Genomic DNA, 55,765 nt, shown 5'->3' with positions numbered 1-55,765 from the left:
AGCGTGGGGGCGTCGATCGCGTTCTCCGTCGAGCGGCGCTGGTCTCTCCGGGACAGCTATCTCGTGAGGATCCGCGACCCCCGCCTGGACCGCCGCCTGATCATCGCCACGGCCGTCGCGCTCGACGCGCTCCAATCACGCTGACCCGAGCCCCGCCCAACGGCCCAAGCCAAAATCCTGGCCGGACACCGCCGAGCCGGCTGTCCGGTGAGCGTCTCCCGGGGGCCGGCCAGCCGAAACGGTCGGCCCCCGGAGAGACGCTCACCCGCTCAGACGCCGATCGGATGCCAGACGGTCTTCGTCTCCAGGAAGGCCGTCATGCGGTCCATACCCGGGTCGGCCAGCCAGTCGATCCGGTCGAGCGGGGGACGCAGGACACGCTTGAGGTTCTCCGCGGCAAGCTCCTCGCACCGCACCGCGAGGTCCTCGTCCGCGCCGGTGAGATCGATGGCGTTGACGTCCATGTGCCCGGCCAGCCAGGGGGCGATCTCCCCCGCCGAACCCGTCAGGATGTTCACCACGCCACCCGGCAGGTCCGACGTGGCCAGCACCTCGGCGAGCGTGATCGACGGCAGCGGCGCCCGCTCCGAGGCGACCACGACGCAGGTGTTCCCGGTGACGATCACCGGGGCGATCACGCTGACCAGGCCGAGCAGCGGCCCCATCGGCGGCGCGATCACCGCCACGACGCCGGTCGGCTCGACGGTGGACAGGTTGAAGTACGGCCCGGCGACCGGGTTGGCGGCGCCCCGGATCGCGCCGATCTTGTCCGACCAGCCCGCGTACCAGACGAGCCGGTCGACGGCCGCGTCCACCAGCTCGCCCGCCTTCTTGGCGGTGACGCCGTCGGCGTCGACGAGCTCGGCCGCGAACTGGGCCCGGCGTCCCTCCAGCATCTCGGCGACACGGTAGAGGATCTGCCCCCGGTTGTACGGCGTGGCCGACGACCAGCCGGGGAACGCCTTGCGGGCAGCGGTGACGGCGTCCCGCGCGTCCTTGCGGGACCCCTTGGCCGCGTTCGCCAGGAAATCACCCTTGGAGGAGGTCACGGCGTAGGACCTTCCGCTCTCCGAGCGCGGGAACGCCCCGCCGATGAACAGCTTGTACGTCTTGCGCACGGCCAGGCGCTCACTCATCGAAGGTTCCAATCTGGAGTGGACGGGCCGGCTGGTAGACCTGGCCGCACCGGCAGACGCCGCCGCGGTGCGCGAACCAGCCGTGCCGTACAGCGAAGCGACGGGAGCGGCGGCCGCGGGCGTACCCGGCCCCGGCCCCGGCGACGGCCCGCCGGGTCAGGCGGCGACGGCGGCGATGATCACACTGCAAGGTACGCCTCCAGTCCGTGTCGTCCGCCCTCCCGGCCGTAGCCGGACTCCTTGTATCCACCGAACGGCGAGGTCGGGTCGAACCGGTTGAAGGTGTTGGCCCAGACGACCCCGGCCCGCAGCCGGTCCGCCATCCACAGGATGCGGGACCCCTTCTCCGTCCAGATCCCGGCGGACAGGCCGTACGGCGTGTTGTTGGCCTTCTCGACCGCCTCGGCGGGGGTGCGGAAGGTCAGCACGGACAGCACCGGCCCGAAGATCTCCTCGCGGGCGATCCGGTGCGACTGGGCCACACCGGTGAAGACGGTCGGCGGGAACCAGAAGCCCCGCTCGGGGATCGGGCAGGCGGGCGACCACCGCTCGGCCCCCTCGTTGACGCCGGCCTCGGCCAGCTCGCGGATCTTGGCGAGCTGCGCGGCGGAGTTGATCGCGCCGATGTCGGTGTTCTTGTCCATCGGGTCGCCGAGCCGCAGGGTGGACAGCCGCCGCTTGAGGGCGTCGAGCACCTCGTCGGCGACGGACTCCTGCACCAGCAGCCGCGAGCCGGCGCAGCACACGTGGCCCTGGTTGAAGAAGATGCCGTTGACGATGCCCTCGACCGCCTGGTCGAGCGCGGCGTCCTCGAACACGATGTTCGCGGCCTTGCCGCCCAGCTCCAGCGAGAGCTTCTTGCCGGTGCCGGCCACCGACCTGGCGATCATCCGGCCGACCTCGGTCGAACCGGTGAAGGCGACCTTGTCGACGCCGGGGTGGTTGACCAGGGCCGCGCCGGTCTCGCCCGCGCCGGTCACGATGTTCACCACGCCGGGCGGAAGGTCGGCCTGGCGGCAGATGTCGGCGAACGCGAGCGCGGTCAGCGGGGTCGTCTCGGCGGGCTTGAGCACCACCGTGTTGCCGCAGGCCAGCGCGGGAGCGATCTTCCAGGCGAGCATGAGCAGGGGGAAGTTCCACGGGATGACCTGCCCGGCCACGCCCAACGGCCGGGGGTCGGCCCCGAACCCGGCATATCCCAGCTTGTCCGCCCAGCCCGCGTAGTAGAAGAAGTGCGCGGCCACCAGCGGCAGGTCCACGTCCCGCGACTCGCGGATCGGCTTGCCGTTGTCCAGCGTCTCCAGGATGGCCAGTTCGCGCGAGCGCTCCTGGATGATCCGGGCGATCCGGAAGATGTACTTGGCCCGCTCGGAGCCGGGCAGCGCGGACCACGTGGTGAACGCGGTGCGGGCCGCCTGGACCGCGCGGTCGACGTCCGCCTCGGTCGCCCAGGCGACCTCGGCCAGGACCTCCTCGGACGCCGGGTTGATGGTCTTGTGGTGGGTGTCGCCCTGGGAGTCGACCCATTCGCCGCCGATGAACAGCCCGTACGACGGCTTGATGTCGACGATCTCCCGCGATTCGGGCGCAGGTGCGTACTCGAACATGGGGCGCCTCAGTCCAGGGTGAAGTAGTCGGGGCCGGCGTACCGGCCGGTGGCCATCTTCTGCCGTTGCATGAGCAGGTCGTTCAGCAGAGTCGAGGCGCCCAGCCGGAACAGGTCGGGGGTGAGCCAGTCGGCGCCCACCGTCTCGTTGACGAGCACGAGGTTCTTGATCGCGTCCTTGGTCGTGCGGATGCCGCCGGCGGGCTTGACCCCCACCACGCGGCCGGTGCGCAGCCGGAAGTCCCGGACCGCCTCCAGCATGATCAGTGTCACGGGGAGCGTGGCGGCGGGCTGCACCTTGCCGGTGGAGGTCTTGATGAAGTCGGCCCCGGCCAGCATCGCGAGCCAGGAGGCCCGGCGCACGTTGTCGTACGTGGCCAGCTCGCCGGTCTCCAGGATCACCTTCAGATGCGCGCTGTGCTCGTCCTGCGCGCCTCCGGCACCGCAGGCGGCCTTGACCGCCACGATCTCCTCGAACACCTTCAGGTAGTCACCCGACAGGAACGCGCCGCGGTCGATCACCATGTCGATCTCGGCGGCGCCGGCCGCCACGGCGAGCGCGGTGTCGGTGACCTTCACATCCAGGGACGACCGCCCGCTCGGGAACGCCGTCGCCACGGAGGCCACCTTCACCCCCGAACCGTCCAGGGCGCGTACGGCGGTCGCCACGAGGTCGGGGTAGACGCACACGGCGGCGACACGGGGAACGGAGGGGTCGGTGGGATCGGGGTGAACCGCCTTGGCGCACATCGCCCGGACCTTGCCCGGGGTGTCGGCGCCTTCCAAGGTGGTCAGGTCCACCATCGAGATGGCCAGGTCGATCGCCTGGGCCTTGGCCGTCGTCTTGATCGAACGCGTCCCCAGCATCGCGGCCCGCGCGTCCGCACCGACCCGGTCGACACCGGGGAGCCCGTGCAGGAACGCGCGCAGCGCCGCGTTGGAAGATGCGACCTCCGCGAACGGAGCAGTCGTAGTTGACACCTCCCCAGCATCGCCGACCGGTCTCACGGTTTCCAAACCGACCAAGGGCTGATGCGTCCAGAGCTTTTTTGGCAGATGTCGCCGGTCCCCGGCCCGAGCCGCCCTATACATGGGATGACCCAGTGACCGTGCCTAAGGAGGCTTAGTACGTCCTAAGCCCAAGGGGCCGCGCACAGATAGGGCATCCGCCTGATGTGCCGGAGGGGGCCTTAGCCCGAACCTTGAGTGTGTAAGGGAATTGAGAAGGAGAAAACAAGATGGCTCCCGAACTGCACTACCAGCTCATCATCAGCCGCGTGGCTGAGCTCCAGGAGGAGGCGGCCCACCACCGGACCGTACGCGCGGCGATCGCGGCGCTGAAGGAGCGACGCGCGAGCGCGCACCGCGCGCGGGCGGCTCTTGCCAAGTCCCGCGTCGCATGACCTCGCTTCGAAGGCCCGGCCGGAGCCTCCCTCCCGGCCGGGCCTTTGCTCCTCCGTAGGCGCGTTCACTGACCGGAAAACCGGCGCAATCCGGACGGACGACATGTAATGCTTGACGACATGATGGCCCGGGCGGTGAGCCCCGTTTTCGTCGGACGGGGCGCGGAACTCGAAATGCTGGCCGAGGCGTTCGACCGGGCCCGCAAGCAGGCGGCTGCCGTGGTGCTGCTCGGCGGCGAGGCCGGCGTCGGGAAGTCCCGCCTCGCTGCCCGCTTCGCTGAGCAGGCCGCGCGGAACGGTGCCCACGTGCTCGTCGGCGGGTGTGTGGAGCTCTCCGCGGAGGGCCTCGCCTACGCCCCGTTCACCGCCGCCCTGCGGCAGCTCGTACGGGAGACGAGCACCGCCGACGTGGCGCGGCTGCTGCCCGACGGCTCCGAACGCGAACTGGCCCGGTTGCTGCCCGAGTTCGGCGAGCCCAGCGGCAACCTGGACACCGAGTCGGCGCGGGCCCGGCTCTTCGAGCTGATCCTGACCCTGCTGGAACGGCTCGCCGAGCGGCGGCCGGTGCTCCTCCTCATCGAGGACATCCACTGGGCCGACCGCTCCAGCCGCGACCTCATCGCCTTCCTGAGCCGCAACCTGCGCAGCGCGCCCGTCCTCATGGTCCTCACGTATCGGTCGGACGAACTGCACCGGACGCACCCCCTGCGGCCGGTGCTCGCGGAGCTCGCCCGGGTGGAGGGCGTCGTCCGGATCGACCTGCCCCGGTTCACCCACGACGAGGTGGCCGCGCAGATGGCCGGCATCCTCGGCGTGGCCCCGGAGTTCGCCAAGGTCGGCCGGGTGTTCGAGCGCAGCGAGGGCATCCCGCTGTTCGTCGAGGCACTGATCGACTGCGGCGACGACTGCACCTTCCCCGAGTCGTTGCACGACCTGATCAGCGCGTCCGTGGAGCGGCTCCCCGACGACACCCAGCACGTGCTGCGCATCGCCGCCGCGAGCGGGATCCGCGTGGGCCACGCGCTGCTCGCCGCGGTCAGCGGGCTGTCCGACGACGACCTGGAGCGGGCGCTGCGCCCGGCGATCGCCGCCAACGTCGTGCAGATCGCCGACGGCGCCTACATGTTCCGACACGCCCTGATCCGCGAGGCCGTACACGACGATCTGCTCCCCGGTGAGCACATGCGGCTGCACGCGCGGTACGCGCTCGAGATCGACCGCGACCGAGACCTCGTGCCGCCCGGGCGGGCGGCCATCGAGATCGCCCACCACTGGCACTCGGCCCGCAACGACCTCTGGGCGCTCATCTCGGCGTGGGAGGCCGCGGAGAAGGCGGCCCGCGCCTTCGCCTACACCGAGCAGATCGACCTGCTCCAACGCGTCCTCACGCTCTGGGACAAGGTGCCCGACGCCGCCGAGCGGATCGGCGTGGACCACGTCACCGTGTACGAGCGCGCCTCCGAGAGCGCGTACCTGTGCGGTGAGATCGAGCGCGCCAAGAAGTTCGTCCACGGCGCCCTCGCGGAGCTGGACGAGGAGACCGAGCCGGAGCGGGTGGCCGAGCTGCTGGTCCGCCGGGCCAACATCAAGATCCAGAAGCACACGTCCGGGTTCATCGAGGACCTCCGTCACGCCGAGCGGCTGGTCCCCCATCCCACCGAGGCCAGGGCGAACACGCTGAGCCATGTCGGCCGCGTCCTCATGCTCTGCGACGAGGTGACCGAGGGGACCGCGGTCACGCTGGAGGCGCTCCGGATCGTCCGCGATCTCGGCGACGAGTGCCTGGAGGCGGACCTCCTGCTGAACCTCGCCCTTGGACACTCGATCTCGGGCGACCTGGAGCAGACCCGCGTCATCAACGACCGCGCGCTCTCCATCGGGAGACGCCTCGGCTCCGCGCGCATCAAGCTACGCGCGATCGCCAACAACGTGGACACCCTGAACAACCTCGGCAGGTCCGAGGAGGCGGTACAGCTGGCCGTCGAGGGCGAGCGGCTGGCCAAGACGTACGGCAGGATGCGCGCCCAGGGCGCGTTCATCGCGAACAACCGGGCCGAGGCGCTGGAGGCCCTCGGCCGATGGGACGAGGCCCTCGACGTCAGCGCGCACGCCCTGACCATGGAGCCGACCCGGCAGAACCGCTGGCACCTGCTGCGGGTGCGGGCCGACATCGCGATCGCCCGCGGCGAGGAGGACACCGCCAAGAAGATCCTCACCGAGGTCGGGGCGTTCAGCCCCCGGTCGGAGGACGGGACGCAGGAGTGGGCGGCCAACACCCGCATGCTGATCAGCTGGCACCTGCTCCGCGGCGAGCCGGACAAGGCGGTCGAAGCGGCCGAGTCGGCGCTCGTCAACCCGCGCTGGTCCAGGAAGGCCATGCTCGGCTGGCGGCTGCTCGCCGCGATCCGGGTCGCCTGCGACCGGGCCGCCGCCGTCGCCCCCGAACACACCGCGACCGTACGCGGCCTGACCGACGTGTTCGCGGCCGACATGGTCACCGACGGGCCGGTGGGCACGGCGTTCCGTCAGGTGTACGAGGGCGGGTTCGACGAGGCGGCGGCCGGGTGGAAGGTCCTCGGCCGCCCGTACCCGCGGGCCAAGGCCCTCGTGTACGGGGCGATCGCGGCGGCGGCGCAGGGCGACCGCGACGGTGCCGCCGCACGGCTCCGCACGGCGAGACCGCTCGCCGAGGCGCTGCGCGCGGCCCCGCTCCTGGCCGAGATCGACGCCCTGGCCCGCCGGGTCGGCGCGGCCCTCGACGACGCATCGGCCAGGAAGGCCGCACCCGAGGTCACGCTGACCCCACGTGAGCTGGAGGTGCTCCGGCTGGTCGCCCAGGGCCGGACCAACCGCGACATCGCCGGCGAGCTGTTCATCTCGGCCAAGACCGTCAGCGTGCACGTGTCGAACATCCTGCCCAAGCTGGGTGTCTCGACCAGGGGCGAGGCGGCGGCCGCCGCCCACCGCCTCGCCCTACTCAACTAGGGGGCCGCGTCCACCGAAACCGTCTGGCTGACGGCGTCCTGGAAGTTCCCGCCTCCTAGGAACCGAGCCCGCCACCGCCCCGCGCCCGGCTCAGGGATCGAGCCGGAGAAGGCGTACCCGCGCCCGTCCCACCACGCACGTAGGACGGTGCGCTCCGTCCACGTCTGACCGTCGGCGGAGAACTCGATCACGGCTTCGGGTGCGGCGGGAGCGGAGGTCCCCGAGAAGGCGAGGTGCCCGGAGACGGCGACATCCGCACCGGCGCGTTGGGCGGTGAAGTCCGTGAAGGCCGCCGGATGGACCACGACGAAGGTGGCCGTTTCCGTCGCGTGCGCCTTGTACGGGTCCTCGCTGTAGAAGCCGACGCTCACGGTTCCTCTGGTGTACGGGGTCAGCGTCATGCTGAAGCGCCCGTTCGCGTCAGTGGTCACGCTCTCGATCGGGCCACCGGAGCCGTACTCGATCCCGATGGTGAGGGCGGCGTCGGCCAGCTGCCGCCACCCGTCGGGCGAGTGCCACCTGGCCGTTCCGGACACGGTCAACTGGTCGCCTGCGTTGATCCGATCGGAGCTCAGCCGGATCTTGATCTGCGTGGCGGATTCGTGGACACCGACGACCAGCTTGTCTGATATCCCACTCAAATATCCAGGGAACGCGCTGTCGTGGTAGTAGCTCGCGCTGAACTCGGCGGCCTGCTGGAGTGTGATGGGATGGCTGAATCGGCCGTCGGCGTCTGTGGTGAGTTCCGCGAGGTCGAATCCGTCATAGCCGCCGTTGTCCCTGTTGAGATAGGCGATGGTGAGCGTGGCGTTCCGCCCGGCCAGCGGTTTCGGCTCGCCGGTCCCCGGCCAGCGCCCGAGAAGGCGGCCACTCACGATGACGTCGCGCCGGCTGTAGTTCACGGTAGCGCGGTCGGACTTGAACGGCGCGAACTCCGTTTTCGCCATATAGGTGAGTTTGCCGACTCGTTCGGCCGTGATGTGATTGCCCTCGCTGTCCGTCGCTTCCACGGTGACGCCATAGAGCCCGAGTTCGGCGATCTGGATGCGGGACCGGGTCGTCCAGACGCCGTTGGTGTCGGTTCCTGATGTGAGAGCGAAGTCCTCGGCCGTGGCAAGCTCCTGGCCGCTGTCGGACATGACATGCGCCTTGAAAGCGGCGATCGGATAGGTCGAGGTGGCGGAGATTCGCAGTTTGCCCAGGTCGTCAGGGTCGCTGTTGGACCAGTTGATGGCGATTTGGGATTGGCCTGCTGTTGCCGCCTGCGGACTCATGATGACCGCGAACGCGGCGATCACCCAGGTAAGGAGTAATAAAGGACGTCGCATGCATAACTCCCCGTTTGCGTGCTATCCCAAAGCCCCGTCCGTCAGATAGTGCAGCCGAAACCACCCAAGAGCAACGCTGTTTTCAGGCTTTGTAAACTTCTGCCAGTTTTGCAGCGTAAGCGCCATCGCCAGCGATCTCGGCCCGACCGGGCGATGTGCCAGGGGATCTCGCGGTCGTTGACCGGGAGAAGGGAGCGACCTTCACCGTTCGTGCTCCTGAGTCCCTGGGCCCCCAAGCCCTGCGCCGCAGCACACGGAATAGGGGCATCGGGGCATCTCAGGAGGCGACCCGCTGGGGCGGTCCCCGGTCAGGTCAGCAGGGGTTCCAGCAGCAGGATCACGCCGAAGATCGCGAACGCGGCGGCCGCGCCGTACTTGATCCACTTCTCGGGGAGGTGCGCGCCGAGGAAGCGGCCGATGACGATCGCCAGCGCGTCGGCCGCCACCATGCCGATCGTGGATCCGATCCAGGTGCCGAGCCAGCCGTGCTGCGTGGCGAGCGTGATCGTGGCGATCATCGTCTTGTCGCCCAGCTCGCTGAGGAAGAACGCCACGGTCACCGCGACCAGCACGTTGCGCGTGGTCCTGGCGGCCTTCGACGACTCCTCGTCGCTGAGCTCGTCGCCGCGCAGGGTCCACGCGGCGAAGCCGAGGAAGGCGATGCCGGCGGCGATCGATATGGCGGTCGTGGGGAGGGCGTCGCCGATGACCTGGCCGAGCCCGACGCTGACGAGGTGGACGACCGCGGTCGCCGCGGTGATGCCGACGAGCACCGGCCACACCTTGAACCGGGTCGCGAAGGTGAGGGCCATGAGCTGGCTCTTGTCACCGAGTTCGGCCACGAAGATCACGGCCAGGGATATCCAGAACGCTTCCAAGGGTCGCCTCTCGCTGCACGCGCGACCGGGCCGCGTTCGGCACCCGGGGAGTTTCGGGCACACGACTTCGGCCCGGCAGCACAGGAACATGACTGTCGGGCCGAAGGTCTCGTCCGCCGCATGGGCTCCGTGACCGGGCGTGAAAGATCACGCCAGTATGTCGATCAACGGATTCGGGACTACTCCCCTTCGGGTGGTTCCTCACCAACCTAGCGGATCCCCGCCGATGCTCATTCCCGGCCGTCCGCGGCCCTGTTCGCCCGTCACGGGTTCCGGGGGACTCCTCGGGGCCCTTTGGGGCTCCCAGGACCCTGAGGGGCGCAGGAGGCCTCAGGAGACCTCAGGCTCAGAGGGACGCAGGAAGCTCAGGAAGGCCTCAGGGGCTCAGAGGGGCTTCAGTCGGCGAGAGACACGCCCACCATGACGGGCTCGTTCACAAGGGTGACGCCGAACTTCTCCCGCACGCCGTCCCGCACCTCCCGCGCCAACGCGAGCAACTCGGCAGCGCCCGCCTCGCCGGTGGGGTTCGTGAGGGCGAGCGTGTGCTTCGTCGAGATGCGCACCCGCCCCTTCTCGTATCCCTTGGGGAACCCGGCGTTCTCGATCAGCCAGGCCGCCGGGACCTTCACCGCGCCGTCCGGCATGTCCCACCGGGGGAAACCCGGCGCGCGGAGTTCGAGGTCGGCCGCCGCCGCCGCGTCGAGCACAGGGTTGGTGAAGAACGAGCCCGCGCTGCGCGTGTCCGGATCCTCCGGGTCGAGCACCATGCCCTTGCCCCGGCGGAGCGCGAGCACCGCCTCCCGCGCTTCGGCGAGCGGCACCCGCTCCCCGATCTCCACGCTGAGCCGCGCCGCCAGCTCCTTGTACGCCACCGGCCCGGACAGGGGCGACCGGGCCAGCGCGTAGGTGACCGCCAGCACGATGTGCCGCCCCGGCTCCTCCTTGAAGAGGCTGTGCCGGTAGGCGAAGCCGCACTGATCCGCGCTCAGCTCGCGGATCTCGCCGGCCGTCCGGTCGTAGACACGGACCCCGGTGACGGTCTGGGACACGTCTTGTCCGTACGCTCCGACGTTCTGGATGGGGGTGGATCCCACCAGGCCGGGGATCCCGGACAGGCACTCGACGCCGGCCAGCCCCTCGATGACGCAGCGGGAGACCAGCGCGTCCCAGTCCTCGCCCGCCCGTGCGGTCACCCGCCCGTCGCCGGCGATCTCGACGCCGGTGGAGGCCGCCCGGACGACCAGGCCGTCGAACCCGTCGTCGGACACGACCAGGTTGCTGCCGCCGCCCAGGATCAGCACCGGCTCGCCGTTCCGGTCGGCCTCGGCCACGGTCTCGACGAGCTCGTCCTCGGATCGCGCCTCCACGAAGGCGCGGGCCCGGCCGCCCATCCGCAACGTCGTGTACGGCGCGAGCCGCACTCCTGCCAAACGGTCAGCCATGCGTGATCCTCAAGCAGACGGTGAAAAGCAACAAACGGCCGCGGGGGAGGTCCCGCCGCGGCACGCCCCAGCCTACGGCCGGTCAGCGTCCGGCCGGGCGTCGTCGCCTCCCTCGTCCGCCTCGTCCGCGTGCTCGCTGATCGCCTCGGCGATGGCCTGGTCGACGCGGGATGTCGCGCTGCTCCCGTCCCACAGCAATTGGGAGGCGACCATGGACGGCTCTCCCGACGGCGTGAGGGCCGTCTCGATCGTCCCTCCCGGGTAGATCTCGTGCTTCGGGGGGCGCTCGGCCCGCCGGGAGGCACCACGGGCGGTCCGCGCCCCCTCGGATCCGGGGGCGGAGTCGGGGCGGTCCGGCGCCGGCTGGGGAGAGCCGGGGCCGGAGCGCCGTGCGGACTCGGCGTCCTTCACCGGCTCCCGGTCGCTCCCCTCGCCACGCTGCTCGCTCGATCGCGTCATGCGGGGACGCTTACCCCCGCGTTCTCCCGCAAACCTCGGCCGGGAACCCGGAGTCAGGAGAGCTGGACGATGGCGCGGGCCTTGGAAAGGACCCTGCTGTCACCCGACTTGGCCGTGAGGACGACCACGACGCGCTTGTCCTCGAGCTTCTCCTCGACGATGCCGCTGACCGTGATCACGGCGCCCTTGTCGTCGTCGGGCACGACCACCATGGACGAGAAACGGACGCCGTAGTCGACGACCGCGGCCGGGTCGCCCGCCCAGTCGGTGACGAACCGTCCGCCCTGAGCCATCGTGAACATGCCGTGAGCGATGACGTCCGGCAGGCCCACGGACTTGGCGAAGCGCTCGTTCCAGTGGATCGGGTTGAAGTCCCCGGAGGCGCCCGCGTACTTCACCAGGTCCACCCGGTGCACGGGGAACTCGACGGCGGGGATCGCCTGCCCGACCGTGACCTCGTCGTACTTGACCGTCGCAGCCATGGTTACGCCGCCCCTCCGCGCTCGACAATGACGTTGTAGGTCCGGCAGACGAGCTCGCCTTCGGGGGTCGTCACGTCGCCCTGCACGGTCAGGAACTCGTTGCGGCCCACGCTGCGGATCTCGGTGATCGTGGAGGTGCAGATGAGCTGGTCGCCGGCGTAGATGGGGCGCTGGTACTCGAAGCGCTGCTCACCGTGGACGACCATGGCGTAGTTGAGACCGAGCTCGGGGTCGGCGAACGCCTCGCCGGCGCTGGCCAGGCTGAACACGATCGGGAAGGTCGGCGGCGCGACGACGTCGGGGTGCCCGGCCTCGGCGGCGGCGGCCCGGTCGACGTAGATCGGGTTGGTGTCGCCGATCGCGGTGGCGAACTCCTTGATCTTCACGCGGCTGACCTCGTAAGGGGTGGGCGCCGTATACGCCCGCCCGACGAAATCACGGTTCAAAGCCATCGGTGCCCATGCTCCTTCGCGGCTACAGAGCGGAAAGGCCGACGGTAACAGAACAACATTCGGCTGTCGTGGGTCGGGCTTTCGCCGTACGCCGGCCAGGACCAACGTTAGCCCGGCCGGCCGGTTGGATCATGTGTCGCCTCGCGCCAACGACGCCCACCATGGTTCTGTATCGAGACGACAAAGCGGGCTTCCCGGTGACACGGCGTTCGCGCCCCGTGCTCGGGAGGTTCCGTGCCGGGAGAGATTCATGCCCCGGAGAGATCGGCGCCTCGGAGAGTTCCGGGCCTGAAGACGCGAGAAACCGGCGCTCCACTTCGGGAACGCCGGTTACGCGTTTTATGACCTGCCGGGTTTATCGCCTGCCGCGGGCACCGCATGCCCTCGCCCTGGGCAGCACTTCGTCCGCTGCCGAGGGACACCACGTGTCTCACCTCGGCGCGTTCGAACGCACGCTTCTCTCGCCCTGCTCTCGCGGGCGCTGCGGGCGGCTTCCCCGGAAGCCCTGCCGCCTGGGAGGCGTGGTGCGCCCTGCCCTGGTTCCCAGGAGCGCGATGGACAGTACGTCGCGACGTTCTGCCCGGAAGACGCCGGTTAGCGCGTCTCGCGGTGCGCCTGGTGCGTCTTGCAGTTGGGGCAGTACTTCTTCAGCTCAAGCCGATCCGGGTCGTTGCGCCGGTTCTTCCGCGTGATGTAGTTGCGGTGCTTGCACTCCTGGCAGGCCAGCGTGATCTTCGGCCTAACGTCTGTGGCAGCCACGTGGGAGTGCCTTTCTACGTCTGGGACTACTGGACAACCCGAAACTCGGCTCCCTGTGTGGGAGAAACCGAGAAGGGTAGTAGCGGAGGCCGGACTTGAACCGGCGACACAGCGATTATGAGCCGCTTGCTCTGCCTGACTGAGCTACTCCGCCTTGAACCGGCAAAATCGACCGGCCACGCAAGGATACCCGACCCGTACGGCTGTTGCGCACCCGCATACGGCCCCTGATCGGGTTCAGGTACCCCCAGTGTGCCGGAACTCACGAGAGAAACCCAAACCGTTTCTGATGAGAGGAGTGAACCCCTCCCATCACGCCAAAAGACCCGCCCGAAAGATCGAGCGGGACTTGTTAGCGAGAGCCCCCAAACGGAATCGAACCGTTGACCTTCTCCTTACCATGGAGACGCTCTGCCGACTGAGCTATAGGGGCGTGCCCGCCGCCGCTCTCGCGCTGCGGACAGGTGTAACCATACACGTCCCCAGCGGTTGATGCGAAATCAAAGTGCGGCCGCGCAACGCGCTGCGAGAAGCGGCTCCTGAATCGGCACGCCGCGCTCCGGCCCCGGCGCGGCCGACCTGCGATCTTGTGCGTCCGGCCACCGTCCTGACCATGAAAAGGGCGGCCACTACTCGTCCTGCGGCGCCGGCAGGGAACCCTTCAGATCGGCCGTCTCCCTCTCGGCCGCGGGCAGGCTCGCCTTGATCGCGTACCTGGTGAAATAGCCGTCACCCCTGTACGGCACGACGTCGCTGAGGGTGACGGTCGCGCCGTAGGGGTGGTCCTGGCAGCGCGGGAGGCACCAGGTGCCGCTCAGCCGGCCGACGCCGACCGCCCGCTCGGGCCCCCAGCTCCGCCAGCTCATCCCGCTGACGGTGCTGAACTCCGACAGGACGAGGGACGGGGGACGCTGATCGTTCCTGCCGTTCTCGTCGCCGTACAGGTTGAGCACGTAGATCGGCGTCTCCTCGGCAGGAGCCGTACGGACGGCCTGGCTCGCGCAGGCGGCGAGGCTCAGGGCGGCCAGGCAGAGCACGGCCGGGCGGAGTGCGGCGGGCAGGCGCATGGTTCCCCCTCGTGAGACCGGGATTCTCCGAGGTTAGAGGGGGCGCGCCCGGCTCGTGGGGAACTACGGGAGCGCGGCCCGGCGGTCGTCGTCACGCGTCGGGAAGGGGATCACTTCACAAAGGTCGGCAAGGTCGACATGCCGGGCGACCTCCTCGACTGAACGGCAGTCGGCGATGGGCAGCTCGCCCTTCCAGACCTGGAGCACCTGGCGGCCGTCCCGGATCGCGGGCACGATCTCGTAACCGTCGGGACCCACCCATCGCCGTTCCATAATCCGACAAACTATCGCTTCGCTCCGTCAATTTCTCAGAGCATCACAAACCACGCCAGATCCGGCGAGACGCCCGTCAGCCCGAGTAGTGATAGAAGCCGAGCAGGTCCTTCACCTCGCCGAGGTCGTCGATCCGCGTGGTCGTGCCGGTGGCGAAGGCATTGATCATCTTGCCGCCGCCGATGTAGACGCCGACGTGATGGGTCTTCCTCCGGCTGCCGTAGAACACGAGATCACCGGGGCTGGGCGTGCGCACCCTGCGCATCCGACGGATGTGGTCGTCCGTGGTGCCCCGGCCCAGCACGTCGTCGCCGTAGGCGAGCCGGTACATCCATCGAGTGAAGCCGGAGCAGTCCAGGCCCAGGGTGCGCTCCGCCGGGCAGGGCCGTACGGACCCGCTGTAGCCGCGACAGGTCCCCCGGGACGGGCCCGGCCGCTTCCCGTGGCCGCCTCCCCAGGAGTACGGGATGCCCTGGGAGGCATAGGCATAGCCGACGACCTTGGCGAGCTCGTCGGCGCGTGGGATCGATCCGGCGGCAAGGAAAAGCACGGCCGCCAATGCGGCGAGGCGCCCCCAACGCATGGATGCGACGATAGCTTTCCTCCCGCTTTGTCGCATCCACCTTTCCGCGGTCACCTTCTCCCTGCTCCCTGTGGCCTCCGCCCACTGACCGGCCCACCGCTCCTTACGTGTCCGGTCAGCAGCCCGCCGTGGGCTCCTGGGGCTCCGCGGCCGGCTGGGTGATCCGGATCGCGTTGCCGAAGGGGTCGCGCAGCGCGCAGTCGATGCCGTAGAAGTGCTCGGTCGGCTCCTGCGTGAACTCGACGCCCTTGGCGCGCAGCGACTCGTATGTCGTGCGGCAGTCGTCCGTGCTGAAGATGGTCAGGCCTATCGCGCCCTTCGCGACCAGTTCCCGTACCTGATCGGCCGTCGCCTCGTCCAGCGCGGGCGGGCCGGGCTTCTCCAGCAGGATCTGGCGCTCCGGCTGGCCGGGCACGTTGACGGTCAGCCAGCGCATGAACCCCATATCGAAATCGGAGTGGACCTCCAGGCCCAGCGTGCCGACGTAGAAATCGAGAGCTTCGTCCTGGTCAAAGACGTAGATGTGCGAATGCGTGAGTGACGTAACCATGCAGACCACGCTAGTCATCCGCATCCACGCGGGGCTGCTCCGAAACTGCTCGGTCGCGTCCAGGACATCGCGAAACACGACGGCGCGGGCGGGACGCGGCCGCGCCCCCGATGCGCGGTCGGGGGCTCGCCCACGATGGCGCGGAACGTCCGGCTGAACGTGCCCAGGCTGGCGAAACCGACGTCGAAGCAGATCTGCGTCACGGAACGGTCGGTCTGACGCAGCAGGAACATCGCACGCTCGACCCGGCGGCGCTGAAGGTAGCGGTGCGGGGTCTCACCGAAGGTCGCCCGGAACGTCCTGATGAAGTGCGCCTCCGAGACGTGCGCGATCCGGGCCAGCGTCGGGATGTCGAGCGGCTGCGCGTAGGCGCGGTCCATAGCGTCCCGGGCGCGCAGCATCCGCCGGTTGGACTCCTCCACCGCCCGGTTCATCGACCCCCCTCGCTCGGTAACCGCTCGCCGCCCCAGGGTCTCAGCCCTTGCTGAAGCCTCTGCGACGGCGCAGGAGCAGTCCGGTGGCGGCCGCGAGGGTGACCACCGAGCCGATCAGCACGATCACTCGCCCGTCCGGGCCTGTCTCACCGCCTCCGCCGGTGGCGGCTCCGCCCCGCGGCGTCTTGAACACCTCGTTGTCCTTCTCCCTCGGTTCCTCCGGGGACTTCGTCACGGTCACCATGACGGTATGCGTCGGCAGGCTGCTCGCGCTCGTCGTGGCGCTGGGGGTCGGCTCGGGACTCGGCGTCGGGGTGGCGGAGTGGCTCGGCTGGCCGCCTGCGGGGGCGACGGTGAGGGTATAGGTCTTGAGACCGCCGGCGTTCCGCACCTCGCACTCGATCACCCGTTCACTGGGGCTAGTCCCGACGTTGATGGCGCCTGGCCGTACCGTCGCCGTGCCCGCGTTTCTGGCGGTGGTCTTCAGGGAGACCGTGGCCGCCGGCAGGGGAAGGACCTGCCCGGGGCTGAGCGTGGCGAGTTCTTCCACTCCGGTCGCCGACGACAACTGGGACAGCCCGCTGATAGCCGCGTACGCGTACAGCTTGGTGCCACTCGGCAGCCCCGTGGCGGGCACCCTCAGCTCGCTGCCGTCGGCGTACGTTCCGTGCCAGCCGATGGACATCTGCCGATCCACCGTGGCGTCGGTCGGCATCGTCAGCTCGATCTTGACCTTGACCTCCTGCTTCTCGGCCGCGCCCGAGGTGGTGCATTCGTAATCGACGATGTCGGTGACCGTGTCCCGCCGCGCTTCGGGTACGGCGGCCCGCGCGGGCGAGCAGAGAAGGACCAGGCCGCCCACCACGACGGCCGAGAGCATGGGGCGGATGCGCAAGACGACTCCTGTTGCGACAAAGGGGACACAGGAGAGACGGCGCGCGACGCCATCCGGTTGACACCGGTCGGCCGTATTAAGTGCGTCGTGGAGACTGGGCTATTTCCGCAAATCAGGTACTTCAGCGGATGGGCAGCGTTGGATGCGGCGCGCTCGGAATGCCCGCCATGGTGTTGGTGATGGCCCACCGTTCGTGATCGCGCCAGGCTCCGTCGATGTACAGCAGATCGGGCGCGTATCCCTCACAGCGGAACCCGAGGCGCTGGACCAGCCGCAAGGAGGCGTGGTTGTCCGGCTGGATTTGCGCCTCCAGCCGGTGGAGGCGCAACTGCTCGAACGCGTAGCGCAGCACCAGGCCGAGGCCCTCGAACATGTATCCCTGACCGGCCGTGGGAGCGAAAGCCGCGTAGCCGAGGGAGGCGGACTGGAACCGTCCGCGAATGATGCTGTTGATATTGACGTTGCCGGCTATGGCACCGGTGTCACGTACGCAGACGAGCAGCCCCTGGTTGGACAGTTGGTCGTCGAACCGCCCGACGTACGCCTCGAACTCCTCCGCCGTGGCGGGCAGGGACATCCACGGATGGTGCAGGTCGACGCTGGCGCGGGCCAGCCGGAGAAACTCGTCCTGGTCATGGCGGGTGATCCCTCGCAGGATCACACGGGAGGGATCTCCCCGCGGAGCGGTGTGGTCGGCGTCGATCACTGCCGCCCGTCGGGCTTCCTCGGCATCGTCATCGGAGATCACCGGCACAGGGTAGCCGACCAGCCGGCGGCCACTCGGAGAGCGCCGCCCGGCCGACATCCGCTCGTGGTGCCCGGCGGGCCACGCCGGCGGCGGGCGGAAAGAGCATCATCGGTTCAGGACCTCAAGGTAGTGCTGGTTGTACATGACGCCGAGGACGTTGCCGAAGGGGTCCACCACGGAGGCGGTGACGAAGCCGGGTCCGCGCTCGATCGGCTTCTCGTGCGCCGTGACGCCCAGGGACAGCAGCCGCTCGAAGGCGGCCTCGACGTCGTCCACGTGCCAGTAGGCCACCGCGCCGCCGGCCGTATCCGGACGGTGCGGGGCGAAGCGGCTGTCGATGATGCCGAGTTCGTGCTGGTAGTCGCCGACGCGGAACTCGACGTAGGCCGGCGTCCCCTCAATCGGACGCGCGAAGTACGGCTCGATGCCGAGCAGTTCGCCGTACCAGCGGGCGGCGGCGGCGACGTCGTCGGCGAAGAAGCTGATGGTGGTGAGGCCGCGCAACATGGGTGGTCCCTTCCTCAGCGGGTGATATCTCCCATCCTCTGCTCAAAAGTGCTCATCTTCTGAGCACTTTGTTGGAGAATCTGGGGCCATGCGCGCTGACCGTCTCGTAGCCGTCCTGCTGCTGATGCAGGCTCGTGGCCGGGTGACCGCGGCGGAACTGGCCGCCGAGCTGGAGGTGTCCGTCGCCACCGCCCGCCGGGATCTGGAGGCGCTGTCGGCGGCGGGCGTCCCGGTCTATCCGCAGCCTGGACGCGGCGGCGGCTGGTCCCTCGTCGGCGGTGCCCGTACCGACCTCAGCGGCCTGACCGCGGCCGAGGCGCAGGCGCTGTTCCTGCTCGTCGGCCCCGCCACGGCCGTCTCGTCCGAGGCCAAAGCGGCGCTCCGCAAGCTCGTACGGGCCCTGCCCCGGACCTTCCAGGCCGATGCCGAGGCCGCCGCCGACGCCACGGTGATCGACCCCATTCGGTGGGGCGAACGCGACCGCCCCCGGCCCGCCACGGTGGACCTGCTGCAGACCGCCGTGGTCCGCCGCCGCAAGGTCCGCCTGACCTACGCCGGTCGCGCCGGAGAGCGAACGGAGCGGCTGGTCGATCCATGGGGCCTGATCGACAAGGACGACGTCTGGTACCTCCTCGCCGGAACCGACCAAGGGCGGCGGACCTTCCGCGTCGACCGGATCACCCAGGCCGAGCCGACCGATCAGGCCGCCGACCGCCCCGACGACCTCGTCCTCGCCAACGCCTGGCAGGAGGTCGTCGACGAGGTCGAACGGCGCCGCTCCCGCACCTGGGCGACCGTGCTCGTCGAGGAGCGGTTCGTGCCGATCCTGCGCGACCAGTTCGGACGGCACTGCCACGCCGACGGCGACCCCGAGCAAGGACGCGTGCGGGTCCGCCTCGCCGCCCCGACTCCCCTGGACATCGCCCGCCACCTCGCCGGCTGGGGCGCGATGATCGAGGTCGTCGATCCCCCTCCGTCCAGGACGAACTCACCCGCATTGGCACCGAACTCGTCGCCCGCTACACCGGCGGACGATGACACCGAGCACGGCGGTGCCGATGTCCTCCCCCACTCCCACGCCAAGCGCCCCTACGGCCGACGCCCATACAACTGGAGGCGGGCGTTCTCAGGAGCGCCTCTCAGCTCTGTGCCAGCGTGGCGGCCTGAACCGCGGCCGGGACCTGCTGGAGATAGAGCCGGAATCCCTCCGCCTCCGGCTCGAACCCCAACGAGGTGTAGAGCCGATGCGCGCCATCGGTGGCATGGCGCTTGTGAGACAGGAGCTGAACCTTGTTACATTCCGCAGATCGAGCGTCGTTGAGGAGCCGACGCATGATCGCGGCGGCTATGCCCTTGCGACGATGAGCTGCAGCGACCACGACCGCCTCGACGAACGCGGTGGGGGCACAACCGTAGGTCAGGTTCGGCATCACCATCAGCGTTGCCGTCCCTACCACCTGCTCGTCGACCTCGGCGAGATAGACGGTGAGTCCGCTGGATCGCATCATCTGTTCCCAGGTCTGCCGTTCCAGATCCGAGGCCTCGCGCGGAGAGCCACCATCTGGGACGTGTTCTGCGGCGTAGACCTGCAAGACGGCCACCAGATCCTCGGGGCGAGCAGTTCGAACAGCGCACGCTGCGGCAGCATTTGTCACTCGATGAGCATGTCCGTCTGGAACGGTCGTCGCCAGGACGCACCCTCGACCTGAGGGCCAGACGCCAGCCGAAAATGCTCCCCGAACCGGGGGTTCAATCTGCCTGTTCTGTTTTGGACCTGCCACTGCTGGCTCCCTGCTCGCGACCTTCCCAGCAGCACGATTCCCAGCGCGTACGGCAGGGCTCCGGCGACTTCGAGGACCGTCGTGGGGTTGAGCGAGCCGTCAATCGCAAGGAGCGCCACCCAGAACAGTTGCCCGACGAGCGCCGTGAGCACGGCGGGCAGCGCCCTGCGGCCGGTATCGCGAATGATCGGGAAGGAGGAGGTGACCAGGCACACGGCGACCAGCACGCGACTGAGGACGCCGCGCGGTCGTGCAACGGATGGCAGCGCATCTACACGACCGGCACGGCCAGGTGCTTGGCCGGCTTTCCGACGCCGAGCGCTCCGCTTTGGCCGTCACGCTTCCCGCCCTCACCCGCGCCCTACGTGAGGTAACCGCCGCCTCGACGAGCTAGGTGTACTCACCACGGCTCCTGGCCCGCCCTCGACGTCGATCATTCCGCTGGAGCCGGGAGCCTGATCACAGCGGTAGCCGTCTCACCTCCGACCGGCGACCGAACCGGCGGGTGTTTCGCGGCTGGGCCATGCCATGTCGTCGACCGCCAGAAACGACTCGCCGGCCACGGTCACGGGGGTCACTCCGGTGAACGCCATGACGTCCCGATGCAGGTGGGATTGGTCGACGTAGCCGGCGTCGGCCGCGACTCGGGCCGCGCCTTCACCCGCGACCAGGCGGTGGACGGCATGGTCGAAACGGACCAGCTTCACCGCGCGCTTGGGCGGCAGGCCGAGCTGCGAGCGGAACCGGGACCACAGGCGCTTACGGCTCCATCCGACCTCGGCCGCCAGTCCTTCGACCCGGACCCGGCCGCGGCTGCCGGAAATCCGGCGCCAGGCCCAGGCCACCTCCGGGTCTATCGGCGCCCCCGCCTCATGCCTGTGGGCGAGCAGCGCGTCCGTCAACGCGAAGCGATCCTGCCACGACGAGACATCGCTCAGTTGCTCACGAATCCGTGCCGCCTCCCGGCCCCACAGATCGTCCAGGACCACCACAGCGCCGTCGAAGTCGGTTGGGGAGGCGCCCAGAACCGCGCGTGCGATCATCGGGGACAGGCGGACCTGCACGCACTCGACGTTCTCGCCCCGCGCCCAGACCGCGCCTCCGGACCCGAACCCGGGCTCGGCGACAACACATCCCAGCTGCTGCCGCCCGGCGGCATGGTCCAGGACGGACGAACCGGCGCCGAACTCCAGAAGCAGCGTCACGGCCGGGTGCGGGACCATCCGGAGCGCGTCCAGGGAACGGACGCCGAACCCGGCCATGGTGACACCGGCCACCCGACTGGGCCGCTGCGGACATGCGACGTCCCACACAGCCGCGCCGTGCACGAAGGTCCGCACCGCCCCATGCTATGCGGGCCGGTTGAAGGGAACATATGTCCAATCCGCCAGCGCGTACTGGCGGCGACAGTGGCCTCATGACTACTCCTGACGGGCAACCGCACGCGAACGGCGACGCCGAGGCCGAGGCCACCGAGAGTTCGCCCCTGTCCCCGGACGACGGCGACATCTACCTGTGCCAGGACGGCCCCCGCGACGCCCCCGCACTCCTGCTCATCCACGGGACCGCATCCTCGGCCCGCTCATGGGACATGCTGGTTCCGCTGCTGACCGGATCCCATCGCGTCATCCGGGTCGACCTGCTCGGGCACGGCCGGTCAGCCAAACGGGCCGCCGATCGCGGCTACGAGACCCCCGAGCAGGGACGCCGGGTCGGCGTGGAACTGGACCGGCTCGGCGTCAAGCACGCCATAGTCGTCGGCCATTCCAGCGGCGGCGCGGTCGCCACCGCCCTCACCGAACAACGACCCGACCTGGTGACCGCGCTCGCTCTCGTGAACACCGGACCCAGCATGGACGCTTACATCGCACCGGAGTCCGCCGCGAGCGGCCCCTCGCAATGGCCGCCGACCGACGAGCAGATCCGCCAGTTCGCGAGCACCGGTTTCGGCCGCGCGGACTACGAGATCCCACAAGAGTTCGTGGACGATCTGCGCGGTATGACCTACCACGCGTTCGCCGCGGTAATGCGGGCGGGTCGCGCCTACCTGGAGCAGCGGGCGCTCCCGGATCGGCTGATGGTCCTCGGCAAGCCGCTGCTGGTGATCTTCGGCGAGGAAGACCGGAGATGGCGATCCTCATCCGCCGCCGACTACCGTGTCGTTCCGGGCGCGAAAATCGAGTTGCTGCCCGGTGTCGGGCACTCGCCCATTCTGGAAGATCCGCCGCGTACCGCCGCACTCCTCCTTGCCTTCACCGCGGCCCACGCCGCGCGGGCGGACTGAACGAGACGATCGCGATGGTCACGCCGGCGACGACGCCACCGGTGATCGCCCCGTAGACGGCCGGACCCGACGCGAGAGGCCCGTCACCGCGTTTCCGTCGGTGACAGGCCTCTGCCCGCGCTGTCGGCCTGGGAATTGCCTGGAGCACGCCTCGTAAGGGCGGTGACCTGCGGCTTGAAAAGGTCATGAGTGGCCGTGGCTGCCCCCTCGTCGCCCTGCTTAATGGCCCGGCGGTTGGAGTCCACTGCTTCACCACAACGTCCTCGATGCGCGCACGGACCCCGGAAGCCAGGGGAAAGGCGACCAAGGTCAACGTGCCTACCAACCGACCTTGAAGGCGAGCGCCCAGTACCGTGTTCGCTTCGAAGGCCAGCAGCCGAGCGACGGTCTCGCGATCAAGGGCCTTCGCGGTCGTGGACAGTTGCGGCAGAAGCCGGCCGAGCGCGGTCACGAGCTCATCGCTCGCCTCCCGAAGGATCTCAATCTCGACGCCACCCATTCGGCATGTGGCTCGTGGCCGAGCCGGCGGATGCGTACCGGGTGGGTCGGATGAGCGTCCGCATGAGCTACAAACCTTCGCTTGTCATCGACCTTTAGCGGGATGATGAAGGGCGCCGATGGAAAGCCAATGAGCAGTTCCGTCTCCTCATAGCGCAGCAGACCTGCCACGAACTCCTCTAGCACCCGTTCCGCTGCCGCCCGGAACAGCACCGCTGGGGTCGTCACGGTCGGCAACAGGTGCACATCGGCAGTGCCCAACCTTCTACGCAGAACACTACGCATCCACGTCACCGGAAAGCGGGTGACGTGATGCCGTATCCGTTCGGCGTACAGGCGCTTTGCGGTCGTATAGATCAACGTGCGCAGCCACGCGAATGAGTCGCCGGAGAGATCAACGAGCGAGATCTGATGAGCCACCGCGTATTCCTGAGCGTTCTCACTGAAGCCGCTGGCGGAGAAAAGGGAGTAGGAGTATTGGAATCGACGCCGCGGGCGCCCGTTCTGGCCGCTGGCCGCGTAGTTCTCGTTCACGTCATGGATGACGCCGTGCGCGTTCCGGATGACGTCGATTCGGCAGGGAGTGGCGTAGAACTTGGCCTCCAGGAACAGCTGGACCGGGAGCGAGAAAGCGGGGTTGAACGCCCACTCTCCGAGGACGTCGACCTGATGCGCGGTCCCCCTGCCACGTACCTTCAAGGTGCTGCCTTCGGAGACGAGTTCCTGGGGGTCCTGCTCGGCCGCGACGAGCAATTGATAGCCGCTGCTACGCAGGAGCCAGGCCAACGCCTCTTCGAGCAGGTAGCCGCGGAGGATGGCTTCCATACCCATGGCTGGGAACCTAACAGGGATCAGGAATCGCCGGCCGTGCCTCGCAAGGTTGTGCCATAGATCTCGCTTCCCCCGCCGCCGTCATCGACCCGCCGCCCACGTCTTCGTTTCCCCGGCGCTGGTCAAGATCCTTCGGCATCACATCGCGGAGTTCGACGTCGGCCCTGACGGCAGGGCCTTCCGGAGCGAACGCGGCGAGGTGATCGCCTCGACGGCTTACACAGAGGTCTGGCAAGCCGCCCGGCTCCTCGCCTTCACACCGGCTCAGGTCGACTCTCCCCTCGCCCAACGGCCGTATGACCTCCGGCACGCGGCTGTCTCCCTCTGGCTCAACGCGGGGGTCTCGGCCCCCGACGTAGCCGAGCAGGCCGGGCACAGCGTTGACGTCCTCCTGCGGGTCTACGCGAAGTGCCTCGACGGCCAACAGGAGATCGCCAACCGGAGGATTGATGACGCTCTGGCGGCATGAAAGATTGAGCCTTTCAACCTGCCGTCCAGGTCGGTCCATGGGTCGCCGGCGGCGTGGGGCGGCTTCCGGCCCAGCGCCGTGGCCTACCGGTCCGGGCAGTGCCGGCAGCCGGGACGAGCGGAGCCCATCCATCGGTCCGGCGTCGTGCCGGGAGTACTGCCAGGCCGAGGTGGCGGAGGCTCGGCCTAGGACTTTCGACGGAGTGCGAAGGGGTCCCTCGCCCGATGCCGAGTCGATCGATGCGTCCCTACCGTAGCCCGCATGGAGATTCCCGAGCATTACAAGTACGCGGTCATCCCCCACATCATGGTCGACGGGGCCGCAGAGGCGATCGAGTTCTACATCAAGGCGTTCGGTGCCTCTGAACTCTTCCGGCTCGACGGGGATGAAGGGCGGATCGTCCACGCCGAGATCAGCGTCCAGGGCTCCACTCTCATGCTCGGTGACGCCGACGCGCGGTTCCCGCCCCCTGGTGAAGGCGGTGCATCCGTTGTCCTGCACGTCTACGTGCCGGACGTGGACGCACTGACCACCCAGGCCGTGGCCGCCGGGGCCGAACTTCTCTCCTCTCCGGCCGACATGCCCTACGGGGCCCGGCAGTCGATGCTTCGTGACCCGTTCGGCCACGTCTGGATTTTCCTGACCCCTATCGTCGCCTGAGCCAGGGTCCTGCGAGGCCGCGCTGCAGCGCGCCGCCCTCGCCCTCGGCCGGCCTGGTCTTTTTCAGTGAGCCCTTTCCCCACCTGATGTGAGTCTCCCGGCACGAGGCCGGACCGATGGGTTCCACTCGTCCCGGCTGCGGACACGACCCGGACCGGCAGGCCGCCGCGCCGGGCCGAAGTCCGCCACCGCTGACCAGCCCGGACGACAGGTTGGAAAAGGCTCATTGTGACCTGTGCCGTGATTCCCCTGTAGACAAGACGCGCGTGGACAGACGGTCTGAGGCGACGTTGAACGGGAGCTCCGTCGGCATCAAAGGCAGGACGCATCTGATGATCAAGGACGGGGATGCCCTCGACATCAGCGGGGCTCCCTTGACAGTGTTCGCCCCGGACCTGGACATGGCATGCAGCTCTCCCAGCGGGATCCCAATCGATCGTTAGCCCTAGCGACACCGCCGGCCGATCTCGGTACCTTCACCGCTCTGGCCGAGCCGAGCACATGAGGCGGTGTCCGAGATGCCGATCCACCTGGGAAAACAGCCCCAAGATCATTGCACGCATATTGGTGGAGCAGTGACAAACGATCGCTCTGGGCGGCACACGGCTGCATGTCTTGGAAAAGCAAAAGAGCCCCCGGAGGGGCTCTGAGCTGCCGTTATGGCTGGTGGCAGGTCCAGGGTTCGAACCTGGGTAGGCTGAGCCGACGGTTTTACAGACCCGCCGCGAAAACGCGTCTACCTGGGAAAACACGCTCTCAAACCGCTATTTCGGCTCGCATTAGGCACGATCAAGGATCAGAACCCCTGTGAGGCGATCGGATCCGGGCGCATCCGATGTATCCACCGCTCGCGTCTACGACCATCCAGCACTGGTCACGAGCGCAGCGCCGACCGGGTCCGGTGTTCCGGGGCTTGGAGCGGCCACGCCCTGCTTCGGCGGCCGAGAAGGACGCCGAAGGCGGGCATGTGCGGAGGGGACGCCTCCGTCCTGGGACTTACTGGGTGACCGGCAGATTCGTCGGAGTCAGGACAATCAGCCGCAGTTCATTCGGCTTCAGCGACAACGTCTGGCTCGTGTACCCACCGCCTCTGCGCGGCTCGATGACGAACTGTTCGACCGGCTTGAGGGTGGCGGTGTCACTGTCGTCGCCGATCTTGTATCGGGTGACGAGCACGTTCGACCTGGCGAACGCCTTGGGCAACATGGAAATGACGATCTTGGAGTCATAGGTCGTCTGCTGCGTCCACTGGTAGTTCCACGTCATGACGGCGAACTTGTCATCGTCGGCGGCCGCCAGGCCGTAGACCCCGATGCCCTTCTCGCTGAGCTGGTCCGAGGTCGCGCGGAACCTGGTGCCCGGGAGCATCGACTGCATGAGCATCATGTTGTAGTAAGGCCGGGGCACGCCGGTGAACCTGTCGGCGAACAAGTCCTTACGGTCGTTGTCCGGGTGATCGATGGTCCAGTGGAACGGCGTGACCGACTTCTGCCCCAGGTAGTAGTAGGACAGCGACGCCAACGCCGCGGCCTGGATATGGAGGTCCGCCGACATACCCAGGCTGGAGGTACGGTCGCGGGGGAAGACGCCGATCTCGCTGACCATGGCGGGCACCTTCGGCAGCCCCCGGGCGGCCAGCATGGAGTCGAGCTGGGCGCGCTCGGTCGAGACGATGGCGGGATTCTCCTTCAGCGTCTGCCAGTTGTTCGGGTCGCTGGAGGTGTCGATCAGGTATTGGTGGTAACTGATGAAGTCCAGCCGCTTTTCCGGGTCGGTGTCGGCGGCGTAGAGGTCGAGGAACTTCCCGATCCGGTAGGTGGTGAAGATGTCGGTCGTCGGGCCGCCGATCTTGAGCTTCGGGCCGGGCAGGTTCATCGCGTTGACCGCGTTCACCACCTGATAGGTGAACTTGTACATCGGGTAGTAGGCCGCGATGTCGGACTGTTCGTTCTCCGACTCCAGATAGGTGATGTTCGGGAAGCGCCGTTTGTAGTCGGCGAGCATGTCGCGTTCCGCGGTGAGCAGCTCGGATCGGGTGAACGTGCCCTTGGTGATCAGCGGGTCGTAGTCGGAGCGCCAGTTGAGCAGGAGCTCGTCCGACCGCGACGCGTACGCCTCAAGGTAGTCGTACCACTTGGAATACTGCGGCGTCCGGCTCGTGACGTCGTACCCCTGATTGAACTCCAGCCACACGCGAGTCTGCGTGAGACCGAGCTTGGCGAGGGCCGCATTCGTCGCTGTGCCGTATTTCCAGCTGTTCGGCGCCGCGCTCAACTGCCGGCCCGGAGGGAACGGGAAGGCGCCCTGGGAGCCCACCAGGTAGTCCACATGCACGGTGTTCGGCACGGAGGCCGTCGCCGTAGCGGCGCTGAGGCTCGCGGCACTCGCCGACCCATAACCCGCGCCCGAGGTCAACGCGATCGTTCCGATCGCCAACGCCATTGCTGCAATCATCGGACGACGGTGTGATAAACGCTTCACGGCACCACTTTCATCACGAACGAGGTTGATCAAGTTGTGCGCGAGCATAGCGTCATCCGACGCCTTTCATGGGGGCACCCGGCGCTCGTCCAAGCCGTCTCCACCGGCGCGGTCAGCCGCCCCCCAATGCGCCGACAATCATGAAGGGATCGGCGCCCCGCGCGACCGGTCCGGGCAACCGTAGGACGTCGGCGTGGTCAGGGCCGCGTCCGCCGCGCGTTTTGGAGCAAGGGCCTAACATCATGAGCATGGATGAGGCCACCACTGCACGGCCGTTCCAAGATCGAACTAGGGTGAGCGCTCGCTGGGCATCCAGGCACGTCGCGATGTGATCACGTCCGGCGCGTCGCTCCTCATATGAGGCGAAGCCCCAGCTAAGCAAGGTCTTCCTACAGATCTTCGCTTGTGGAGCTTCGCCGTGGCCAAGTGTGCCATCCTCGCGGCCGAACCGGTAGCCACCGGCGTGGTGACCGCTGAGCCAGCCGTTCGTATCTCCCGCTCGCGGACGCCCGCACTGACCTGCTGGAACTCCTGAGCGGAGTGTCCGACGGACGATCCGGTCAAGGACGCGACCATCCGGCGGCGGTAGTTCTCGCCCTGGCCGCAGCGGCGACCGTGGCCGGCATGAAGGGATACCGCTCCATCGCCGACGTCCCCGCCGATGTGCTCGCCGACCTGTACATGCGCGCAGGAGCGTCCCCGGCCCCGCCACCGGGCAAGACCACCATCTGGCGGGTACTGACCGACACCGACGCCGCCACCCTGGATGCCGCCATCGGTACCTGGCTGACGACCATCCTGCTGACCCGCATGGACACCGAAACCGCAGGCGACGCGGTACTCGGACTCAATCCATGATCTTGGAACGGTCGTGCCCGGCATCCTCACCGCAGAATCCGCAGAATGCCTTCCTAGCACTCTCTACGGCAGCGTTGAACATTACAGGCGTGGCGCGATAAGGTCATAAAGAATTTCCACCTCGACTTTTACTCTGGCGAGAAATTCAGGTAAGGCATCAACGTGCACGACATGAACGAACACTCGCTTCGATAAGGACTCGTCTGCGCTTTGGACTAATACACCCCTACTGATTTGCTCCACCACAATTTCACCACCTCCCACAGGAAGATAGGAACACATAAGAGGTGAGTCGATTACGACTATAGGAACGTATAACACATTATGCCCGTGTCGCCCAATCTCCTTGGCTGTCGAGAGGGCGGCACTTATCACGCCATGGACGGCATGAAACGCAGCATCCTGATTATCGGTATGTGCTTTGATCAAGTTGAATCCAACTAGACCAGGAGCGGAAAACAGGGTCATTTCCTGTACGCGCTTCTCACGGGACAACTTTTGCATTGCCCGGTGAACGCCTGGAGTGACCGGAACGGAAGCAACGAACCCGGCTCTAGTTAGCATCGATCGCGACGTACAGAACAAGACCCATGGCTTATCTTTAGTGTGCTTACACTCAAAAAAACTAAATGCACAGCAAACTGCGCCGGCCCAACGCAGTCAAAGTATCCCACCAGGTCTATCTCGCGGGTTTTTGCGGTGATGGGGTCCGTGTAGACACGACCGTGATCCCACGCGGCACCCGAAGCCCGTAACATTTCAGCTACTTGCATCTCCAAGGGGTAACCCTGATCTTGTAGCCACGATCGGACGCGCTGTTCAAGTGTCATGACCGCATCCTGCCTCTGGCGCGACCTAAAGTCTAGGCAATACTTGCTCGGCTACGAGCAACGGAGGGCCGCACGCCTAGGGCAATCCTGAAGGACGATCCGGCATTCTGCGGATTTTGCGGAATTCTGCGACAGGTCACCCCTCGCCGTGGAAGAGCAGATCCAACGCGTGCGCCCTGTCCTTGATGACTCGCATCCTCGCTGTCCGCTCAGTCGGTTCGACGTGAGATGCATGGCTGGTCATCTGGCCCGACCACTTCCTGTAGAGAAGACCTGGGTCCGCCGAGAAGTAGCCATCCGTGACCGTGTTCGCGGCGATCAGTAGGCCAGTGTCTTCCGATGCCGGCAGCGCCATCCACCCACCAAGGGCAAGCAACAGATCTCGCCGAATGCAAAGTGTGGCGGGATGGACCTGTGCGCGGTAGTCGTGGGCAAGCCAGTGGTCGAGTACCGCCCCGCGCTTGATCGGCCCCTCAGGGGGGTCCAAATCAAATCCGACTGTGGAGCCGTCCGGGAGTAGATCAAGGACTCGTGACGTGGTCCATCCAATGTGCTCGTTCTCTGCAAGCACCCCGATGTCACGCCTGGCGACAGGGCTCCCGATGGCGTGGAGGCGGAAGGAGTCCACTCTAACCTGGTACGCCTTCACGCTGGCCTACGTGGACGCGAAATGGCCGTATTCCTCACCGAACCATCGTCGCGGCATCGCCGAAGCGCTCACGGACGCCACGGAAGCCCTTCTCACCGGGACCTCTGGAGCCCCGAGGAAGGAGGAGATCCGGCGCGCGCTGCGCAGTTGGGCGTTCAGTTCGCGGACCCGCGACAGGGCAGAACCTCCGGATGACCTGCGCTCCGTCGTGCAGTGGCTTGAGCGCAATACGGTTCCCCTCACCGACCTTTCCGGCGACCGCGGTCCGGCACTGATTCGCGGGGTTCTCGACAGGATCAGCAAGACCCAGCAGGACAAACCGGCCGCCGGCAACACGGCCAACCGGAAACGCATGGTGCTCAACAACGCGATGGAGTACGCCTGCGAGATCCGCGCCCTGCCCTCGAATCCACTCAAGGCCGTGAAGTGGACCAAGCCGAAGACGCTCGCCACGGTAGACCGGCGCGTCGTGGTGAATGCCGAGCAGGCACGGCGTCTGCTGCTGGCCGTCCGCATGCAGGGCAAAAGAGGGGCTCGCATGGAAGCCTTCTTCGGCTGCATGTACTACGCCGCCCTCCGTCCGGAAGAGGTCGTAGACCTACGTCGCGACCACCTGGTCAGCCTCCCCGACGAAGGATGGGGAGAGATGCTCCTGACGAACGCTGAGCCCCGTTCCGGCACCCAGTGGGCCGACAGCGGCAGGCCCCGCGAGCGCCGTGAACTCAAGCACCGGGCACGTGGGGAAACGCGGCCTGTGCCAATCCATCCCGAGCTGGTGACCTTGCATCGCAACCACCTCAAGGAGTTTGGCACCGCACTGGACGGACGGATCTTCGTCGGCCCCCGCGGCGGCGCCATGACAGACAGGGCGTACCTCAAGGTGTTCCACGCGGCCCGAGCCAGAGCGTTCAACGAGCGAGAAGCCGCCTCACCGCTGGTGAGCGTGCCCTACGCGCTTCGCCATGCCGCTGTATCCACATGGCTAAACGCCGGCGTCCCGGCGACCCAAGTCGCCGAATGGGCGGGCCACAGTGTGGATGTGCTCTTGCGGGTCTACGCCAAGTGCATCGACGGGCAGGATGCCGACGCCAAACGCCGGATCTTCGACGCCACCAACCCGGACGCCAAAGCGCCCCAGGACGCCCCCGAGACTTCGGCACGTATTCGGCACGATCACCCGTAGAGAACCACCGACGACCGGACACAGCCGGACATCACGAAAGAGCCCCTCACCGGCGTTTCCGCTGGTCAGGGGCTCCTTTTCCTGCTGGTGGCAGGTCCAGGGTTCGAACCTGGGTAGGCTGAGCCGACGGTTTTACAGACCGCTCCCTTTGGCCGCTCGGGCAACCTGCCTTGTCTTCCGCTCTCGCGGCGACAGGTAGAAGAATAGCGGACTTCGGGCGTGGACGTGACACCGGTTTGTCCCGGCCCCAGACCGTACGGCCCGGGGCGTCAGGCTCGCGAGATGATGGACAAATGATCAGATGGGCTGACAAGGAAGATCTCGCCGGGCTGGTCCAGGTTGAGCTCGCGGCCGACCGGACGTTCGTCCCCTTGGGCATCGTCTTCCCTCCCGGCACGACCATGATCGAGGAGTGCGACGACCCGGGACGGGTGATTGTCGCGGGCCGGCCGCCGGTGGGGTTCGCCCTCCTCGGCCAGGTGGACGGCTCGACGCATCTCGACCAGCTCGCCGTAGATCCGGATCATCAGGGCCAGGGCGTCGGGACGCGGCTGATCGAGGCCGTCTGCGACGCGGCCGCGGCCATGAGTGACGGGATCACTCTCACGACATTCCGTGATGTGCCGTGGAACGCCCCGTGGTACGCCCGGCGCGGCTTCGAGGTGCTGCCGCCGGAGAGCTGGGGACCCGAGCTGCGGGCCCTGGTGGAGCACGAGCGGGCGCTCGGCCTGGAGATCGCCCCCCGTGTCGTCATGCGCAAGGTCCTCTGATCCTGTGGCCCGCCAGGGTACGAGCGACGCCGGCAGCGGCTTGCGGATCGGCCCCTGACGCGCCACACATGATCGCTTGTCTCTCAGTGCTCCGAGCTTCCACGGCTCGGGGCACTACGTATTTCCGGGAGCGGATCTCCGCGGCGTCGGCCGACGCAGGCCCAAGCGGCGCACCCGGCCTTCTCGACCGCACTCCGGCATCCCGAGCGCGACAGCGCCGCCTACCGGCCCGTACGAGATCACCAGTGAACCGAGCAGTCGGGTAATGCTGCCGATATTCCGGACATGGAGTTGGGGACTGATGATCCAAGTAAGGAGGCCGGATGGGATCGGATCCCCACGGCCGGTTCGTGCAGATATACGAACATGCCTACCGCCCGATCCTCGGGTACGTCCTGCGCCGATGTGCGGACCCCGACGACGCGGCCGACGTGGTGGCCGAGACCTTCGCCACCGCGTGGCGGCGCATCGACGAGACCCCGTCGGGGGACGAGGCACGGCTCTGGCTGTACGGCGTGGCCCGCAGGACCCTCGCCAACCACCGGCGCGGCGAGCGACGGCACGAGCAGCGCACCGCCGCGCTGCGGGAGCAGCTCGCCGTCTCTCCGACGCTGGCCGGCCCGCCGCCGGGCGAGTACACGCAGCTCGGCCAGGCCTTCAGGATGCTGAGCGACGACGACAGGGAGCTGCTGTCGCTGGTCGCCTGGGAGAAGCTCGACACCAAGCAGATGGCGCGCGCGCTCGGGATCACGCGCAACGCCGTACGCGTCCGCCTGCACCGCGCGCGCAAGCGGTTCGCCCGCGCCCTGGCCGATGCCGGAATCGACCTTCCGCTCGTGGAGAGGACCGCACTGTGAACCTGACCGATCTCGCCAGAGTGCACGACGACGACCTGGGCGGCGATCCGGCCGGGCAGGCGTCCGGAGCGGGGGCCCGGGCGCTGCTGGCCTCGATCATGTCCGAACCGCCGGGGCAAAAAGGCAGGCCGCGCGCGAAGCGACTGCGCGTGCCGGTGCCGTGGCTGGCGTCCGCGGTGGGCCTGGCCGCCGCCGCGACCCTGGTGGTCACCTTGGTGGCGGCGCCGGACGGGCAGATCCCGAACCTGTCGCAAACCACGGCTTCGCCGGAAATCCAGCCGTCGGCGCGCCAGATCCTGCTCGCCGCCGCGTCCGCCGCCATGAAGGCACCCTCGTCGGGCGCGTACTGGCGTACCGTCACGATCAGCGGCATGGATGCGACCTCGCCTGATCGCGGCTACATCATCAGACGACGCTTCTCGAAGGAGCAGTGGCTGGCGCGCCGGCCGGGAGGGCAGAGCTGGTGGATCGATCAGTACCTCGGCGCGAAGCCACTCACCGACGAGGACAAGGCCGCCTGGCGTAAGGCCGGCTCGCCTACCCGGTGGAAGTATCCGCTCGACATGACCGGACTTGAAGGGGTCAACTCCTCTGAGACGGTACGAGCCGCCGCGGAGGAGAAGGTGGCCACGCGGTTGCGCGGCAAGTGGAAGGGCTCGGCCGGAACGTTGTCGAAGGTGTCCATCACCTGGGACGAGATCCGCCGCATACCCAGCGGCGAGCGAGAGCTGCGCGCCTATCTCGAACAGCGCATCACCGCCCGTGCCAAGGGTGACTACGGAAGCGACCCCGAATGGCGGCGGTCGGCCCTGCAGGGGAGCTGTATGGAGATCGTCTTCGGCCTGCCGGTCTCCTCCGCCGTCCGTGCCGCCGCCTACCGCATCCTGGCGACCATTCCCGGGATGACGGCCCTGGGCCGGGTGAAGGATCCGCTCGGCCGTACAGGCGAGGCTCTGGGCTACCGGGTGAACGGCGGAGAGGGAGAGGGGGGCAATCAGATCGTGGAGGTGATCGACCCCGAGACGGGCCTGCCGCTCTCGACGTCGTCGACGGGCACGATCGAACTCGCCGACGGGCGCACCGCGAAGGTCACCAGCTTCACCGCCTACCAGCAGATTGGCTGGACCGACGAGGAGCCGTCCCTGCCCGCCAAGCGCATGTGACGGCGGAGGGGCGAATACTGCCTGCACCCCAGTACCGGATGATGCTCGATAGGCTGATCCATACGTGAAGCTGTCACGGGTCGGTCCCGTGGAAAGCCGCGCGCATCGTGGTGACACCTCTGTGGGCGCCTCCCGACGATGAGCCGGACCAACAGTGAGAGAGGCTTGTGCTTTGGCAGATTCGTCATTCGACGTGGTCAGCAAGATCGACCGCCAGGAGGTGGACAACGCGCTGAACCAGACGGTCAAGGAGATCGGGCACCGGTTCGACTTCAAGGGCACCGGGGCGAGCATCTCCTGGTCCGGCCAGGACAATATCGAGGTCAAGGCGAACAGCGAGGAGCGCGCGAACGCCGTTCTCGACGTGTTCAGGGACAAGATCGTCAAGCGCGGCCTTTCCCTCAAGGTCCTGGACGCGGGTGAGCCGAAGCTGTCCGGCAAGGAGTATCGCCTGATGATCGCCCTCAAGGAGGGCATCGACCAGGAGAACGCCAAGAAGATCTCCAAGCTCATCCGGGACGAGGGCCCGAAGGGCATCAAGGCGCAGATCCAGGGTGACGAGCTCCGGGTCACCTCGAAGAAGAAGGACGATCTCCAGGAGGTCATCGCCCTGCTCAAGGGCAAGGACCTCGACATCGCCCTGCAGTTCACGAACTACCGTTGACCGAGCGGTGATCCGGACGGGTCACCGCTCCCCTATCGCGGTGCTCCGTCCGGGTCGCCGGTCCGGCCCCGGCGTCCCCACGCTCCGGTTTCCGTTGCCTCTGCGGCTGTCGCTACCGCCAGGGCTCAATTGGCGTTGATTCGGGACCAAGCGCTCAGCCCCGCCACGTCCCGCCAAATCACCAAGATTGGCATAATCTCGCTGGAGGACTCCACCGCAGGGCACATCGAGGGCACGTGAGACCACGAGAACGGCGAGAACCACGGCCACCGGCGACCGCGCTCACGGCTCGCCGCGCACGAATGGCGGCGGTGTGGCGATGACCGCCCTGTCGGAGCAGGTCCGGGCGGCGATCGCCGGAAACGTCCGGCACGCCCGCCGCACGCGAGGGCTCAGCATCCGCGATCTGGCCGACCGGTGCGGGTTCAGCAAGGCTCTGCTGTCGCAGATCGAACGCGGCGTGGCCAACCCCACGATAGAGGTCCTCTCCGGCATCGCCGAGGCGCTGGATCTCTCATTCGCCGACATCACCAGGACCCCGCTGTACGAGCCGCAGGTGATGCGACGGACGGCGGCCGACGCGGCGGCGCGCACGCTGCTGAGTTCGATGGATCGGCGCCGCTTCGAGATCTACGAGTCCCTGCTGCCGCCCGAGCACACCCATGAAAGCGCGCCGCACGGCCGGGGATCGGAGGAGTTCGTCTACGTGGTCTCCGGCGCGGTGACCCTGGAGATCGCGACCTGGACGGTCCGGCTGCGCGCCGGAGACGCGGTCCGGTTCTCGTCGGAGGCCGAGCACAGCTACCAGACCGGGGCGCGGGCCGCCCGCCTGTTGACCCTGGTCTCCATGCCCGCCGACTGATCCGCCGCCGAGCCTCGTCGAACCGCGCACAAGCGATCTCCCGCACCCTGTAAGTGACGCCGATCCAATGAGCCACGCCCGGTGCCGAAGCCCCACCACCGCCGATCCCGCGGGCCGAGCGGCCAGGGCCCAGCTAGCGGGCCCGGCCAGGCCGTGACAGCTACTGGCCGGGCACGGCCTCAGGCCGCGCGCAGCACAACCATGCTGCGATAGCTCGGCGTGCCGTACCAGGCCAGCCGGTCCAGCGTCGCGGAGGGCAGCGGCAGGTCCAGGGCGTCGAGGTAGGTCTCGCCCAGGTCCGCGTCCGTCCACGGGTCGTTGGCGTAGAAGATGTCGCCGTCCACGCTGTGCACGGTGATCCAGTGCGGCGAGGGCTCGGCGTGCATGCCGAGCTGCTCGATCAGCACCAGGGCGATGGCGCCGTCGGCCAGCACGGCGCGCAGCCGGTCGAGATCGAACGCCGTCGTCTCGACCGCGATCCCGCGCTCCGCCAGGTCCGCGCGGAAGCCCGACTGGATGAACCCCCGCAGGTCGCGCTCCTCGTCCGTGGTGCACAGCTCCAGCAGGGTGGGCTGGTCGGTCGAGAGCAGCACCTCGGGCACCGCGCCCCGGTCCGCCGCCGCGAGGGCCAGCCCGAGCGGGTCGCAGCCGGCCACGGTCGTGGCCTGGCGCCACATGCGCATCTCCTCGCCCCGGTCCGGCTGATCCTGCAGCCCCAGCCCGCACAGTGCGAGCTGCAGCGCCACCGGCCCGCAGGTGAAGTCCGTGGTCTGCCGCATGTACGGCAACGCCCGGTCGGGAGCCGCCCCCCGCCATCGCACCTGTCCGTACCCGGTGTCCGCGGGGTCGGTGGTGACCGGCGCCGCCCATGTCGGAACCGGTACCTCTCGATAGCCGCGTTCCAGGGATCGTCGCCACGCGGATTTCCCGGCGGCGGCGGATGTCCCGGCCGTGTTCACAGCAGGGTCCTTCACAGCCGGGTCCGCGGGGTCTCCAGCTCGATGGCCGGCGGAGTCGTCGTGGTCGTTGGCGGCGAACCACCGCTTGACGGCGACCGCGCCCTCGCGCCAGGCCCGCTCCTCGATCGTCTCGACCAGGAGGTCGGCGACGCGCTCGTCCGGGGCCCACACGTCGACGATCTTCCGATAGTCGGTCAACGGCCGGTGCACCTCGAAGGCCGCCCCGACCAGCACGCCGTTGGCGCGCGCCGTGACCAGGGTGCGTACCTGGATGCCTCCGGCGAGCCGCCAGCGGCGCAGCGTCTCCTCGGGCACGTGGTCGAGCAGGCCCTCGGCGACCTGCCCCACGTCCCCGTGCACGGGCAGAACGGCGATGTCGAGCCCATCGACGGCCAACCCGGCGGCTCCGGTATCGCCCTGCCGGGGATCGCCCGAGTGAGTACCGGTATGGGGTGGGTGGACAACACGTTCAGACATGTACGCGCAACCTCTTCAGTCCGCTTGGTCCGCCGCCGGGATCGAGGCCAGCAGCCGTTGGGTGTATTCGTGTGCCGGAGCGCCCAGCACGGAGTCGACGGGTCCGCTCTCCACCACACGCCCGTGGTGCATCACGTAGACGCGATCGGCGATCTGCCGGGCCACCGCCAGGTCGTGGGTGATGAACAGCAGGGTCAGCCCGAGCCTGCGCCGCAGGTCGGCGAGCAGGTTCAGGACCTGCGCCTGGACCGACACGTCGAGCGCGGAGACCGACTCGTCGCAGACGAGCAGGTCGGCGCGGGGCGCGAGGGCGCGGGCGATGGCGACCCGCTGGCGTTCGCCGCCCGACAGCGCCCGCGGCCTGCGCCGGGCGTACGCCGCCGGAAGCCCCACGAGCTCCAGCAGCTCGCTCACTTCGGACTTCGGCCGGCCCGCGGCCCGCAACGCCTCGGCCAGCGAGGTACCGATGGTGAGCCCGGGGTTGAGCGCGGAGTACGGGTCCTGGAAGACGATCTGCACCCGCCTGGCGCCGGTGGCGCTGCCGTGGAAGGTGATGCGCCCGGCGTCCGCCTGCTCCAGGCCGACGACGCACCGGGCGAGGGTGGTCTTGCCCGACCCCGACTCCCCGACCACCGCGACCGCCTCTCCGGCGGCGATCTCCAGATCGACCCCGTCCAGCGCCGGTACGGCGGAGCCGGGGAAGCGCTTGGCCGCCCCTTCCACGCTGAGCAGCAACGGCGACGCCGTCGCCGCGTCCCCGTCCCGCGTCTCCCCGGGCCCGGTCACCCGCGGGTCGGGCGCGTCGGCGGGCGCGGGCGGGACGGCCGTTCCGGCGCGCAGGCAGGCGGCCCGATGATCGTCGGCCACCTCGACCAGCGACGGCTCGGCGGTACGGCAGGCGTCGGTCACGAACGCGCACCGCTCCGCGAAGGCGCACTCCGCGCCGACCGACCACGGCCGGGGGACCGAGCCCGGGATCGTCGGCAGCACCGCGAGGCGATGGGTGAGCGGCGGGTCGCAGGCCGCGAGCCGGGCGGTGTACGGGTGCGCGGGCGCGTCGAGCACACGCGCGGTCGGCCCTTCCTCGATCAGCCGCCCCGCGTACATCACCATGACGCGGTCCGCCCGGCTGCGGGCGAGGCGCAGGTCATGGGTGATCAGGATCAGCCCCATGTCGCGTTCGCGCTGGAGGCGGGCGATCAGCTCCAGGACCTCGTGCTGCGTGGTGACGTCGAGTGCCGTGGTCGGCTCGTCGGCGATCAGCAGGTCCGGGTCGGCGGCCAGCCCGGCGGCGATCGCCACCCGCTGGCGCATCCCGCCGGAGAGCTGGAACGGGTACTTGCCGGCGACTTCGGCGGGCAGCCCGACCTCGGCCAGCAGCCGCGCGACGCGCTCGCCCCGGCCCGCCCCGGAGATCGCCCAGCCGATCTGCTCGCCGCAGCGATGCACGGGGGACAGCGAGGTGAAGGGGTCCTGGAGCAGCAGCGCGATGCGCGACCCGCGCACCTCGCGCCACGCACCCCCGGGAACGGCCAAATCGATCTCCAGGCCGGCCGGCCCTCGCTCCGGATCGGCACGTCCGGGGTCGCGGGCAGGGAGGTCCATCCTCCCGCTGGCGCGTACCCCCTCGGGCAGCAGTCCGGTCAGCGCCTTGACCGTCATCGACTTGCCGGACCCGGACTCCCCCACGATCGCGACCGTCTCGCCCGGCGCCACGGTGAGATCGAGCCCGGCGACGACGGCGCCGGCGGCCGACGTCACGCGCAGATCGCGTACGGCAAGCAACGGAGCACGTCCCGTCGCCATCGATGTCGTCATCGGGCCACCACCCGTCGGTCCAGCAGGTCGGAGAGCCAGTCGCCGAGCAGGTTGACCGCCGTGGCGGTCAGGATGATCAGCACGCCGGGGACGACGGCGGCCAGCGGGTTGTCCCCGAGGAGCTGCCTGCCGTCCGCGAGCTGCCGCCCCCAGTCGGGCGCTCCCGGCGGGACGCCGAGGCCCAGGTACGACAGCGAGGACAGCGCGACCAGCGCGAACGCGACGTTCAGCAGCAGGTTCGCCACGACGATCGGCACGATGTTGGGCGCGATGTGCCGGAACATGATCCGCGACGGGCGGATGCCGAGCACCCGGGCCGACTCGATGTACGGCCGTGGGGCCTGCTCGATGACCGCGCCGCGTACCAGCCGCACGTCCGACGGCGAGAACAGCACGATCAGCACGGCGACGGTGACCCAGTAGCCCCGGCCGACCAGTCCGGCGACGACGATGGCCAGCAGCACCGCGGGCAGCGCGAGCAGCAGGTCGGCGTAGCGACCGGCCAGCATGTCGACGACGCCGCCCCGGTAGCCGGCGTACGTGCCGAGGAAGAACCCGATGAGCATCGACCCGGCCGCGACCACCAGCGGGCCGACCAGGGCGGACCGCGCGCCGGCCAGCGAGAGCTGGAGGATGTCGCGCCCGAGCTGGTCGGTCCCGAACAGGTGGCCCTCGACGCCGCCGCCGACCACGCCGAGATAGATGTCCTGTTCCAGCGCGTTCGGCGCGATGATCTCCTGCGCGATGGCGCAGATCGCGACGAAGGCCAGCAGCGCGGCGGACAGGATCGCGACGACCGGGATGCGCCTCCGTCCGGCGTTCGACGTCCGGCTCATCGTCCCACCGCCCCGGCCCGCACCGATGAATCCCGCGTCATCGCCGCACCGTCCGGGCCCGTACGCGCGGATCGATGATCAGGTACGACAGGTCCACCAGGAACGCGGCCACGGAGACCACGAGGGCGACGGCGAGCGTCAGCGCCTGCACCACGGGAATGTCCTTGAACAGCACCGACTCCTCCATGAGCGACCCGAGACCGGGCAGGGCGAAGGTGACCTCGATGAGCACGGTGCCGCCGAACAGGTAGGCGACCATCAGGCCCAGGCTGGTGACGATCGGGATCGCCGCGTTGCGCAGGACGATGCGCAGCGTGGCGGCCTCCGGCAGCCCGCGCCCCCGGGCGAAGGTCACGTAGTCCTGGTCGAGTTCGCGGATGACGGCGGCGCGGGTCAGCTTGACGACGAAGGCCCCGAGCCCCAGGGCCAGCGCCACGGCGGGCAGCGCGAGGTGCCAGAGGGCGTCGAAGAATCCCTCGCCGGTCCCGTAGATCGGGAACCAGCCCAGGCCGAGCGCGAAGACGTACAGCAGCAGGAGGCCGACCGCGAACCCGGGCGCGCTGACCCCGATGACGGAGGCGGTGACCAGGACGCGGTCGAGCCAGCGGCCGCGGCGGACGGCGGTGAGGACGCCCGCCGGGATGCCGACGAGGACCGACAGCAGGAACGCCAGCCCGGCGGTGGCCGCGGTGATCCCGGTCTTCTCCAGCATCAGCGGTCCGATCGGCCGTCCGGTGCGGATGGAGGTGCCGAAGTCGCCGGTGACGGCGTGGGTCAGCCACCTCCAGTACTGCTGCAGGAACGGCTCGTCCAGGTGGTGCCGGGCGCGGATCTCGGCCAGGGCCTCCGGGGTGACGTTGCGGGTTCCGAGCAGGTTGCGGGCGACGTCCCCGGGGGCGAGGTACAGCAGCGCGAACACCAGCAGGGAGAGGGCGAGCAGCAGCAGCACCGTCGCCCCGGCCCTGCGCAGCACGAAGGCCGGCACCGGGCCGGTCACCAGCCGCTTCACGGTCTTCTCACCGGCCCGTCCATCCGCCCGCCCATCCGTCCGTACGCCGATCCGGAGTCATGCCGGTCACTTGGCCGCGTAGAGGTGGTCCGGCCAGTTGGCCAGCAGCGTGTAGGAGGTGTAGTCCCGCACGCCGACGGCGCTGCTCAGGGCGATCGCCGACTGCCCCCACCACAGCGGCAGGTACGCCAGATCCGCCGCCTGGGCGCTCTGCGCCTCGACCAGCAGGGCGGCGCGCCGGGCCGGGTCCGACTCGGCGCCCGACTTGGCCATGGTGGCCGCGATGCCGTCGTTCGCGTACTTCGCCGGGTTGCCCTCGCCGAGGAACCAGCTCGCGAGCTCGGCCGGGTCGCCGGTCGTGTTGAAGTACCACATGAAGCTCAGCGGCGGGAAGGTGTTCAGCTCGGCGAGCCACTGCTCGATCGGCAGCTCCTTGACGTCGAGCGTGATGCCGATCTTCTTCAGGTCCGCGGCGAAGGCGAGCGCGGCGGTGCCGAGGTGCGGGCCGGTGTTGGGGTACGACAGCGACACGGTGAAGCCGTTCGGCACCGACGACTGGGCGAGTTCCTTCTTCGCCTGCTCCAGGTCGTAGGCGTACTGCGGGATCGCGGCCAGCTCCTTCGTCGCCTGCTCGGGCGTCCACAGGCCGCCGAACTGCTCCGGAGTGGACAGCGCGGTCGCGACCTGGCCGCGGCCGCGCAGGATCTTCTGCACGATCGCGTCGCGGTTGATCGCGTGGGCGACGGCCTTGCGCACGTGGACGTCGTCGAACGGCTTGGCCGTCACGTTGAAGGTGAGCCCCGCGTACGAGCGGTCGGCCGCGTACACGACGCGGGTGCCGGGGGCGGCCTCCCACTGCCGTGCCTGGGCGAGCGGCACGTTGAGCGACATGTCGGCCTTGTTCGCCTGCCACGCCAGCAGCCGGGTGTTGTCGTCGGCGATGAACTCGAAGCGGATCTTGGCGACCTTGGGCCGGGGACCGTGCCAGGTGTCCACGCGGGTGAGCTCGACGTGCGAGTCCGGGGCGAACTCCGTCACCTTGTACGGCCCGGAGCCGACCAGCGAGGACTGCGCGGTGCCGATCTGGTTCTTCGCCTTCTCCCAGGCGGCCTTGGGCGCGACCCACAGCGCGTCGACATTGGACGGGATCCAGCCGAACGCCTCGTCGGCGGTCTTGCTGGTCAGCGTGATCTCGTTAGCGCCCGACTTGGTGGCCTTGTCGAGGTTGGCCCAGTAGCTCGCCGTGCTCGGCGACGCCTTCGCGTCCCTGGCCATCTCGATCGAGTGGAGGATGTCGTCGGCGGTGACGGGGCTGCCGTCGTGGAACTTCGCGTCGTCGCAGATCGTGTAGACGTACGTCGTCGGCGACGTGCGCTCGACCTTGGAGGCGAGCGCGGGGACGATCGCGCCGGAGGTGTCGACGCCGACCAGACCCTCCATGCAGATCCCGGCGACGTAGTAGTTCAGGATGCCGGACTCCTGGCCGGGATAGAGGTTCGACAGCGACCCGGGCAGCGCGACCCGGAGCAGCTCGATCTCCTTGCCGGTGTCCGTGCCCGTGGCGGCGCTCCCGCCCGATCCGGGCGTCCCGGACTCGCGCGCCGGCGCCGCTCCGCACGCCTCAAGCAGCGCGGCCGCGGACAGGATGGTCACACCGGTGACGGCCGCCTTGAGCAGCCCGCGACGGCTGAACGCGCCGCGCTCGTCGATACCCGCCATGCCACACCTTTCCCGGCATCAGGTCGTGCCTGACAAATCAAGCCCTGCTGCGCGCTGCCCAGACGGCGCCTCGCTGCGTTGTCGTCGTCGGCCGTAGGCTCCGCTACGGCCTCCTCCTCCGCCTTGCGATGCATCCATCTGGATCCGCGCTCGCTACGGGCAGCATTTGTCAGACACTCTCTAACGATCTGTCTACTCAAACGCCCCAAATGGCTAGATGCAGTAAACACCATCCATATGCGAATCTTCCACCGCTTTTCCTACTTGAACAGTAGGGAAAGCGGTGACCTTCGACACACCGTGGCCGATTCGTAACGCAACCTTTCGCCCACCCTCCGCATCTATCAGGTGACGAAAGGAGCAAGCGATGACAAGGAAAACGGCGATCCTCGCCGCCGCGGTCGCCGCGACGATCTCCGCTCTGGCCGCCCCCACCGCCGCCCAGGCGCGTACGGGCACCGCCGCAGCCGTGGAGACGAGAACGGGAGCCTCGTCCGCCGCGAAGGGCGAGGTCCGCTACGCCTGGGCGAAGTTGTGCGCGAAGAAGGGCCAGGAGTACAACATCCCCTGCGGGCCGTGGATGGTCGTCATGCGCGACGGCACGACCCGTACGGTCACCGACGCCCGGGTCAACCCCGTCACCGCCGCCGGCAAGGTCGACAAGGAGCTGATGTCCGAGTTCGCCCTCAGTGGCGACGGTCGATACGCGGCCTACTTCCGCAAGTCGGACAGCAAACTGGTGGTCCGCGACTTCGCGACGAACCGGGTTCGGGTGCTGCCCGGCACGACGGGCCGCCTGCCCAAGGGCGTCGGCATGGACGACGTCAACGCCAAGCTGTCGTACGACGGCGAGCGCATCCTGCTCGACTACTCGTCCGGGGACGCCAAGCTCTCCACGCTGCTCGTCGACCTCACGACGGGCAAGGTCAGCACGATCTCGCCGAAGCTCTCCGTCCAGGACTTCAGCCCCGACGGCCGCCACCTCCTGGCGACCCGCTCCACTAGCGAGAACACCACCGAGCTCCTCGTCCTCGACGAGAACGGCGCCACGACCGCCCGCCGCATCGTGCCGCAGGTCATCGCCAACAACATGCCGCAGGCCGTGGCAGACGACGGCAACAGCGTCGCCGTCACGATCACCACGCCGTCGGGCAAGACGCGCCTGCGCGTCTACGACCTGGAGGCCGACAACGTCGGCGCGGCGGTGGACGTGAAGGTGCCGAAGAACGAATCACCCTACCGACTCAGCTGGGACGCCTCCGGATCCCTGACGCTGTGGGATCTGCGCAACAACAAGGACGGCGACACGACGGGCATCGTGCGTCGCTCTCTCGACCCCGACTCGGGCGCCACGAGCACGATCGACACGATCAAGCTCGGCTCCAAGATCTACATGTGGTGGCTGCCGGGCGAATGACCCCACGCCACACGGACCCGCGTACGGACGACAGACCGGTCACGCACCCTCGCCTCGACGTGACCGGTCTGGCTCACGCGCCCCTCCGAGGAGGAGGTCAGCGACGGTAGCCGGCCATCCGCTCCAGCCGGGCGACCCGCTCGGCGGTCGGCGGGTGGGTCGAGAACAGCTTGCCGACGCCCGCGCCGCGGAACGGGTTCGCGATCATCATGTGGCTCGCCGAGGCCAGCCGGCCGTTCTCCGGCAGCGGCAGCCGCCGGGCGCCCATCTCGATCTTGCGGAGCGCCGAGGCCAGCGCCAGCGGGTCGCCGGTGAGCCGGGCGCTCGACTCGTCGGCGGCGAACTCGCGCGAGCGGGAGATCGCCATCTGGATCATGGACGCGGCCACCGGGCCCAGGATCATCATGAGCAGCGCGCCGAGGAAGCCCGGGCCGTCGTCGTCGTCCGAACCGAAGAACATCCCGATGTATCCGAAGTACGTGATCATCGTGGCCAACGCCCCGGCGACCGACGAGATCAGGATGTCCCGGTTGTAGACGTGGGACAGCTCGTGCCCGATCACTCCCCTGAGCTCCCGCGCGTCCAGCACCGTGAGGAGGCCGTGGGTGACGCAGACGGCCGCGTTGCGCGGGTTCCGTCCCGTGGCGAACGCGTTCGGCTGCATGGTCGGGGAGACGTAGATCCGCGGCATCGGCTGGCGCGCGTCGTAGGACAGGTCGCGGACGATGCGGTAGAGGACCGGCTGCTCCACCTCGCTGACGGGGCGCGCCCGCATCGCGGAGAGGGCGATCCGGTCGGAGAAGAAGTAGGCGATCCCGTTGGTCAGCAGCGCGATCACGAGGGCCAGCCGCACGCCCGAGCCGCCTCCGAGCCAGGCCCCCACAACCAGGATCAGCGCGGAGAGAGCCCCCAGAAGGATCGCGGTACGCAGGCCGTTGTGGTGCACGCCACCCTCCTCACGAGCTCACGATTTGGTGCGTTCACCGGTACCAACGTGCGTGGCCAGGCAGAACGTTCCCACCGGGAAACGATCAGCCGACGACGGCGAGCACCAGTTGCGGAGCGACCGAGAAAGCCAGAGTGACCAGGACCGCGATCCCCACGGCGAGCACGGCCGGCACCGGCGCGGACACCCGCGCGGGCGGGGCCGGGGCGGGCGTGAACAGCCGGGCCGTCCAGGCGATGTAGTAGTAGAGCCCGATCACCGTGTTCACCGCCATGACGACGGCGAGCCACCCGAGCCCGCCCTCCACGATCTGGCGGAACACCACGACCTTGGCGAACAACCCGGCGAGCCCTGGCGGCAGGCCGGCCAGGCAGAGGAGGAAGAAGCCGAGCGCGACCGCCGCCCCGGGCCGCCCGAAGGCGAGCCCGCGGTAGTCGTCCAGCTCGCCCCGCGCCGCCGTACGGGAGACCGCCATGACCACCGCGAACGCGCCGAGGTTCATCGCGGCGTAGATGACGAGGTACGCCACCGAGGCGTCGCGGGCGCTGCCGCCGACCACGGCGAGCGGCGCGAGGATGTAGCCGGACTGGGCGACCGACGACCAGGCGAGCAGCCGCAGCGCGGCGCGCTGGCGCAGGGCGAGGACGTTCCCGGCGGTCATGGTCAGCGCGGCCACGACCGCGACGACGGGCGCCCACAGCGCCGCCTGCCCGGGCAGGCCGACGGTCAGGATGAGGATCAGCCCGGCGAACCCGGCGGCCTTGGAGACGACCGAGAGCAGCGCCGCGACCGGGACGGGCGCGCCCTGATAGACGTCACCCGCCCAGAAGTGGAACGGCACCGCCGCCACCTTGAACGCGAACCCGGCCAGGACCAGCACGACGGCCACGGACGCCGCGCCGGAAGCGGCTGCACCGGAGAGGGCCGCCGAGAGCGGCTCCAGATAGAGCGTCCCGGTCAGCCCGTACAGCAGCGAGACGCCGAACAGCGTGACAGCGGTCGAGATCACCGACACGAGGAAGAGCTTGAGCGCCGCCTCGGAGGCGCGGCCGTCGTACCGCTTCAGCGCGGTCAGCGCGAACACCGGCAGGGAGACCAGTTCGAGCGCCACGACGAGCGTGGCCAGGTCGCGCGCGGCGGGCAGCAGGACCGCGCCGGTCAGGGCGCACAGCAGCAGGAAGTACCACTCGCCCGGCGGGATGCGCCGCTCCGCCAGCTCGGTCATCGACAGCAGCACGACCACGACCCCGGCGCCGAGCACCAGCCCGGACAGCACGAGCGTGAACCCGTCCACGACGAAGGAGCAGCCGGCGCCGCCGGTGCAGAACGTACGCCGCTCCCCGCCGCCGAGGGCCTGCGCCGCGACGAAACCGCCCGCGACCACCACCCCGGCCAGCGTGACCAGCCCGAGCGGCCCCGGCGTACGGCGGGGCAGGAAGAGGTCGAGCAGCAGCACCAGCCCGGCCGCCAGCGCGAGCGCCAGCGGCGCGCCGATCGCGACGTAGTCGATGGACTGGATCACGCGCCCACCCCCCGGAGGATGGCCTGCACGGCCGGCGTGGTGATGGCCAGCAGCGCCTTCGGCCAGAGGCCGAAGATCAGGATCAGCACGACCAGCGGCACCCAGGCGGCCAGCTCGTACGCGGTCACGTCACGCCGTTCAGGCGGCTCCCCGAGCCCGCCGAGACCCGGAGCGCCCGGAGCCGCGACGGCGGCCACGACCGTTCCCGTGGCGACCGGCTCCGCCGGCCCCTCGCCGCCCAGGACCTCGCGCACCTCCTCCGCCGACGTGACCGGCGGCCCCTCCGGCACCGCCGGGCTTCCGTGCGTCACCCGGGACAGCATCCGCAGGAAGTACGCGGCGGTCAGGACGGTGCCGACACCGCCGATCACCATGAAGACCAGGAACAGCGGCCGGGACAGCTCGGCGGCGGGCCGGAACGCCCCGAACAGCGCGAGCATCTCCCCCCAGAACCCGGCCAGGCCGGGCAGCCCCAGCGACGCGACGCAGGCGAAGGTCAGCAACGACCCGATGTACGGCAGGCGGCTCAGCATCCCGCCGCCCAGCCGTGTCATGTCGGCCGTGCCGTACCGGTCCTTGACCGCGCCGGCGATGAAGAAGAGCAGTCCGGTGATCAGGCCGTGCGCGACGTTGCCGAAGAGGGCGGCGTTGACGCCGACCGGGGTCAGCGTCGCGAAGCCGAGCAGCACGAACCCCATGTGCCCGACCGACGAGTACGCGATCATCCGCTTGAGGTCGCGCTGCGCGAGGCAGGCCAGGGAGCCGTAGACGATGCCGATCACCCCGAACGCGCCGAGCCAGGGGGCGAGCGCGGCGGCGCCCTCCGGCAGGATCGGGATCGCGATGCGGGCGAAGCCGTACGTGCCCATCTTGAGCAGCACTCCGGCGAGCAGCACCGAGCCCACGGTCGGCGCCTCGGTGTGCGCGTCGGGCAGCCAGGTGTGCAGCGGCCACATCGGCGCCTTGACCGCCAGGCCGAGGCCGATCGCCAGGAACGCCACGATCTGCGCCGAACGCGCGATGGTGTGGCCGTGGGCGAGCGCCACCATGTCCAGCGTCCCCGCCTGGGCCCAGACGACCAGCAGCCCCAGCAGCATGACGGCGGAGCCGAGCAGCGTGTACAGGATGAACTTGACCGCCGCCGCCCGCCGTCCCGGCCCGCCCCAGACGGCGATCACGAAGTACATCGGGACGAGGACGACCTCGAAGAACACGAAGAACAGCAGCAGGTCGAGCGCGAGGAACGTGCCGATCATGCCTGTTTCGAGGACCAGCAGCGTGAACACGAGCGCCCGGGGCCGGCGCGGCGGCCGACCGGCCAGGAGGACGAAGCACAGGAACGTCAGCAGCGCGGTCAGCACGATCAGCGGCAGCGAGACGCCGTCCACGCCCAGGTGGAACCGCAGGGCCAGCCCCGGGATCCAGGACAGATCGGTCTCGAACTGGATCCGGGCCGCGTGGCCGTAGTCGAAGGTCGCCGCCAGCACGACCGCGAGGGCCAGCGTCACTCCGGAGACGGCCAGGCCGTACCGGCGGGGCGTCCGCCCGGCGAACCCGGGAAGGAGCAGCACGGCCGCGCCGACCAGGGGAACGGCGAGCATCGCGATCGGGAGCCAGCTCATACGCGGGGCACCTCCGTCATCCCAGCACCACCACCGCGACCGCGATCAGCAGCACCCCGGCGAGCACGCCGGTGACGTAGAGCTGGGCGTTGCCGTTCTGCGCACGGCGCAGCAGCCCGGACAGGCCGACCGCCGCCCGCCCCGACCCGCGTACGGCACCGTCGACCACCCGGTCGTCGGCGCGCACAACGCCGCGCGCGAGCCGCAGGACCGGCCGCGCGACCAGCCGGTCATAGACGGCGTCCAGGTAGAAGGCGCGCTCGCACGGCGTGCGGAAGGGGCCGAGCATCCGCGCCGGATCCAGCTCCGGAGCGCCGCGCCACAGCGCGTAGACGACGCCGGCGCCGAGCAGCGCGATCACCACGCTGGTCGCCGCCGACCCCGCGTCGAGGTCGCGGGCCCCGGCGAAGCCGAGCCCCAGGGCGGGTACGGCGAGCAGCACGACCGGCCACAGCATGGAGCGGGGCACCCGGCGGTGCCCCCCACCGTGATCACCTGCGTGTGGCAGCACGACCGTCCGCGGCGAGCCGAAGAACGTGCGCAGCCAGGCGCGGGCCGCGTAGGCGCCGGTCACACCCACGGTGACGAGCGCGCAGCCGTACAGGAAGGGCTGCGCGGGGCCGTGGGCGCGCTCGATGGCCGCGATCACCGCGTCCTTGCTGAAGAAACCGCTTGCCGGCGGCAGCCCGGCGAGCGCGGCGAACCCGATCGTCATCGTCCAGAACGTCACCGGCAGGGTCGAGCGGAGCCCGCCCATGTGGCTCATCAGGTTCGACTCGACGTGGTGGATGACCACGCCCGCGCACAGGAACAGCAGCGCCTTGAACGCGCCGTGCGTCACCAGGTGGAAGATCGCCGCGTGCTCCGACCCGGCCGCCAGCGCCCCCGCCATGAGCGCGAGCTGGCTGATCGTCGAGTACGCCAGCACCCGCTTGAGGTCGTCCTGAGCCAGGGCGGCGAGCGCCGCGCCCAGCATCCCCACGGCGGCGATCACGCCGAGCACGTCCAGCGTCGGCTGGGCCGCCAGGAAGGCCGGGTAGAGCCGGGCGACCACGAAGATGCCCGCGGCCACCATGGTGGCCGCGTGGATGAGCGCGCTGATCGGGGTCGGGCCGGCCATGGCGTCCGGCAGCCACGTGTGCAGCGGCACCTGGGCGCTCTTGCCCGCGACCCCGGCGAGGAGCAGCATCGTCGCGGCGACGAGCGTGCCCTTCGGCAGGTCGGCGGCGAGGATGTCGTCGATGCGGAAGCTGCCCGCCGACAGCCCGAGGGTGAATATCCCGAACAGGAATCCGACGTCACCGAGCCGGGTGACCAGGAACGCCTTGACCGCCGCCCGTGAGTTGGCCCGGTCCTCCCACCAGTGCCCGATCAGCAGGTAGGAGCACAGGCCCATGATCTCCCAGCCGACGTACAGGACGATCAGGTCGCCCGCGTAGACCACGAGCAGCATGGCGCTGGTGAACAGGCTGATGAACGAGCTGTACGACGGATAGCGCGGGTCGTCCCGCATGTATCCGACGGAGTACACCTGGACCGCCAGCGCCACGACGGTGACGAGGACGCCGACGAGGGCGGCGAGCCCGCCCGCCTGGAGCCCCACGGAGATGGGCACGGAGCCGGTCTCGATCTGGACCGGCCACGCCGCCGCCTCGCCGCCGCCGGTCGCCTGCCACCCGGCCAGCCACGCCGCCGCCACCGCCGCGCCCGCGACGGGTACGACCGCGAACCACGCCGCCCGCCGCCGTGCCGTACGGGCGGGGGTGCGGCGGCGCGGGAACCGCGAGCCGAGCAGCCCGGCGGCGGCTCCCGTGAACGGCAGCAGGACGGCGAGAGCGGCCAGGACGATCATCCGGCCTCCGAAGGGTCGAGCGCTCCGCCGGAACCCGAGCCTGAGGGGGCCGGCCGCGGTCCCGGCGCGGCGGGTCCGGCGTCGGGCGGGGTGGGAGGGCCGGACCGGCCGGATCCGGGCGGCCCGGCGGTCGTGGGACTCATGAGGTCGCGCTCGCTCAGGTCCCGGAGCCGATCGACGTCGATGGTGCGGCGGTTCCTGAAGACCGAGAGCACGATCGCGAGGCCCAGCCCCACCTCGGCCGCCGCGATCACGATGACGAACAGCGTGAGCACCTGACCGCTGTGCAGCCGGTCGCGTAACCACACGTCGAAGACGACGAGATTGAGGTTGACCGCGTTGAGCATCAACTCGACCGACATCAGCACGAGGATCGCGTTGCGCCGGGCGAGCACGCCGTAGACGCCGATGGAGAACAACAACGCGGAGACGACCAGGGGATAGACGACGTGCACGTCAACCGCCGTCCCGGGAGACCCGGCCGGAGCCGGTCTCACCCGCGGTCGCGCCGGAACCGTCCGCCGGGGGCGGGCCCGGATCCGGAGGGTGTGGCGGTGTCGTCGGGGCGGCCGGACCTCCGGCGTCGGCGGCGGGATTCGCCGGGCGGATGTCCGTGCGGGAGAGGACGATGGCGCCGATCAGGGCGGCCAGCAGGAGCACGGACAGCGCCTCGAAGGGAAGGACCCACGACCGGAAGACGCTCGCCCCCAGCGTGGCCGCCGCGCCGCCGCCGGGCTCCAGCGGCGTGTACGCGGTGGCGAACCCCTGGACGACCACGGTCACCAGGACGGCCGCCGTCCCCACCGCCACCGTGGCGGCCGTGACGCGGTTGCCCGAGTCGAGGCCGGCGCTGCGGCCGATGGGCGCGCGGGTCAGCATGATGCCGAACAGCAGCAGGACGACGATCGCGCCCACGTAGATGAGCACCTGGACCCACGCGACGAACTCGGCGGTCAGCACCAGGTAGCCGCCGGCGAGCGCGCCGAAGCAGACCACCAGCCAGAGCGCGGCGTGGACGAGTTGTCTGGTCGTCACCACCAGCAGGGCGGACCCGAGAGCGACGACGCCGAGCAGCAGGAAGACGACTTCCTGCGCGCTCGGCGGCCATAGGTCCGGCACCTGCGATGTCACGCGTCGCCTCCCTGATCGGGTGGCGCGTCCTTCTTGGGCAGGGATCCGGGCGGCCGGATCGAGCGGACGTTCCGCAGGGCGCGCGGTGACTCGCGGCGAGCCGGAGCCTCCCGCCCGGCGGGGCCGCCCTCTGTGGAGTCGGCGGAGTCGGCGCCCGGAGATTCGGCAGGCTCTCTCTCCGCTTCGCCCGACGGCCTCTTCGCTTCGCCCGACGGCCCGGCGGTCCCGGAAGCCTCCGGTGGCCGGGAAGGTTCGGACGGCCGGGGCGGCTCGGGAGAGCCCGGTGGGCCGGATGCCTCCGGAGACTCGGGTGTCTCGGAAGGGCCGGGCCCGCCAGGCGCGGACGGCCGCTGCGGCAGCGCTCCCGGCGGGCGGATCGCGCGGATCGCGGCCGGGCCGCGTGGCGCCTCGCGCCGTGCCCGCGTGCCCCTGTCGGCATCGGCCCTGCCCGCGGCTGCCCGCGTCCCTCCCTCGGCGCCGGGCTGACCCGTACCGGCCGCAGCCTCCGAGGTCTCCGTGGGGGCTCCTGCCTCGGCGGCGCCCGGGACGGCCGCGGCCTCGGCGGGACCGGAGCCGGCGGCGGCGCCCGGGCGGGCCGTCTCGCTCGAACGCCCGGCACCGCCCGCGCCCTCGGCGCGCGAACGCCCAGGTCCGGCGGGCTCCGCACCCGCGGGCTCCCCGCCGGTACGGCCGGCCGGCCCACGAGCCGGGCGGGACGCGGCGGCGGCCGCCTCCTTGGGCGGCTCCGCGCCGACCTCGTGCGGGGGCGGAGGCGGCACGCTCTCCACCCACTCGCCCAGCCGGTCCTTTTCATGAAGCAGATCGCGAATGTCGTATTCCGCGTACTCGAACTCCGGAGCCCAGAACAGGGCGTCGAAGGGGCACACCTCGACACAGATGCCGCAGTACATGCAGAGCGAGAAGTCGATCGCGAACCGGTCGAGCACGTTCCGCGCGCGGGGCCGCCCACCCTCCGGAGCCGGGAGCGTCTCCTTGTGGGAGTCGATATAGATGCACCAGTCGGGACACTCACGGGCGCAGAGCATGCAGACCGTGCAGTTCTCCTCGACCAGGGCGATGACGCCCCGGCTGCGCGGAGGCAGGTCAGGATGCACCTCGGGGTACTGCTGGGTCACCGATTTGCGCACCATGTGCTTGAACGTGACCGCCAGCCCCTTGGCCAGCCCTTCTCCTGGTATACGTGCCACAATTCCCCATCATCGCGCAGGATGGACGACACGTGAATGCGGCGATCCATCCCTCTGTGTTTTCCACAGTTTCCACAGGCTCCTCCACTGGTTGTCCACAAGTGGAGCGGTAAAAAAGGACTTATTCTGCCACTATGCGGCCCCCACATCCCGGTCCTTCTCCACAGCCGCCGTACGGGCAGGCGCCGTACGGACCCACACCGCACGGGCAGGCGCCCGGTTCTGCACAGCCGTCCCCCCACGGCGCGATGAGGCAGAGGCCGTACGCGCCCGGGCCCCAGAGCCAGGCCGCCCCGCACGGGCCGGCGCCGGACGCGCAACGGCCCGGCGGGGAGGTGGACCAGGCGCCGACAGCCCCGGTCCGGCGGCCGGTGGTCCAGCCGCCGCAGGGGCACGCCCCCGCGACGCCCGCCGCGCCTCCCCGGCACCCCGCCTACAGCCGGGGACCGCACGGGCCGATGCCGTACCGCCCGGTGCCCGGCATGCCTCCCCCGATGCCGCGCCCGCCGGGTGGCCGGACGTTCCTCAGCGTCCTGTGGTCGCTGGTCCCGCTGGGAACGATGGGGCTTCTCACCCCGGTCTCCTTCCTCTATGCCGCGCTCAAGCTGCGCACGCAAACGGCGTGGGCCGCCCTGGCGCTCTATATGGTCGGCACGGTCACCATGGTCGCCAGCGGTCCCAGCGGTCCACTGGGCGAAGCGCTGTTCGTCGCGAGCGTGCTGCTGAACACCCTCGGCGGCACCGCCCACGCCTTCGCCATCCGCCGCCGCGTCTTCCCCCGCCCCGACCCGGTGGCGTACGGGAACGACCAGGCGATCCAGTTCGCGCAACACCGCCGCGAGCTGCGTCAGGAGGCGCGCGAGCTGGCCGAGCAGGACCCCGGGCTCGCCATGGAGTTGCGCATCGGCCGTCCCGACCTGCCGCGGCGGTACGACGACGGCGGCCTGGTGGACGTGAACCACGCGCCGACCGCGGTGATCGCCACGCTTCCCGGGATGACCCCGGAGCTTGTCAAGCAGATCCTTGAGGCTCGCCAGACGGTCGGCACCTTCAGCTCGGCCCTGGAGGTGTGCGTCACGGCGAATCTCCCGGCCGACCTGACCAGCACGCTCACGGAGTACACCGTCTACCTGCCCTGAGGGAGCGTGGCCGCCCGAACGGGCTCTCGGCCACGCCCCTCAGATTCTGATCACCTCAAGGCCGGGCATGTCAGCGTCTCCCGCAACTCCTCGGCAAGGCCGGTGGTGTCGGGCCCGAGCCGGGACAGTTCGCCGGCTATCTCGACCGCCGGGATCCACTGACGCCGCCGCGAGCGGGAATCGATGTCACGCATCGATCGTAGAACGCTTGCTACACCTGTAGCAGGTATCAGAGGGCCAGCTTGACGACGCCGGTCAGGACGAGCTGGAGCAGGGCGAGCGGCACCAGACCGACCCAGGCGAGCTTCTGGAGCTGGTCCTCACGCAGGCGCGGATAGCTCACCCGCACCCAGATCACCACGAACGCCAGCGCGAGCACCTTCAGGAGCGTCCACACCGGGCCGGGCAGCAGCGGCCCGTGCCAGCCGCCCAGGAACAGCACGGTGGTCAGCGCCGACAGCACCACGATGCCGGCGTACTCGGCGAGCATGAACAGGGCGAACCGGAGGCCGGTGTACTCCGTCATCGGCCCCATGATGATCTCGGACTCGGCGATCGGCATGTCGAACGGCGGACGGCGCAGCTCGGCCAGCCCGGCGACGAAGAACACCACGCCGCCGATCGCCTGCCAGGGCAGCCACCACCAGCGCCACTGCTCGACGATGCCGTTCAGCGACAACGTGCCGGCCGCCATCGCCACGCTGGACGCCGCCAGCACCAGCGGCAGCTCGTACGACACAAGCTGGGCCGCCGCCCGCATGCCGCCCAGCATGCTGTACTTGTTGGCCGACGCCCACCCGGCCATGATCGCGCCGAGCACACCGACGCCCATGACGGCGAGGACGAAGAACAGCCCGGCGTCGAGGTCCACCCCGAACAGCCCCGGCCCCACCGGGATCACGACCAGCACGACGAGGTACGGCACGAGCGCCACGGCCGGGGCGAGGGCGAAGACCCGCCGGTCGGCCGCCGCCGGGATGACGTCCTCCTTCTGGACGAACTTGACGCCGTCGGCGATGAGCTGGGCCCATCCGTGGAACCGCCCGGCGTACATGGGGCCGAGGCGCGACTGCATGTGCGCCATCGCCTTGTGCTCCATCTGCCCGACGACCAGCGGCAACGCGAGGAACACGACCACGATCACGACCAGGCGGACCGCGATGTCGAGCACCTCACTCACCACGCCGTTCCTCCTGGTCGGGTGCGGCGCCCCAGCCGGACGGGACGCCCGGCGGGAGCATCTTGCGGCGGCTCGGCGACCCGTGACCGGACTCGCCGGGTTCCTTGGCCCCGGGCCACGCCTTGGCGACCCGGGCGGCCAGGACGAAGTCCTTGCGCAGCGGATGCCCCTCGAAGCCGTCCGGGAGAAGGAGCGGCCGCAGGTCGGGGTGCCCGTCGAAGACGACGCCGAACATCTCGAACGTCTCCCGCTCGTGCCAGTCGGCGCCGCGGAAGACGCCGGTGGCGGTGGGCAGCCGCGGGTCCTCCCTCGGCACCCGGGTGCGCGCGAGCAGGTGGGTCATCGCCACCGGGTCGAAGACGTGCGCGACGACGGCGAAGGCGTCGGGGGGCTCGTCGACGCCGGTCAGCCAGTCGAAGAACACGAACCCCTCGGTCCTGGCGAAAGCCAGCAGGTCGGCCCAGTCCTCCGGCGCCACGTCGGCGACCGGCTCGCCGAAGGAGTCGGACAGCCGGACCCGCGAGCCGTACCTGGTTTCGAGGGCGGCCAGGATGCCGGCGCCGGCCTGCGTGGAGTCGGTCACGCCTCACCGCCCTGGTAGCGGTCGCCGAGCGACTCGGCGGCGATCTTCTCCTGGAGCTTCATGATCCCGTGAAGCAGCGCCTCGGGACGGGGCGGGCAGCCGGGGACGTAGACGTCGACCGGGATGATCTGGTCCACGCCCTTGGTCACGCAGTAGGAGTCCCAGTACGGCCCGCCGCAGTTGGAGCAGGCGCCGAACGAGATGACGTATTTGGGGTCGGGCATCTGCTCGTAGAGCCGCTTGACGGCGGGGGCCATCTTGTCGGTGACGGTGCCCGAGACGATCATGAGGTCGGCCTGACGGGGGCCGTTGGCGAACGGGATGACCCCGAACCTGATGAAGTCGTGCCGGCTCATCGACGTCGAGATGAACTCGATCGCGCAGCAGGCCAGCCCGAAGTTGAACACCCACAGCGAGTATCGCCGGCCCCAGTTGAGCACGAACTTCATCGGCTTGGGGGCCAGCCGGGAGACCGGGCCGACCGTCGGCATCGGAAGGTTCACCGCCATACCGGCCATTCTCCCCCCGTCTTGGCCACCGGTACAGCCGTCACCGGCCCGGCGACCGTCCGTACGGCCCGAACCGGCGGCCGAAACACGGGGGCCGATGGCCTGGCGTCCCTCCGGGTCACTCGTAGAGCGCCGCCCGCGCCCGGTCGGCGATCTCGCGGGCGATCCGGCCCGCCGCCGCGTCCAGCTCGGCCTGCACGCGCTCCATCTCGTCGTCCGTCACGACGATGGTGGCCGCGCCGTACGCACGGGAGACGGCGAACGCCGCGCGCAGGTGGGTCGGCGGATGGGTGGCGTCCACGCGCACCCGCTCCAGCCGGGCCAGCCGGCGCAGCCGTTCCTCCTCCGCCTCCGGGAATCCGGCCATGTACTCGCGCATCCCCTCCCACAGGTCCCCGCCGCGGTGCGCCGCCGACTCCAGGTGCCTGTCGGCCGCAGGTGCCTTCGTGATCAGCTTGTCCATCACCCCGGCGACCGCGACCGGGGACGCGATCCGGGCCGCCCTGTCGTCGGCCGCGTACTCGGCGAGCTGCGACTCCCGGTACGTCAGCGACTCCAGGATCATGATCAGCCCGAGGACGAGCAGCCGGATTAGCCCCGTAAGGATGTTGACCACGATCGCAATGGCGATGGCGCCCAAGCTGCCGCGGACGCGCTGGCGGGCGGCGGCCCCGTGGATCTCGTACAGCGTGGCGATCGCGCTGCCGACGTACCGCATCCGGCGGGCGTCGCCGTTGCTGAAGTGGCCCATCTCGTGGGCCAGCAGCGCGATCCGCTCCTGCGGCTCCAGGATCTGCCACAGCGGCAGCCCGATCGTCAGCACGTGTGTGCCGCGCAGCCCGACGGTCCGGGCGGAGGCGTTGACCTCGCCGTCCACGAGGACGACGTCCACGGGCGGTGCCCCCGCCTCGCGTGCCACGCGGTCCAGCAGGTCGTACAGGACCGGGGCCTCCTGCCGGGTGAGGGCCGGCGCGTCACCGTCGAGACGTCCGAAGCGGGGGCGGGCCAGGT

55 protein-coding genes, 3 tRNA genes and 2 pseudogenes (2 of these 60 running past the window's edge) are annotated in these 55,765 nt (G+C 69.5%); 16 read left to right on the top strand and 44 right to left on the bottom strand.

The genetic code is table 11. The features are described from left to right. Nucleotides 1-144, top strand: partial view of a hypothetical protein gene (locus ACQP1V_RS05050; protein ID WP_433419262.1) — the final stretch only. Its footprint begins 435 nt before the window's first position; 144 of the gene's 579 nt are visible here — the last part of the coding sequence; the start codon falls outside the window, past its left edge; the stop codon is at nt 142-144. A 125-nt stretch (nt 145-269) separates the two neighbouring features. Here the strand turns inward: ACQP1V_RS05050 and ACQP1V_RS05045 are convergent, their stop codons facing one another. The 3 genes from ACQP1V_RS05045 to deoC all read right to left on the bottom strand — a co-directional run bounded on the left by ACQP1V_RS05045 (nt 270) and on the right by deoC (nt 3,723). Further along, complete coding sequence (locus ACQP1V_RS05045) at nt 270-1,136, bottom strand: aldehyde dehydrogenase family protein (protein WP_433419259.1); 867 nt, start codon at nt 1,134-1,136, stop codon at nt 270-272. A 179-nt stretch (nt 1,137-1,315) separates the two neighbouring features. Then, on the bottom strand, nt 1,316-2,743 hold the full coding sequence (locus ACQP1V_RS05040) for an aldehyde dehydrogenase family protein (RefSeq protein ID WP_387418025.1): 1,428 nt from the start codon (nt 2,741-2,743) through the stop codon (nt 1,316-1,318). An 8-nt stretch (nt 2,744-2,751) separates the two neighbouring features. Continuing rightward, nucleotides 2,752-3,723 (bottom strand): deoxyribose-phosphate aldolase, encoded by a 972-nt coding sequence (gene deoC, locus ACQP1V_RS05035; RefSeq protein WP_433419256.1) that lies wholly within the window; start codon nt 3,721-3,723, stop codon nt 2,752-2,754. Nucleotides 3,724-3,980: 257 nt separating this feature from the next. On the opposite strand from deoC, the gene ACQP1V_RS05030 reads away from it, so the two are divergent. After that, nucleotides 3,981-4,145 carry a hypothetical protein gene (locus tag ACQP1V_RS05030; RefSeq protein ID WP_433419254.1) on the top strand — a complete coding sequence of 55 codons (165 nt, stop codon included), beginning with the start codon at nt 3,981-3,983 and terminating at the stop codon, nt 4,143-4,145. 108 nt (nt 4,146-4,253) lie between these two features. Continuing rightward, nucleotides 4,254-7,130 carry a helix-turn-helix transcriptional regulator gene (locus ACQP1V_RS05025; RefSeq protein ID WP_433419252.1) on the top strand — a complete coding sequence of 959 codons (2,877 nt, stop codon included), beginning with the start codon at nt 4,254-4,256 and terminating at the stop codon, nt 7,128-7,130. On the opposite strand, the gene ACQP1V_RS05020 is transcribed toward ACQP1V_RS05025, so the two are convergent. The 17 genes from ACQP1V_RS05020 to ACQP1V_RS04940 form a co-directional block, all read right to left on the bottom strand. Continuing rightward, nucleotides 7,127-8,458, bottom strand: a complete 1,332-nt coding sequence (locus tag ACQP1V_RS05020; RefSeq protein WP_433419249.1) for a hypothetical protein — start codon at nt 8,456-8,458, stop codon at nt 7,127-7,129. The two genes, ACQP1V_RS05025 and ACQP1V_RS05020, sit on opposite strands and share 4 nt — an antisense overlap. Before the next feature lie 308 nt (nt 8,459-8,766). Next, a complete protein-coding gene (locus ACQP1V_RS05015; protein WP_433419246.1) occupies nt 8,767-9,336 on the bottom strand; it encodes a TMEM165/GDT1 family protein in 570 nt (189 codons plus the stop codon). A 395-nt stretch (nt 9,337-9,731) separates the two neighbouring features. Further along, nucleotides 9,732-10,778 carry a UDP-N-acetylmuramate dehydrogenase gene (locus ACQP1V_RS05010; RefSeq protein ID WP_433419244.1) on the bottom strand — a complete coding sequence of 349 codons (1,047 nt, stop codon included), beginning with the start codon at nt 10,776-10,778 and terminating at the stop codon, nt 9,732-9,734. A 72-nt stretch (nt 10,779-10,850) separates the two neighbouring features. After that, nucleotides 10,851-11,237, bottom strand: a complete 387-nt coding sequence (locus ACQP1V_RS05005) for a hypothetical protein (protein WP_433419241.1) — start codon at nt 11,235-11,237, stop codon at nt 10,851-10,853. A 53-nt stretch (nt 11,238-11,290) separates the two neighbouring features. Next, entirely contained in the window at nt 11,291-11,719 is a 429-nt protein-coding gene (locus ACQP1V_RS05000) for a MaoC family dehydratase (RefSeq protein WP_067142661.1), read from the bottom strand. A 2-nt stretch (nt 11,720-11,721) separates the two neighbouring features. Further along, nucleotides 11,722-12,171 (bottom strand): MaoC family dehydratase N-terminal domain-containing protein, encoded by a 450-nt coding sequence (locus ACQP1V_RS04995; RefSeq protein ID WP_067142664.1) that lies wholly within the window; start codon nt 12,169-12,171, stop codon nt 11,722-11,724. 594 nt (nt 12,172-12,765) lie between these two features. Next, nucleotides 12,766-12,930 carry a 50S ribosomal protein L33 gene (gene rpmG / locus ACQP1V_RS04990; RefSeq protein WP_030921771.1) on the bottom strand — a complete coding sequence of 55 codons (165 nt, stop codon included), beginning with the start codon at nt 12,928-12,930 and terminating at the stop codon, nt 12,766-12,768. 80 nt (nt 12,931-13,010) lie between these two features. Next, nucleotides 13,011-13,084, bottom strand: a tRNA-Met gene (locus ACQP1V_RS04985). Between the two features lie 206 nt (nt 13,085-13,290). Next, a tRNA-Thr gene (locus ACQP1V_RS04980) sits at nt 13,291-13,363 on the bottom strand. Nucleotides 13,364-13,559: 196 nt separating this feature from the next. Beyond that, on the bottom strand, nt 13,560-13,997 hold the full coding sequence (locus ACQP1V_RS04975) for a hypothetical protein (protein WP_387418018.1): 438 nt from the start codon (nt 13,995-13,997) through the stop codon (nt 13,560-13,562). Between the two features lie 63 nt (nt 13,998-14,060). Continuing rightward, nucleotides 14,061-14,270: a transposase gene (locus tag ACQP1V_RS04970; protein ID WP_433419238.1), complete on the bottom strand. Its 210-nt coding sequence runs from the start codon at nt 14,268-14,270 to the stop codon at nt 14,061-14,063. Nucleotides 14,271-14,346: 76 nt separating this feature from the next. Next, nucleotides 14,347-14,853 (bottom strand): C40 family peptidase, encoded by a 507-nt coding sequence (locus ACQP1V_RS04965; RefSeq protein WP_433419235.1) that lies wholly within the window; start codon nt 14,851-14,853, stop codon nt 14,347-14,349. Between the two features lie 115 nt (nt 14,854-14,968). Then, a complete protein-coding gene (locus ACQP1V_RS04960; protein ID WP_387418015.1) occupies nt 14,969-15,403 on the bottom strand; it encodes a VOC family protein in 435 nt (144 codons plus the stop codon). Nucleotides 15,404-15,417: 14 nt separating this feature from the next. Next, entirely contained in the window at nt 15,418-15,837 is a 420-nt protein-coding gene (locus tag ACQP1V_RS04955) for a helix-turn-helix domain-containing protein (protein ID WP_433419232.1), read from the bottom strand. Between the two features lie 40 nt (nt 15,838-15,877). Then, nucleotides 15,878-16,732 (bottom strand): hypothetical protein, encoded by an 855-nt coding sequence (locus ACQP1V_RS04950; protein ID WP_433419229.1) that lies wholly within the window; start codon nt 16,730-16,732, stop codon nt 15,878-15,880. A gap of 121 nt (nt 16,733-16,853) precedes the next feature. Beyond that, nucleotides 16,854-17,480: a GNAT family N-acetyltransferase gene (locus tag ACQP1V_RS04945; protein WP_387418012.1), complete on the bottom strand. Its 627-nt coding sequence runs from the start codon at nt 17,478-17,480 to the stop codon at nt 16,854-16,856. Nucleotides 17,481-17,585: 105 nt separating this feature from the next. Then, nucleotides 17,586-17,987 carry a VOC family protein gene (locus tag ACQP1V_RS04940; RefSeq protein WP_433419226.1) on the bottom strand — a complete coding sequence of 134 codons (402 nt, stop codon included), beginning with the start codon at nt 17,985-17,987 and terminating at the stop codon, nt 17,586-17,588. Between the two features lie 88 nt (nt 17,988-18,075). On the opposite strand from ACQP1V_RS04940, the pseudogene ACQP1V_RS04935 reads away from it, so the two are divergent. Then, nucleotides 18,076-18,909 (top strand): annotated as a pseudogene (locus ACQP1V_RS04935) (helix-turn-helix transcriptional regulator); the annotation flags it as partial. A gap of 217 nt (nt 18,910-19,126) precedes the next feature. On the opposite strand, the gene ACQP1V_RS04930 reads toward ACQP1V_RS04935, so the two are convergent. From ACQP1V_RS04930 to ACQP1V_RS04920, 3 genes are all read right to left on the bottom strand, one after another. Further along, a complete protein-coding gene (locus tag ACQP1V_RS04930; protein WP_433425759.1) occupies nt 19,127-19,492 on the bottom strand; it encodes a GNAT family N-acetyltransferase in 366 nt (121 codons plus the stop codon). A 146-nt stretch (nt 19,493-19,638) separates the two neighbouring features. Next, nucleotides 19,639-19,995: a hypothetical protein gene (locus ACQP1V_RS04925; RefSeq protein WP_433419223.1), complete on the bottom strand. Its 357-nt coding sequence runs from the start codon at nt 19,993-19,995 to the stop codon at nt 19,639-19,641. A gap of 249 nt (nt 19,996-20,244) precedes the next feature. After that, complete coding sequence (locus ACQP1V_RS04920) at nt 20,245-21,108, bottom strand: helix-turn-helix domain-containing protein (protein WP_433419220.1); 864 nt, start codon at nt 21,106-21,108, stop codon at nt 20,245-20,247. Between the two features lie 77 nt (nt 21,109-21,185). Here ACQP1V_RS04920 and ACQP1V_RS04915 point away from each other — a divergent pair, with 77 nt between their 5' ends. After that, nucleotides 21,186-22,052, top strand: a complete 867-nt coding sequence (locus tag ACQP1V_RS04915) for an alpha/beta fold hydrolase (RefSeq protein WP_433419217.1) — start codon at nt 21,186-21,188, stop codon at nt 22,050-22,052. Nucleotides 22,053-22,499: 447 nt separating this feature from the next. Here the strand turns inward: ACQP1V_RS04915 and ACQP1V_RS04910 are convergent, their stop codons facing one another. Continuing rightward, complete coding sequence (locus ACQP1V_RS04910) at nt 22,500-23,381, bottom strand: hypothetical protein (protein ID WP_433419215.1); 882 nt, start codon at nt 23,379-23,381, stop codon at nt 22,500-22,502. Between ACQP1V_RS04910 and ACQP1V_RS04905 the strand changes: the two genes are divergently transcribed. Continuing rightward, a complete protein-coding gene (locus ACQP1V_RS04905) occupies nt 23,365-23,850 on the top strand; it encodes a hypothetical protein (RefSeq protein ID WP_433419214.1) in 486 nt (161 codons plus the stop codon). The two genes, ACQP1V_RS04910 and ACQP1V_RS04905, sit on opposite strands and share 17 nt — an antisense overlap. Before the next feature lie 261 nt (nt 23,851-24,111). Then, entirely contained in the window at nt 24,112-24,510 is a 399-nt protein-coding gene (locus ACQP1V_RS04900; RefSeq protein WP_433419212.1) for a VOC family protein, read from the top strand. 996 nt (nt 24,511-25,506) lie between these two features. On the opposite strand, the gene ACQP1V_RS04895 is transcribed toward ACQP1V_RS04900, so the two are convergent. Further along, nucleotides 25,507-26,952, bottom strand: a complete 1,446-nt coding sequence (locus tag ACQP1V_RS04895; RefSeq protein WP_433419209.1) for a hypothetical protein — start codon at nt 26,950-26,952, stop codon at nt 25,507-25,509. A 558-nt stretch (nt 26,953-27,510) separates the two neighbouring features. Between ACQP1V_RS04895 and ACQP1V_RS04890 the strand changes: the two genes are divergently transcribed. Then, entirely contained in the window at nt 27,511-27,849 is a 339-nt protein-coding gene (locus ACQP1V_RS04890; RefSeq protein WP_433425757.1) for a transposase family protein, read from the top strand. 966 nt (nt 27,850-28,815) lie between these two features. Here ACQP1V_RS04890 and ACQP1V_RS04885 read toward each other — a convergent pair. Then, nucleotides 28,816-29,328, bottom strand: coding sequence for a hypothetical protein (locus tag ACQP1V_RS04885; protein ID WP_433419207.1), 513 nt, complete (start codon nt 29,326-29,328; stop codon nt 28,816-28,818). A 10-nt stretch (nt 29,329-29,338) separates the two neighbouring features. Here ACQP1V_RS04885 and ACQP1V_RS04880 point away from each other — a divergent pair, with 10 nt between their 5' ends. Then, the gene (locus ACQP1V_RS04880; protein WP_433419204.1) at nt 29,339-30,511 is read left to right on the top strand and encodes a tyrosine-type recombinase/integrase; all 1,173 of its coding nucleotides are present in this window, start codon (nt 29,339-29,341) and stop codon (nt 30,509-30,511) included. Between the two features lie 85 nt (nt 30,512-30,596). Here ACQP1V_RS04880 and ACQP1V_RS04875 read toward each other — a convergent pair. Then, a tRNA-Tyr gene (locus ACQP1V_RS04875) sits at nt 30,597-30,681 on the bottom strand. A 123-nt stretch (nt 30,682-30,804) separates the two neighbouring features. Here ACQP1V_RS04875 and ACQP1V_RS04870 point away from each other — a divergent pair. The 5 genes from ACQP1V_RS04870 to ACQP1V_RS04850 all read left to right on the top strand — a co-directional run bounded on the left by ACQP1V_RS04870 (nt 30,805) and on the right by ACQP1V_RS04850 (nt 34,827). Next, a complete protein-coding gene (locus tag ACQP1V_RS04870) occupies nt 30,805-31,281 on the top strand; it encodes a GNAT family N-acetyltransferase (protein WP_433419201.1) in 477 nt (158 codons plus the stop codon). Between the two features lie 323 nt (nt 31,282-31,604). After that, nucleotides 31,605-32,138: an RNA polymerase sigma factor gene (locus tag ACQP1V_RS04865; protein ID WP_433419198.1), complete on the top strand. Its 534-nt coding sequence runs from the start codon at nt 31,605-31,607 to the stop codon at nt 32,136-32,138. Continuing rightward, nucleotides 32,135-33,301, top strand: coding sequence for a CU044_5270 family protein (locus ACQP1V_RS04860; protein ID WP_433419195.1), 1,167 nt, complete (start codon nt 32,135-32,137; stop codon nt 33,299-33,301). Before ACQP1V_RS04865 ends, ACQP1V_RS04860 begins: the two co-directional genes overlap by 4 nt. Nucleotides 33,302-33,473: 172 nt before the next feature. Beyond that, complete coding sequence (locus ACQP1V_RS04855; RefSeq protein ID WP_387412148.1) at nt 33,474-33,965, top strand: YajQ family cyclic di-GMP-binding protein; 492 nt, start codon at nt 33,474-33,476, stop codon at nt 33,963-33,965. 319 nt (nt 33,966-34,284) lie between these two features. Next, complete coding sequence (locus ACQP1V_RS04850; protein ID WP_433419193.1) at nt 34,285-34,827, top strand: helix-turn-helix domain-containing protein; 543 nt, start codon at nt 34,285-34,287, stop codon at nt 34,825-34,827. 179 nt (nt 34,828-35,006) lie between these two features. Here the strand turns inward: ACQP1V_RS04850 and ACQP1V_RS04845 are convergent, their stop codons facing one another. The 5 genes from ACQP1V_RS04845 to ACQP1V_RS04825 all read right to left on the bottom strand — a co-directional run bounded on the left by ACQP1V_RS04845 (nt 35,007) and on the right by ACQP1V_RS04825 (nt 41,645). After that, the gene (locus ACQP1V_RS04845) at nt 35,007-36,182 is read right to left on the bottom strand and encodes a peptidase C39 family protein (protein ID WP_433419190.1); all 1,176 of its coding nucleotides are present in this window, start codon (nt 36,180-36,182) and stop codon (nt 35,007-35,009) included. Between the two features lie 96 nt (nt 36,183-36,278). Beyond that, nucleotides 36,279-38,081, bottom strand: a complete 1,803-nt coding sequence (locus ACQP1V_RS04840; RefSeq protein ID WP_433419187.1) for a dipeptide ABC transporter ATP-binding protein — start codon at nt 38,079-38,081, stop codon at nt 36,279-36,281. Further along, nucleotides 38,078-38,917, bottom strand: a complete 840-nt coding sequence (locus ACQP1V_RS04835; protein WP_433419184.1) for an ABC transporter permease — start codon at nt 38,915-38,917, stop codon at nt 38,078-38,080. Before ACQP1V_RS04835 ends, ACQP1V_RS04840 begins: the two co-directional genes overlap by 4 nt. Nucleotides 38,918-38,954: 37 nt before the next feature. Beyond that, entirely contained in the window at nt 38,955-39,926 is a 972-nt protein-coding gene (locus ACQP1V_RS04830) for an ABC transporter permease (RefSeq protein ID WP_433419182.1), read from the bottom strand. A 66-nt stretch (nt 39,927-39,992) separates the two neighbouring features. Beyond that, the gene (locus ACQP1V_RS04825; RefSeq protein ID WP_433419180.1) at nt 39,993-41,645 is read right to left on the bottom strand and encodes an ABC transporter substrate-binding protein; all 1,653 of its coding nucleotides are present in this window, start codon (nt 41,643-41,645) and stop codon (nt 39,993-39,995) included. Nucleotides 41,646-42,012: 367 nt separating this feature from the next. Between ACQP1V_RS04825 and ACQP1V_RS04820 the strand changes: the two genes are divergently transcribed. Beyond that, on the top strand, nt 42,013-43,062 hold the full coding sequence (locus ACQP1V_RS04820) for a hypothetical protein (protein WP_433419177.1): 1,050 nt from the start codon (nt 42,013-42,015) through the stop codon (nt 43,060-43,062). Nucleotides 43,063-43,159: 97 nt separating this feature from the next. On the opposite strand, the gene htpX is transcribed toward ACQP1V_RS04820, so the two are convergent. The 7 genes and pseudogenes from htpX to ACQP1V_RS04785 all read right to left on the bottom strand — a co-directional run bounded on the left by htpX (nt 43,160) and on the right by ACQP1V_RS04785 (nt 51,343). Continuing rightward, nucleotides 43,160-44,008, bottom strand: coding sequence for a zinc metalloprotease HtpX (gene htpX, locus ACQP1V_RS04815; protein WP_387412160.1), 849 nt, complete (start codon nt 44,006-44,008; stop codon nt 43,160-43,162). Nucleotides 44,009-44,093: 85 nt separating this feature from the next. Beyond that, a complete protein-coding gene (locus ACQP1V_RS04810; protein WP_433419174.1) occupies nt 44,094-45,530 on the bottom strand; it encodes an NADH-quinone oxidoreductase subunit N in 1,437 nt (478 codons plus the stop codon). After that, the gene (locus ACQP1V_RS04805; protein ID WP_433419171.1) at nt 45,527-47,152 is read right to left on the bottom strand and encodes a complex I subunit 4 family protein; all 1,626 of its coding nucleotides are present in this window, start codon (nt 47,150-47,152) and stop codon (nt 45,527-45,529) included. The genes ACQP1V_RS04810 and ACQP1V_RS04805 overlap by 4 nt, the downstream gene beginning before the upstream one ends. Before the next feature lie 16 nt (nt 47,153-47,168). Next, complete coding sequence (locus ACQP1V_RS04800; protein WP_433419168.1) at nt 47,169-49,004, bottom strand: NADH-quinone oxidoreductase subunit 5 family protein; 1,836 nt, start codon at nt 49,002-49,004, stop codon at nt 47,169-47,171. Nucleotides 49,005-49,177: 173 nt separating this feature from the next. Next, a pseudogene (gene nuoK, locus ACQP1V_RS04795) lies at nt 49,178-49,459 on the bottom strand (NADH-quinone oxidoreductase subunit NuoK); the annotation flags it as partial. 1 nt (nt 49,460) lies between these two features. Continuing rightward, entirely contained in the window at nt 49,461-50,135 is a 675-nt protein-coding gene (locus ACQP1V_RS04790) for an NADH-quinone oxidoreductase subunit J family protein (RefSeq protein WP_433419165.1), read from the bottom strand. Then, complete coding sequence (locus ACQP1V_RS04785; RefSeq protein WP_433419162.1) at nt 50,132-51,343, bottom strand: 4Fe-4S binding protein; 1,212 nt, start codon at nt 51,341-51,343, stop codon at nt 50,132-50,134. Before ACQP1V_RS04785 ends, ACQP1V_RS04790 begins: the two co-directional genes overlap by 4 nt. A 248-nt stretch (nt 51,344-51,591) precedes the next feature. Between ACQP1V_RS04785 and ACQP1V_RS04780 the strand changes: the two genes are divergently transcribed. Beyond that, nucleotides 51,592-52,482, top strand: coding sequence for a helix-hairpin-helix domain-containing protein (locus ACQP1V_RS04780; RefSeq protein WP_433419159.1), 891 nt, complete (start codon nt 51,592-51,594; stop codon nt 52,480-52,482). A 50-nt stretch (nt 52,483-52,532) separates the two neighbouring features. Here the strand turns inward: ACQP1V_RS04780 and ACQP1V_RS04775 are convergent, their stop codons facing one another. From ACQP1V_RS04775 to ACQP1V_RS04755, 5 genes are all read right to left on the bottom strand, one after another. Then, the gene (locus tag ACQP1V_RS04775; RefSeq protein ID WP_433419156.1) at nt 52,533-52,676 is read right to left on the bottom strand and encodes a hypothetical protein; all 144 of its coding nucleotides are present in this window, start codon (nt 52,674-52,676) and stop codon (nt 52,533-52,535) included. A gap of 35 nt (nt 52,677-52,711) precedes the next feature. Continuing rightward, nucleotides 52,712-53,662 carry an NADH-quinone oxidoreductase subunit NuoH gene (gene nuoH, locus ACQP1V_RS04770; protein ID WP_433419153.1) on the bottom strand — a complete coding sequence of 317 codons (951 nt, stop codon included), beginning with the start codon at nt 53,660-53,662 and terminating at the stop codon, nt 52,712-52,714. Next, the gene (locus ACQP1V_RS04765) at nt 53,655-54,245 is read right to left on the bottom strand and encodes an NADH-quinone oxidoreductase subunit C (RefSeq protein WP_387412172.1); all 591 of its coding nucleotides are present in this window, start codon (nt 54,243-54,245) and stop codon (nt 53,655-53,657) included. Before ACQP1V_RS04765 ends, nuoH begins: the two co-directional genes overlap by 8 nt. Next, nucleotides 54,242-54,754 (bottom strand): NADH-quinone oxidoreductase subunit B, encoded by a 513-nt coding sequence (locus ACQP1V_RS04760; RefSeq protein ID WP_067142808.1) that lies wholly within the window; start codon nt 54,752-54,754, stop codon nt 54,242-54,244. Before ACQP1V_RS04760 ends, ACQP1V_RS04765 begins: the two co-directional genes overlap by 4 nt. A 118-nt stretch (nt 54,755-54,872) precedes the next feature. Then, nucleotides 54,873-55,765 carry the 3' portion of a M48 family metallopeptidase gene (locus ACQP1V_RS04755; RefSeq protein WP_433419150.1) on the bottom strand. The gene runs 382 nt beyond the window's last position, so 893 of the gene's 1,275 nt are visible here — the last part of the coding sequence; its start codon lies beyond the right edge, outside the window; its stop codon occupies nt 54,873-54,875.

Source organism: Microtetraspora malaysiensis (genome assembly GCF_050947145.1).
GTDB lineage: Bacteria > Actinomycetota > Actinomycetes > Streptosporangiales > Streptosporangiaceae > Microtetraspora_A > Microtetraspora_A malaysiensis.
Note: the sequence above shows the minus strand (reverse complement) of the source record. Positions and strands in the feature narration are given on the sequence as shown.

Bases quoted from the DNA above. Each gene is read 5' to 3' on its own strand.
- ACQP1V_RS04775 (WP_433419156.1), bottom strand. From the start codon at position 52,676: ATGCGTGACATCGATTCCCGCTCGCGGCGGCGTCAGTGGATCCCGGCG.
- ACQP1V_RS04780 (WP_433419159.1), top strand. From the start codon at position 51,592: ATGAGGCAGAGGCCGTACGCGCCCGGGCCCCAGAGCCAGGCCGCCCCG.
- ACQP1V_RS04805 (WP_433419171.1), bottom strand. From the start codon at position 47,152: ATGAGCTGGCTCCCGATCGCGATGCTCGCCGTTCCCCTGGTCGGCGCG.
- ACQP1V_RS05045 (WP_433419259.1), bottom strand. From the start codon at position 1,136: ATGAGTGAGCGCCTGGCCGTGCGCAAGACGTACAAGCTGTTCATCGGC.
- ACQP1V_RS04965 (WP_433419235.1), bottom strand. From the start codon at position 14,853: ATGCGTTGGGGGCGCCTCGCCGCATTGGCGGCCGTGCTTTTCCTTGCC.
- ACQP1V_RS05010 (WP_433419244.1), bottom strand. From the start codon at position 10,778: ATGGCTGACCGTTTGGCAGGAGTGCGGCTCGCGCCGTACACGACGTTG.
- ACQP1V_RS05040 (WP_387418025.1), bottom strand. From the start codon at position 2,743: ATGTTCGAGTACGCACCTGCGCCCGAATCGCGGGAGATCGTCGACATC.
- ACQP1V_RS04910 (WP_433419215.1), bottom strand. From the start codon at position 23,381: ATGGGTATGGAAGCCATCCTCCGCGGCTACCTGCTCGAAGAGGCGTTG.
- ACQP1V_RS04955 (WP_433419232.1), bottom strand. From the start codon at position 15,837: ATGAACCGGGCGGTGGAGGAGTCCAACCGGCGGATGCTGCGCGCCCGG.
- ACQP1V_RS04820 (WP_433419177.1), top strand. From the start codon at position 42,013: ATGACAAGGAAAACGGCGATCCTCGCCGCCGCGGTCGCCGCGACGATC.
- ACQP1V_RS04800 (WP_433419168.1), bottom strand. From the start codon at position 49,004: ATGATCGTCCTGGCCGCTCTCGCCGTCCTGCTGCCGTTCACGGGAGCC.
- ACQP1V_RS04940 (WP_433419226.1), bottom strand. From the start codon at position 17,987: ATGTTGCGCGGCCTCACCACCATCAGCTTCTTCGCCGACGACGTCGCC.
- ACQP1V_RS04970 (WP_433419238.1), bottom strand. From the start codon at position 14,270: ATGGAACGGCGATGGGTGGGTCCCGACGGTTACGAGATCGTGCCCGCG.
- ACQP1V_RS04960 (WP_387418015.1), bottom strand. From the start codon at position 15,403: ATGGTTACGTCACTCACGCATTCGCACATCTACGTCTTTGACCAGGAC.
- ACQP1V_RS05020 (WP_433419249.1), bottom strand. From the start codon at position 8,458: ATGCGACGTCCTTTATTACTCCTTACCTGGGTGATCGCCGCGTTCGCG.
- ACQP1V_RS04975 (WP_387418018.1), bottom strand. From the start codon at position 13,997: ATGCGCCTGCCCGCCGCACTCCGCCCGGCCGTGCTCTGCCTGGCCGCC.
- ACQP1V_RS05000 (WP_067142661.1), bottom strand. From the start codon at position 11,719: ATGGCTGCGACGGTCAAGTACGACGAGGTCACGGTCGGGCAGGCGATC.
- ACQP1V_RS04995 (WP_067142664.1), bottom strand. From the start codon at position 12,171: ATGGCTTTGAACCGTGATTTCGTCGGGCGGGCGTATACGGCGCCCACC.
- ACQP1V_RS04900 (WP_433419212.1), top strand. From the start codon at position 24,112: ATGGAGATTCCCGAGCATTACAAGTACGCGGTCATCCCCCACATCATG.
- ACQP1V_RS05005 (WP_433419241.1), bottom strand. From the start codon at position 11,237: ATGACGCGATCGAGCGAGCAGCGTGGCGAGGGGAGCGACCGGGAGCCG.
- ACQP1V_RS05025 (WP_433419252.1), top strand. From the start codon at position 4,254: ATGCTTGACGACATGATGGCCCGGGCGGTGAGCCCCGTTTTCGTCGGA.
- ACQP1V_RS04870 (WP_433419201.1), top strand. From the start codon at position 30,805: ATGATCAGATGGGCTGACAAGGAAGATCTCGCCGGGCTGGTCCAGGTT.
- ACQP1V_RS04865 (WP_433419198.1), top strand. From the start codon at position 31,605: ATGGGATCGGATCCCCACGGCCGGTTCGTGCAGATATACGAACATGCC.
- ACQP1V_RS04840 (WP_433419187.1), bottom strand. From the start codon at position 38,081: ATGACGACATCGATGGCGACGGGACGTGCTCCGTTGCTTGCCGTACGC.
- ACQP1V_RS04930 (WP_433425759.1), bottom strand. From the start codon at position 19,492: ATGCGATCCAGCGGACTCACCGTCTATCTCGCCGAGGTCGACGAGCAG.
- ACQP1V_RS04825 (WP_433419180.1), bottom strand. From the start codon at position 41,645: ATGGCGGGTATCGACGAGCGCGGCGCGTTCAGCCGTCGCGGGCTGCTC.
- ACQP1V_RS04760 (WP_067142808.1), bottom strand. From the start codon at position 54,754: ATGGCGGTGAACCTTCCGATGCCGACGGTCGGCCCGGTCTCCCGGCTG.
- ACQP1V_RS04850 (WP_433419193.1), top strand. From the start codon at position 34,285: ATGACCGCCCTGTCGGAGCAGGTCCGGGCGGCGATCGCCGGAAACGTC.
- ACQP1V_RS04895 (WP_433419209.1), bottom strand. From the start codon at position 26,952: ATGGCGTTGGCGATCGGAACGATCGCGTTGACCTCGGGCGCGGGTTAT.
- ACQP1V_RS04915 (WP_433419217.1), top strand. From the start codon at position 21,186: ATGACTACTCCTGACGGGCAACCGCACGCGAACGGCGACGCCGAGGCC.
- ACQP1V_RS04835 (WP_433419184.1), bottom strand. From the start codon at position 38,917: ATGAGCCGGACGTCGAACGCCGGACGGAGGCGCATCCCGGTCGTCGCG.
- ACQP1V_RS04905 (WP_433419214.1), top strand. From the start codon at position 23,365: ATGGCTTCCATACCCATGGCTGGGAACCTAACAGGGATCAGGAATCGC.
- ACQP1V_RS05030 (WP_433419254.1), top strand. From the start codon at position 3,981: ATGGCTCCCGAACTGCACTACCAGCTCATCATCAGCCGCGTGGCTGAG.